At 65.2% G+C, this 56,686-nt stretch carries 50 protein-coding genes, 1 tRNA gene, 2 pseudogenes and 2 riboswitches (2 of these 55 only partly in view); of the genes and pseudogenes, 27 read left to right on the plus strand and 26 right to left on the minus strand.

The features are described from left to right. From CBP34_RS10220 to CBP34_RS10235, 4 genes are all read left to right on the plus strand, one after another. A protein-coding gene (locus CBP34_RS10220; RefSeq protein WP_094097962.1) for a SulP family inorganic anion transporter crosses the window boundary here: on the plus strand, window positions 1–815 show its final stretch. The gene continues 910 nt to the left of window position 1, outside the view; the window shows 815 of its 1,725 coding nt (coding positions 911–1,725); its start codon lies off the left edge, out of view; the stop codon is at window positions 813–815. A 34-nt stretch (window positions 816–849) separates the two neighbouring features. After that, window positions 850–1,614 carry a GGDEF domain-containing protein gene (locus CBP34_RS10225; RefSeq protein ID WP_094097963.1) on the plus strand — a complete coding sequence of 255 codons (765 nt, stop codon included), beginning with the start codon at window positions 850–852 and terminating at the stop codon, window positions 1,612–1,614. A 10-nt stretch (window positions 1,615–1,624) separates the two neighbouring features. Beyond that, complete coding sequence (locus CBP34_RS10230) at window positions 1,625–2,482, plus strand: MinD/ParA family protein (protein ID WP_094097964.1); 858 nt, start codon at window positions 1,625–1,627, stop codon at window positions 2,480–2,482. Between the two features lie 65 nt (window positions 2,483–2,547). Further along, window positions 2,548–3,318: a sulfurtransferase gene (locus CBP34_RS10235; RefSeq protein ID WP_094097965.1), complete on the plus strand. Its 771-nt coding sequence runs from the start codon at window positions 2,548–2,550 to the stop codon at window positions 3,316–3,318. 66 nt (window positions 3,319–3,384) lie between these two features. On the opposite strand, the gene CBP34_RS10240 is transcribed toward CBP34_RS10235, so the two are convergent. The 5 genes from CBP34_RS10240 to CBP34_RS10260 all read right to left on the minus strand — a co-directional run bounded on the left by CBP34_RS10240 (window position 3,385) and on the right by CBP34_RS10260 (window position 6,516). Continuing rightward, complete coding sequence (locus tag CBP34_RS10240) at window positions 3,385–4,272, minus strand: pirin family protein (protein ID WP_094097966.1); 888 nt, start codon at window positions 4,270–4,272, stop codon at window positions 3,385–3,387. Further along, a complete protein-coding gene (locus tag CBP34_RS10245) occupies window positions 4,269–4,676 on the minus strand; it encodes an OsmC family protein (protein ID WP_086912505.1) in 408 nt (135 codons plus the stop codon). Before CBP34_RS10245 ends, CBP34_RS10240 begins: the two co-directional genes overlap by 4 nt. A 27-nt stretch (window positions 4,677–4,703) precedes the next feature. Further along, window positions 4,704–5,258, minus strand: coding sequence for a flavodoxin family protein (locus CBP34_RS10250; protein WP_094097967.1), 555 nt, complete (start codon window positions 5,256–5,258; stop codon window positions 4,704–4,706). A 100-nt stretch (window positions 5,259–5,358) separates the two neighbouring features. Continuing rightward, window positions 5,359–5,772 carry a DoxX family protein gene (locus CBP34_RS10255; protein ID WP_086912507.1) on the minus strand — a complete coding sequence of 138 codons (414 nt, stop codon included), beginning with the start codon at window positions 5,770–5,772 and terminating at the stop codon, window positions 5,359–5,361. A gap of 42 nt (window positions 5,773–5,814) precedes the next feature. After that, on the minus strand, window positions 5,815–6,516 hold the full coding sequence (locus tag CBP34_RS10260; RefSeq protein WP_094097968.1) for a pirin family protein: 702 nt from the start codon (window positions 6,514–6,516) through the stop codon (window positions 5,815–5,817). Window positions 6,517–6,621: 105 nt separating this feature from the next. Between CBP34_RS10260 and CBP34_RS10265 the strand changes: the two genes are divergently transcribed. The 5 genes and pseudogenes from CBP34_RS10265 to CBP34_RS10285 all read left to right on the plus strand — a co-directional run bounded on the left by CBP34_RS10265 (window position 6,622) and on the right by CBP34_RS10285 (window position 11,624). Beyond that, window positions 6,622–7,560 (plus strand): LysR family transcriptional regulator, encoded by a 939-nt coding sequence (locus CBP34_RS10265; RefSeq protein WP_094097969.1) that lies wholly within the window; start codon window positions 6,622–6,624, stop codon window positions 7,558–7,560. Between the two features lie 75 nt (window positions 7,561–7,635). Then, window positions 7,636–8,777: pseudogene (locus CBP34_RS10270) on the plus strand (NAD(P)/FAD-dependent oxidoreductase). After that, window positions 8,774–9,772 (plus strand): tRNA glutamyl-Q(34) synthetase GluQRS, encoded by a 999-nt coding sequence (gene gluQRS / locus CBP34_RS10275; RefSeq protein WP_094097971.1) that lies wholly within the window; start codon window positions 8,774–8,776, stop codon window positions 9,770–9,772. Before CBP34_RS10270 ends, gluQRS begins: the two are co-directional and overlap by 4 nt. A gap of 5 nt (window positions 9,773–9,777) precedes the next feature. Next, window positions 9,778–10,536: a tRNA (guanosine(46)-N7)-methyltransferase TrmB gene (gene trmB / locus CBP34_RS10280; RefSeq protein ID WP_418134722.1), complete on the plus strand. Its 759-nt coding sequence runs from the start codon at window positions 9,778–9,780 to the stop codon at window positions 10,534–10,536. A 35-nt stretch (window positions 10,537–10,571) separates the two neighbouring features. Continuing rightward, window positions 10,572–11,624, plus strand: a complete 1,053-nt coding sequence (locus CBP34_RS10285; protein ID WP_086914079.1) for a GGDEF domain-containing protein — start codon at window positions 10,572–10,574, stop codon at window positions 11,622–11,624. Window positions 11,625–11,627: 3 nt separating this feature from the next. Here the strand turns inward: CBP34_RS10285 and CBP34_RS20300 are convergent, their stop codons facing one another. The 6 genes from CBP34_RS20300 to CBP34_RS10315 form a co-directional block, all read right to left on the minus strand. After that, a complete protein-coding gene (locus CBP34_RS20300; protein ID WP_269466772.1) occupies window positions 11,628–13,913 on the minus strand; it encodes an HD-GYP domain-containing protein in 2,286 nt (761 codons plus the stop codon). A gap of 365 nt (window positions 13,914–14,278) precedes the next feature. Further along, window positions 14,279–15,100: an IS21-like element helper ATPase IstB gene (gene istB / locus CBP34_RS10295; protein WP_087745763.1), complete on the minus strand. Its 822-nt coding sequence runs from the start codon at window positions 15,098–15,100 to the stop codon at window positions 14,279–14,281. Then, the gene (gene istA, locus CBP34_RS10300; protein WP_087748263.1) at window positions 15,090–16,634 is read right to left on the minus strand and encodes an IS21 family transposase; all 1,545 of its coding nucleotides are present in this window, start codon (window positions 16,632–16,634) and stop codon (window positions 15,090–15,092) included. Before istA ends, istB begins: the two co-directional genes overlap by 11 nt. A gap of 83 nt (window positions 16,635–16,717) precedes the next feature. Beyond that, a complete protein-coding gene (locus CBP34_RS10305; RefSeq protein ID WP_236748401.1) occupies window positions 16,718–17,302 on the minus strand; it encodes a hypothetical protein in 585 nt (194 codons plus the stop codon). 72 nt (window positions 17,303–17,374) lie between these two features. Then, complete coding sequence (alaS, locus tag CBP34_RS10310; RefSeq protein ID WP_094099133.1) at window positions 17,375–19,996, minus strand: alanine--tRNA ligase; 2,622 nt, start codon at window positions 19,994–19,996, stop codon at window positions 17,375–17,377. A 133-nt stretch (window positions 19,997–20,129) separates the two neighbouring features. Continuing rightward, on the minus strand, window positions 20,130–20,417 hold the full coding sequence (locus tag CBP34_RS10315; protein ID WP_094097975.1) for a PepSY domain-containing protein: 288 nt from the start codon (window positions 20,415–20,417) through the stop codon (window positions 20,130–20,132). A gap of 151 nt (window positions 20,418–20,568) precedes the next feature. Here CBP34_RS10315 and CBP34_RS10320 point away from each other — a divergent pair, with 151 nt between their 5' ends. Continuing rightward, the gene (locus tag CBP34_RS10320; protein ID WP_094097976.1) at window positions 20,569–22,059 is read left to right on the plus strand and encodes an NAD-dependent succinate-semialdehyde dehydrogenase; all 1,491 of its coding nucleotides are present in this window, start codon (window positions 20,569–20,571) and stop codon (window positions 22,057–22,059) included. 39 nt (window positions 22,060–22,098) lie between these two features. Here CBP34_RS10320 and CBP34_RS20045 read toward each other — a convergent pair whose 3' ends face one another. Continuing rightward, complete coding sequence (locus CBP34_RS20045) at window positions 22,099–22,902, minus strand: helix-turn-helix transcriptional regulator (protein WP_236748402.1); 804 nt, start codon at window positions 22,900–22,902, stop codon at window positions 22,099–22,101. Between the two features lie 156 nt (window positions 22,903–23,058). On the opposite strand from CBP34_RS20045, the pseudogene CBP34_RS20050 reads away from it, so the two are divergent. The 3 genes and pseudogenes from CBP34_RS20050 to CBP34_RS10340 form a co-directional block, all read left to right on the plus strand. Next, window positions 23,059–23,283 (plus strand): annotated as a pseudogene (locus tag CBP34_RS20050) (SAM-dependent methyltransferase); the annotation flags it as partial. An 11-nt stretch (window positions 23,284–23,294) separates the two neighbouring features. Continuing rightward, on the plus strand, window positions 23,295–23,513 hold the full coding sequence (locus CBP34_RS10335) for a DUF1059 domain-containing protein (RefSeq protein WP_086912515.1): 219 nt from the start codon (window positions 23,295–23,297) through the stop codon (window positions 23,511–23,513). A gap of 173 nt (window positions 23,514–23,686) precedes the next feature. Beyond that, window positions 23,687–23,760 (plus strand) — tRNA-Gly (locus CBP34_RS10340). Between the two features lie 102 nt (window positions 23,761–23,862). Here CBP34_RS10340 and CBP34_RS10345 read toward each other — a convergent pair. Continuing rightward, a complete protein-coding gene (locus tag CBP34_RS10345) occupies window positions 23,863–24,774 on the minus strand; it encodes a pseudouridine synthase (RefSeq protein ID WP_094097977.1) in 912 nt (303 codons plus the stop codon). A gap of 102 nt (window positions 24,775–24,876) precedes the next feature. Between CBP34_RS10345 and CBP34_RS10350 the strand changes: the two genes are divergently transcribed. Then, window positions 24,877–27,075: an AsmA family protein gene (locus CBP34_RS10350; protein WP_094097978.1), complete on the plus strand. Its 2,199-nt coding sequence runs from the start codon at window positions 24,877–24,879 to the stop codon at window positions 27,073–27,075. A gap of 196 nt (window positions 27,076–27,271) precedes the next feature. On the opposite strand, the gene CBP34_RS10355 is transcribed toward CBP34_RS10350, so the two are convergent. Genes CBP34_RS10355 through imuA form a run of 3 tightly spaced genes read right to left on the minus strand, consistent with a single transcriptional unit; the run spans window position 27,272 to window position 32,853 of the window. Continuing rightward, window positions 27,272–30,532 (minus strand): error-prone DNA polymerase, encoded by a 3,261-nt coding sequence (locus tag CBP34_RS10355; RefSeq protein WP_094097979.1) that lies wholly within the window; start codon window positions 30,530–30,532, stop codon window positions 27,272–27,274. A gap of 4 nt (window positions 30,533–30,536) precedes the next feature. After that, on the minus strand, window positions 30,537–32,048 hold the full coding sequence (locus CBP34_RS10360; RefSeq protein ID WP_094097980.1) for a Y-family DNA polymerase: 1,512 nt from the start codon (window positions 32,046–32,048) through the stop codon (window positions 30,537–30,539). Then, window positions 32,011–32,853, minus strand: coding sequence for a translesion DNA synthesis-associated protein ImuA (imuA, locus tag CBP34_RS10365; protein WP_157896458.1), 843 nt, complete (start codon window positions 32,851–32,853; stop codon window positions 32,011–32,013). The genes CBP34_RS10360 and imuA overlap by 38 nt, the downstream gene beginning before the upstream one ends. Window positions 32,854–32,911: 58 nt before the next feature. On the opposite strand from imuA, the gene CBP34_RS19580 reads away from it, so the two are divergent. After that, the gene (locus tag CBP34_RS19580; RefSeq protein WP_162290900.1) at window positions 32,912–33,070 is read left to right on the plus strand and encodes a hypothetical protein; all 159 of its coding nucleotides are present in this window, start codon (window positions 32,912–32,914) and stop codon (window positions 33,068–33,070) included. A gap of 78 nt (window positions 33,071–33,148) precedes the next feature. On the opposite strand, the gene CBP34_RS10375 is transcribed toward CBP34_RS19580, so the two are convergent. From CBP34_RS10375 to CBP34_RS10385, 3 genes are all read right to left on the minus strand, one after another. After that, entirely contained in the window at window positions 33,149–34,459 is a 1,311-nt protein-coding gene (locus CBP34_RS10375; protein ID WP_094097982.1) for an HD-GYP domain-containing protein, read from the minus strand. A gap of 109 nt (window positions 34,460–34,568) precedes the next feature. Further along, entirely contained in the window at window positions 34,569–35,207 is a 639-nt protein-coding gene (locus CBP34_RS10380) for a 3-oxoacid CoA-transferase subunit B (RefSeq protein WP_086927379.1), read from the minus strand. A 2-nt stretch (window positions 35,208–35,209) separates the two neighbouring features. Continuing rightward, window positions 35,210–35,917 carry a CoA transferase subunit A gene (locus CBP34_RS10385; protein ID WP_086927380.1) on the minus strand — a complete coding sequence of 236 codons (708 nt, stop codon included), beginning with the start codon at window positions 35,915–35,917 and terminating at the stop codon, window positions 35,210–35,212. Between the two features lie 76 nt (window positions 35,918–35,993). Here CBP34_RS10385 and CBP34_RS10390 point away from each other — a divergent pair, with 76 nt between their 5' ends. After that, a complete protein-coding gene (locus CBP34_RS10390) occupies window positions 35,994–36,539 on the plus strand; it encodes a PAS and helix-turn-helix domain-containing protein (RefSeq protein ID WP_094097983.1) in 546 nt (181 codons plus the stop codon). Window positions 36,540–36,557: 18 nt separating this feature from the next. On the opposite strand, the gene CBP34_RS10395 is transcribed toward CBP34_RS10390, so the two are convergent. Together CBP34_RS10395 and katG are read right to left on the minus strand one after the other, a co-directional pair. Then, window positions 36,558–36,950, minus strand: coding sequence for a carboxymuconolactone decarboxylase family protein (locus tag CBP34_RS10395; protein WP_094097984.1), 393 nt, complete (start codon window positions 36,948–36,950; stop codon window positions 36,558–36,560). 109 nt (window positions 36,951–37,059) lie between these two features. Beyond that, complete coding sequence (gene katG / locus CBP34_RS10400; protein ID WP_094097985.1) at window positions 37,060–39,219, minus strand: catalase/peroxidase HPI; 2,160 nt, start codon at window positions 39,217–39,219, stop codon at window positions 37,060–37,062. A 228-nt stretch (window positions 39,220–39,447) separates the two neighbouring features. On the opposite strand from katG, the gene CBP34_RS10405 reads away from it, so the two are divergent. Beyond that, window positions 39,448–40,032 (plus strand): peroxidase-related enzyme, encoded by a 585-nt coding sequence (locus CBP34_RS10405; RefSeq protein ID WP_094097986.1) that lies wholly within the window; start codon window positions 39,448–39,450, stop codon window positions 40,030–40,032. 62 nt (window positions 40,033–40,094) lie between these two features. Here the strand turns inward: CBP34_RS10405 and CBP34_RS10410 are convergent, their stop codons facing one another. Genes CBP34_RS10410 through CBP34_RS10420 form a run of 3 tightly spaced genes read right to left on the minus strand, consistent with a single transcriptional unit; the run spans window position 40,095 to window position 42,230 of the window. Then, entirely contained in the window at window positions 40,095–40,517 is a 423-nt protein-coding gene (locus tag CBP34_RS10410; protein ID WP_094097987.1) for an acyl-CoA thioesterase, read from the minus strand. Next, window positions 40,514–41,458: a DMT family transporter gene (locus tag CBP34_RS10415; protein WP_335622236.1), complete on the minus strand. Its 945-nt coding sequence runs from the start codon at window positions 41,456–41,458 to the stop codon at window positions 40,514–40,516. The genes CBP34_RS10410 and CBP34_RS10415 overlap by 4 nt, the downstream gene beginning before the upstream one ends. Then, a complete protein-coding gene (locus CBP34_RS10420) occupies window positions 41,448–42,230 on the minus strand; it encodes an SDR family oxidoreductase (protein ID WP_086927386.1) in 783 nt (260 codons plus the stop codon). Before CBP34_RS10420 ends, CBP34_RS10415 begins: the two co-directional genes overlap by 11 nt. A 162-nt stretch (window positions 42,231–42,392) precedes the next feature. On the opposite strand from CBP34_RS10420, the gene CBP34_RS10425 reads away from it, so the two are divergent. From CBP34_RS10425 to CBP34_RS10440, 4 genes are all read left to right on the plus strand, one after another. Further along, the gene (locus CBP34_RS10425; protein ID WP_094097989.1) at window positions 42,393–44,099 is read left to right on the plus strand and encodes an electron transfer flavoprotein-ubiquinone oxidoreductase; all 1,707 of its coding nucleotides are present in this window, start codon (window positions 42,393–42,395) and stop codon (window positions 44,097–44,099) included. Window positions 44,100–44,315: 216 nt separating this feature from the next. Then, window positions 44,316–45,281 carry an ABC transporter substrate-binding protein gene (locus tag CBP34_RS10430; protein WP_094099136.1) on the plus strand — a complete coding sequence of 322 codons (966 nt, stop codon included), beginning with the start codon at window positions 44,316–44,318 and terminating at the stop codon, window positions 45,279–45,281. A 105-nt stretch (window positions 45,282–45,386) separates the two neighbouring features. Then, window positions 45,387–46,277 (plus strand): ABC transporter permease, encoded by an 891-nt coding sequence (locus CBP34_RS10435; protein ID WP_094097990.1) that lies wholly within the window; start codon window positions 45,387–45,389, stop codon window positions 46,275–46,277. Window positions 46,278–46,299: 22 nt separating this feature from the next. Continuing rightward, window positions 46,300–47,094, plus strand: a complete 795-nt coding sequence (locus CBP34_RS10440) for an ABC transporter ATP-binding protein (protein WP_094097991.1) — start codon at window positions 46,300–46,302, stop codon at window positions 47,092–47,094. A gap of 88 nt (window positions 47,095–47,182) precedes the next feature. Here CBP34_RS10440 and CBP34_RS10445 read toward each other — a convergent pair whose 3' ends face one another. After that, window positions 47,183–47,641 carry an Lrp/AsnC family transcriptional regulator gene (locus CBP34_RS10445; protein ID WP_094099137.1) on the minus strand — a complete coding sequence of 153 codons (459 nt, stop codon included), beginning with the start codon at window positions 47,639–47,641 and terminating at the stop codon, window positions 47,183–47,185. Between the two features lie 389 nt (window positions 47,642–48,030). Here CBP34_RS10445 and CBP34_RS10450 point away from each other — a divergent pair, with 389 nt between their 5' ends. The 6 genes from CBP34_RS10450 (at window position 48,031) to gcvP (ending at window position 55,770) form a co-directional block, all read left to right on the plus strand. Further along, entirely contained in the window at window positions 48,031–49,002 is a 972-nt protein-coding gene (locus CBP34_RS10450) for a TRAP transporter substrate-binding protein (RefSeq protein WP_094097992.1), read from the plus strand. Between the two features lie 99 nt (window positions 49,003–49,101). Further along, a complete protein-coding gene (locus CBP34_RS10455) occupies window positions 49,102–49,596 on the plus strand; it encodes a TRAP transporter small permease (RefSeq protein ID WP_086912535.1) in 495 nt (164 codons plus the stop codon). Continuing rightward, window positions 49,593–50,870 carry a TRAP transporter large permease gene (locus CBP34_RS10460; protein WP_094097993.1) on the plus strand — a complete coding sequence of 426 codons (1,278 nt, stop codon included), beginning with the start codon at window positions 49,593–49,595 and terminating at the stop codon, window positions 50,868–50,870. Before CBP34_RS10455 ends, CBP34_RS10460 begins: the two co-directional genes overlap by 4 nt. A 6-nt stretch (window positions 50,871–50,876) precedes the next feature. Next, window positions 50,877–50,984: riboswitch (glycine riboswitch) on the plus strand. A 13-nt stretch (window positions 50,985–50,997) separates the two neighbouring features. Beyond that, a riboswitch (glycine riboswitch) is annotated at window positions 50,998–51,119 on the plus strand. 44 nt (window positions 51,120–51,163) lie between these two features. Continuing rightward, complete coding sequence (gcvT, locus tag CBP34_RS10465; RefSeq protein ID WP_094097994.1) at window positions 51,164–52,300, plus strand: glycine cleavage system aminomethyltransferase GcvT; 1,137 nt, start codon at window positions 51,164–51,166, stop codon at window positions 52,298–52,300. A gap of 70 nt (window positions 52,301–52,370) precedes the next feature. Then, window positions 52,371–52,745, plus strand: a complete 375-nt coding sequence (gcvH, locus tag CBP34_RS10470) for a glycine cleavage system protein GcvH (protein ID WP_086912538.1) — start codon at window positions 52,371–52,373, stop codon at window positions 52,743–52,745. A gap of 136 nt (window positions 52,746–52,881) precedes the next feature. After that, complete coding sequence (gene gcvP, locus CBP34_RS10475) at window positions 52,882–55,770, plus strand: aminomethyl-transferring glycine dehydrogenase (protein ID WP_094097995.1); 2,889 nt, start codon at window positions 52,882–52,884, stop codon at window positions 55,768–55,770. 182 nt (window positions 55,771–55,952) lie between these two features. Here gcvP and CBP34_RS10480 read toward each other — a convergent pair whose 3' ends face one another. Further along, a protein-coding gene (locus CBP34_RS10480) for a VTT domain-containing protein (protein ID WP_094097996.1) crosses the window boundary here: on the minus strand, window positions 55,953–56,686 show its 3' portion. Its footprint extends 214 nt past the window's final position; 734 of the gene's 948 nt are visible here — the last part of the coding sequence; the start codon falls outside the window, past its right edge; the stop codon is at window positions 55,953–55,955.

Raw genomic sequence — 56,686 nt, forward strand, 5'->3', positions numbered from 1 at the left:
CCACCAGCGCATCGTTCTCGCGCTCGGCCATCAACCTGTATGCCGGCGCCCGCAGCGGCTGGGCCACCGTGTTTGCCATCGGCCTGGTGCTGGTGGTGCTGCTGTGGCTGACGCCGGCGCTCTACCATGTGCCGCAGTCGGTGCTGGCCGCCGTGGTGGTGACGGCCGTCACCAGCCTGATCAAACCAGATAGCTTCGTGCGGCTGTGGCGCATTTCCCGCGTCGAGGCGGTCATCTCCGGCATCACCTTTGGCCTGACGCTGGCCACGGCCCCCCGCATGTACTGGGGCGTGCTGGTGGGCCTGCTGATGAACCTGAGCCATTTCCTCTACCAGCGCCTGCACCCACGCATCATCGAGGTGGGCATGCACCCCGACGGCACCCTGCGCGACCGGCACCTCTGGCAGTTGCCGGCACTGGCGCCCCATGTGCTGGCCCTGCGCATGGATGCCGAACTTGATTTTGCTTCCGCCAGCGCGCTGGAACGCCGGGTAATGGACCACTTGAGCGCACACCCCGATGTGGTGCATGTCTGCCTGCTGGCCCAGCCCATCAACCGCATCGACGTGACCGGTGTGGAAACCTTCGCCCAGCTGGTGGCCACCCTGCGCGCCCGCGCAGGCACGCTGCACCTGAGCGGGCTCAAGCTGCCCGTGGAACAGGTGCTGCGCCGCGCCGGGGTGCTGGAACCCGGCGCGGGGCTGGCCATGTACCGCACCGATGCCGAGGCTTTGCGGGCGCTGCAGCAACTGCCTGTCACGGCAGAAAACGCCCATGGCGCGGCCTCTGGCGGCCAAAAAGAGCGGGTCGGCTGATACACTCGCAGGCTCTTTCTGGCTCTCCCATTCCGTGTCTGATTCGGCCTCCCACCTCGTAGACCTGCGCGACCTGCGCCTGGACACTGCGCACGCTCTGGTAGCCCAGGCCAGCGGGAGCGAGGCCGCCCTGCGCCGCGAGCAGCCGTCGCGTTACCTGCAAAACCTGATCGACGGGCTGTGCGAGCTGTCGCTGAAAGACCCCCTCACCGGGCTGGCAAATCGCCGCCATTTTCGGGCGGTGCTGGAGCGCGAGATCGACCGGGTGACGCGCTCGGGCGAGGCCGCATTGCTGCTGATGCTGGACATCGACCATTTCAAGCAGATCAACGACACCCACGGGCATCTGGCCGGCGACGTGGTGCTGCAGTCGGTGGCGCGCACGCTGAGCGCCTGCGTGCGCCCCATGGACACGCTGGCACGTTACGGTGGCGAAGAATTTGCCGTGGTGCTGCCCGCCTGCCAGGCAGGCTTTGGCAAGGTGGTGGCCGAGCGCATTCGCCGTGCGGTGGCCAACACGCCGGTGCGCATTTCGCCCTCGGTCGAGGTCAACGTCACGCTCAGCATTGGTGGCGCCTTCGCCATGCAATGGATTCGCTCCACCACCCTGCTCTGGACAGACCGGGCAGACCAGCAGTTGTACAACGCAAAATCCATGGGCCGCAATCGTGTGAGCATCGAGGAGCAACCCGACAGCACGGTCAGTGCCGAAGAAAAAAGCCTGTTGTTCGGCCCGCTCTACACACCGTCGGGCTGGGGCGATCTGCCCCCGCTGGACCCTGCAGGCAGCGTCAACTGAAAGTAACGAGATGAGCGACGCGCTGTCCCCCCCCTTCAACAACCCGGCCGCCACCCCCGTGCCGCCCGCAACGCCATTTGCAGCGGCAGGCGCCGGTGCGCGCATCATTGCCGTCACCAGCGGTAAAGGCGGTGTGGGCAAGACTTTTGTCTCTGCCAATCTGGCCGCCGCCCTGACCCGACGAGGCCAGCGTGTGCTGGTGCTCGATGCCGACCTGGGTCTGGCCAACCTCGACGTGGTGCTCAACCTGCACCCCAAGGTCACGCTGCACGACGTGTTCACCGGCAAGTCGCCCCTGCAGGACGCCATCATCCAGGCGCCCGGCGGCTTCTCGGTGCTGCTGGCGGGCTCGGGCATGGTCGAGTACTCGCGCCTGACCCCCGAGGTGCGCAACCAGTTCCTCAACGTGATCCAGGAGATCACGCCCAACTACGATGTGGTGCTGCTGGATACCGGCGCCGGCATCTCCGATGTGGTGCTGTTTTCCGTCTCGCTGGCATCCGAAGTGCTGATCGTGGCCACGCCCGAGCCCACCTCGCTCACCGATGCCTACGCAGCCATCAAGGTGCTGGCCATGCAGCAAAAACGCCAGCATGTGCGCATGGTCATCAACCAGGCCGCCAGGCCGGGCGATGGCCGCGCCATCACCAGCCAGTTGCAGCAGGTGCTGGACCGCTTTGTCAGCACCGAGTCGGGCCGCTCCATGCGCCTGATTCACATGGGCGACATACCGGCCGACCCCGCAGTGCGCGATGCCGTCATGCGCCGCCAGCTGCTGCTGCTGCAAACGCCGGGCTGCGCCGCGTCACTGGCCATTGCCCAGCTGGCCAACAAGATCGAGTCCACGCTGCTGGTGCCCACCGCCTGAAAGCAGCGGCACCGGCGCAGCGCTGTCCTGCCTGCTGGCCGGCGCGTCGTCCTGAGAGATCCGCCGTGAACAACCATGTCCTGAACATCTCCTGCTACAAATTCGTGCCATTGCCCGATGCAGAGGCATTGCGCAAGCTGCTGCACGAGCGGGCCACCGCCGCCGCGCTCAAAGGCACCATCTTGCTGGCCCACGAAGGCATCAACATGTTCCTGGCGGGCCCGGCCGCGGCGGTGCACGGCTTTGTCGATGCCCTGCGCACCGACCCGCGCTTTACCGACCTGGCTCCCAAGGAGAGCTGGTCAGACACCGTGCCGTTTCGCAAGATGCTGGTCAAGGTCAAGCGCGAGATCATCCGCATGGACCACCCCGCCATCCAGCCCGCTTCAGGCCGGGCACCCGCCGTCACGCCCGCCACCCTGCACCGCTGGCTAACCCAAGGCCATGACGACGCAGGCCGCCCCGTGGTGACGCTGGACACGCGCAATGCCTTCGAGGTGGATGAAGGCACGTTCGACAACGCCATCGACTGGCGCATCGACAAGTTCACCGAGTTCCCCCCGGCCCTGCAGGCACACAAGGCCGAGCTGGCGGACAAGACGGTGGTGAGCTTTTGCACGGGCGGCATCCGCTGCGAAAAAGCCGCCATCCTGATGCGCGAGGAAGGCCTCACGCATGTCTACCAGCTCGAAGGTGGCATCCTGAAATATTTCGAGGAAACGGATGGCGCGCATTACCACGGCGGTTGCTTCGTGTTTGACGAGCGCCGCACGCTGGCCGCCGACCTGTCAGCCGGCAGCCTGCGCAACGCCCCTGATGACGCTATTGATAAGTGAGCTACTAGCGCTTGCTACACAAGCGCTAGAGGCATATTTACCTGGAAACCTGCGTTCAGCCTCGCATCACGGTTTGAACCGGTGCGCGGGCAAGGGAATCCGCTCGGAGTCTCCGGGCACCTGGCCCATCTGATCGGCCTCCCAGTCATGGGCGGCCTGCACGATGCGCTCCTTGCTGCTGGAGACAAAGTTCCACCACATGTGGCGGGGCGCATCCAGCGGCGCACCGCCAATCACCATCAGCCGCGCGCCCGTGGCGCCCGCCTGCAGGCGGGCCGGCGCGGCGGGCGGCAACACGGCCATGGTGTGCCCGGCCAGCGGCTGGCCATCGAGCTGCACGGCGGCATCCACCGCGTACACCGCCATTTCCTGCGCCAGGGCGGGCAACTCCAGCACGCCGCCCGCTGGCAACTGCACATCCAGGTACAGCGTGGGCGACATCGTGGCCACCGGCGAGGTCACGCCAAACGCCGAGCCGATCAGCACCCGCACCGCGGCGTCACCGACCACCAACTGCCCGATGGCGCTGGCCGGTGTGTGCGTGAACGAGGGCGGGCAGTCTTCCTGCCCCAGCGGCAGTGCGGCCCACAGCTGGATGCCGTGGTTGACATAACTTTGGCTGGCCAGCGTGGGCGGGCGTCGCTCGGAATGCACGATGCCGCTCCCGGCGGTCATCCAGTTGATGGCGCCGGGCTCGATCTGCTGCACGCTCCCGAGGCTGTCGCGGTGCAGGATGGCGCCCGAAAACAGGTAGGTGACCGTGGCCAGACCGATGTGCGGATGCGGCCGCACGTCGTATTCGTTGGCTGGCTGCACGGTGACGGGGCCGAAATGGTCAAAAAACAGGAACGGCCCCACCGATCTCTGCTGCAGGGCAGGCAGCAGCCGGCGCACCGTGAAGCCGCCACCCAGGTCCTTGAAATGGCCGGTGAGCAGCAGCGGGGCGTTGCTCATGCCATGCGCTCCACGGTGGTGGTGATTTCGGTGGTGACGGCCGTCATGAGCTTGTGCACCGGGCATTTGTGGGCCACGGCCTGCAGTTCCTGCAGCTGCTCATCGCTGAGCTCGCCGCTGATCTGCATGCGGGCCGCGAGGCGGTAGGTGCCGGCGCGCTCATCCGATGCATCGCGCTCGATCACCGTGCGCACGTCGCTCACCGGGATGCCCTTGCGGCGCGCATACCAGAGCACGGTGAGGGCCTTGCACGAGCCCAGCGCCGCGTCGTACAGGTCGTGCGGATTGGGGCCGGTGTCGTCCCCGCCCTCTGCGGCTGTGCCATCCACCACGAGCGTATGGCTGCGGATGGTCAGCGTCTGCGCCATGGGGGCGGATGTGATGCGATTGAGTTCAATAGCCATCGGAAACTCCAAAGTGGGTTCGATCCATCATGCGCCCAGGCGTGCCGCAACCGCTGCCACGCGCTGGCCCAAGAGCCGGCCGGTTTCCAGGTCACCCGCAAACATCTCGGCTGCAGAGGCATCGGAGGGCGACTGCGCCATGGCACCGCTGAACGCGCCCAGCCAGTTCACATCGCTGCGCGTGGCCGCCTTCGCATTGGAAGGCAGCGTGCCCGCGCCCACCCACAGCCCGCCGTGCTGCATGGCCAGGTGGAACAGATAGTCCAGCGTGATCTGCTTGTCGCCATTGGGGCTGGCGCTGTTGGTGAAACCCGCAAAGAGCTTGTCTTTCCAGGCCTGATTGAACCAGGGCTTGGACGAGGCATCCGCAAACTTCTTGAACTGCCAGCTGGGGCCCGCCATGTAAGTGGGCGAACCCAGGATGATGGCCTTGGCGGCCAGCAGGGTATCCCAGCCGCCTTCGGGCAGGTTGCCGTCGGCATCAATCGCGATCAGCTGGGCGTCGGCACCATCGGCCACGGCCTGGGCCAGGCGCTGGGTGTGGCCGTAGCCAGAGTGATAAACCACTGCAATCAAAGACATGAAGGGGGCTTTCTGCGCAAGGGGTAGACAAAAACCAAATACAAAAATCCACTCGCCGCCCTCCATGACGGCAGGGCGGCGAGTGCAAACGCGCAGGGTCTCAGCGGGCGGCGCGCTGGCCGTCAACGCTCCAGGCGCCAGCGCCAAAGGCCGTCAGCGCCAGCAAGCCACCGACCACTGCGATGTTCTTGAAGAACAGCAGCTGCTGAACCATTTGCGCATCGGCCGGCACCGACCAGTAGGCGTGAAAGAAGAAGCTGGCCACCAGCGTGAAGAAGGCCAGCACCAGCGCGGCAAAGCGCGTGCCAAAACCGACGATCAGCGCCAGGCTGCCCACTATTTCGACCACAGCGGCAACGGCCGCCGCAACGGTGGGCATGGGCAAACCCACCGAAGAGATATAGCCCACCGTGCCAGCAAAGCCGGTGAGCTTGGCAATGCCTGCGGGAAGAAACAGCGCGGCGAACAGCAGGCGCGATGCGAGGGCCAGTGGGTTTTGCAAAGAGGAAAGCATGGTGAACTCCTAAAAAATAAACGACAGGGAAACAAAAAAATCTCAAGCGGCCAAATCAAACACCAGCACCTCGGCGTCCTGGCCATCGGCCAGTGCCAATGATGACTCGTTTTCAAGCAACGCGGCGTCACCAGCGGCCAGTGGCTGGCCATTGACACGCACCGCACCGCGCACCAGGTGCACATAGGTCTTGCGCGCCGGGTTCAGGGTCTGGGTGACGGCCTCCTGGCCATCGAACAGGCCGGCATACAGCGCGGCATCGGCATGCACCGTGACCGAGCCCTGCGCCCCATCGGGAGACGCCACCAGCCGCAGCGCACCGCGTTTTTCGGCGGCGGTGAAGGTCTTTTGCTCGTAGCTGGGCGCAATGCCCTGCTGGTCGGGCAGGATCCATATCTGCAGGAAATGCGTGGTCTGGCCTGCCGCGTGGTTGAACTCGCTGTGCGTCACACCGGTGCCTGCACTCATGCGCTGGACATCGCCGGGTGGAATGCCCTTCACGTTGCCCATGCTGTCCTTGTGGGCCAACTCGCCCGACAGCACATAGCTGATGATTTCCATGTCGCGGTGGCTGTGGGTGCCAAAGCCGGTGCCGGGCGCGATGCGGTCCTCATTGATGACACGCAGGTTGCCAAATCCCATATGGCGCGGATCGTAGTAACCCGCAAACGAAAAGCTGTGGAAAGAATTGAGCCAGCCATGGTCGGCGTGGCCCCGGTCTTGCGATTTACGAACAGTCAGCATGTTGATTGCTCCTTTCAAGACTCCACTGTATTGGGCGGGGCGCTATCGCAGGGCCTGCAGGATTGTCGGAATCGTTCAAAATATCTGAACTAACCTGCGCGCACCATGCACCACCCCTACGACGTTCTCACCCCGGACAGCCTCGCCATGCTACAGGTGATCTCGGAAACCGGCAGCTTTGCGGCGGCGGCCCGGCAACTGGGCCTGGTGCCCAGCGCGCTGACCTACCGGGTTCGCCAGATCGAAGATGCGCTGGACGTGCTGCTGTTTGACCGCACGGCCCGCCAGGCGCGCCCCACCGAAGCCGGCGCCGAGCTGCTGCGCGAAGGCGCACGGCTGCTGCGCGAGATCGACGCCGTGGCCAACCGCGTGCGCCGCGTGGCCACGGGCTGGGAACCCCAGCTCACGATTGCCGTCGATGGCGTGGTCTCGCCCCACACCATGCTGGAGCTGGTCGAAGCGTTTTACGCCATGGCCCCGCCCACCCACCTGAAGCTGCGCGACGGCATCCTGACCGGCACCCTGGAGGCGCTGACCTCGGGACACGCCGACCTGGCCATCGGTGTCTCGGTCGAGGGCTCGAACGTGGCCGGACTGCAGCAGAGCCTGCTCGGCGAGATGCTGTTCATCTATGTGGTGGCGCCCCACCACCCGCTGGCATCGGTGCCGGAACCCCTCACCGACGCCACCTTGCTGCAGCACCGCGCGGTGGCCGTGGCCGACTCCGCGCAACGCGGCGGCGCCACCATGGGCCTGCTGGGCGGGCAGGACGTGCTGACGGTGGACACCATGCAGGCCAAGGTGCAGGCGCAATTGCGCGGCCTGGGCGGAGGCTTTCTGCCCGAGCCCATGGTGCGCCCCTACCTGGAAGCCGGCCATTTGGTGGCACGCCGCGTGGCCCGCCCCGAGCGCAACATGCGCATGCACTATGCATGGGGTGGCCCCGGCTTCACGGCGGCGGGGCGCGCCCTGCAATGGTGGCTGAACCAGCTGCAAAGCCCGGCCACGCGCCGCGCCCTGCTGGAAAACCACCATCATTTCTGATGCCCGCCCCCGCGCCACGCGTGTAGAGTGGCCCTTGTCAGATTTCTTCTGCCGACCGTCTCCGAAAGGCCTTCCATGAAAAAACCCGTTTCCCGCCCCGCCAAACGGCCCCGACGCCCCGGCTCCCCTGCAGCAGCCCCTGCCAAACGCCAGCCTGGCACAGCGGCAAAGACCGCCAAAACGCCACGCCATTTCGCCATCATTGGCGCGGCATGGCCGGCGTGGTTTGCGCGCGCACGCTGGTGCAGGCAGGCCACCAGGTCACTGTCTTTGAAAAATCGTCCAGGGCCGGTGGGCGCACCACCACCATCGACTCCCCGTTCGGCAGCTTTGACGCCGGTGCGCAATATTTCACCGTGCGGGACCCGCGTTTTGCACAAGCCATAGACACCGTGCCCGGCGTGTGCCGGCCCTGGAGCGCCAACGCCGTGCGCGTGCTCGATGCTGCAGGCCGCGTGGCGGCCGCGGGCCTGCCCACCCGCGAACCCCACTGGGTGGCCAGCCCGGGCATGAGCGCCCTCGTCACCACCTGGGCGGCCCCGCTGCTGCAGGCCGGCCAACTCATCACCGACACCCGCGTGAGCAGCATCGAGCGCGACCCGCTCGATGGCGCCCACTGGCAGGTGCGCACCGAAGGCGCGGGCGGCACGCAGCATGTGTATGCCGGCTTTGATGCCGTGCTGCTGGCCCAGCCCGCCACGCCGGCCCAGGCGCTGCTGGCGGTTTCCGCGCTGGAAACCCCGCTGAGCACCGCCATGGCGCGCGTGACCACCGCCCCCTGCTGGACGCTGATGCTCGCCTACCCGCAAGCCGTGCGCCCGGGCCTGACCACCCTCGGCCCCCAATGGAACGCAGCCCGCAGCACCCACCACCGCATTTCGTGGCTGGCACGCGAGTCGTCCAAACCCGGCCGCACCACCGTCGAACGCTGGACGGTGCAAGCCAGTCCGGCCTGGTCGGCAGAGCACCTGGAAGACGACGCCGAGCGCGTGCAGTCCAAGCTGCTCAAGGCGTTTTCCGAAGTCACCGGCATTCGGGCCGAACCCACCCATGCCGATACGCGCCGCTGGCGCTATGCGCAAACCACGCAGCCCATGGGCCAGAGCCACCTGTGGGACGCCAGCATGGCCCTGGGCGCCTGCGGCGACTGGTGCCTGGGCCACCGCCTGGAAGACGCTTTTGTGTCCGGTCTGGAGCTGGCACTCGCCGTGGCATGACGGGCGGTGAAGGGGCCCGCCGGGCGGTTACCACGTACCAGGGCCGCTTTGCCCCCTCGCCCACCGGTCCGCTGCATGCGGGCTCGCTGGTGGCGGCGCTGTCCAGTTGGCTGGATGCGCGGGCCTGGAACGAGGGGCGCGGCGGACGCTGGCTGGTGCGCATCGAAGATGTGGACACACCACGTTGCGTGCGCGGCGCTGCCGAACTCATCTTGCAGCAGCTGGCCACCTGCGGGCTGCTGCCCGACGCACCGCCGGTATGGCAATCCGAGCGCGGCGCGCTGTACCAGCAGGCGCTGGACCAGCTCATCGCACAGGGCCATACCTACCCCTGTGCCTGTTCCCGCAAGGACATCGAAGACGCCCATGCGGCGCAAGGCCATGACCGCGCACGCCACGCCACCTTGCCCTACCCCGGCACCTGCCGCCATGGCCTGCGTGGCCGGCCCGCGCGATCGTGGCGGTTCAACACCACGGAATTCAAGCCAAAATACCCTCTAGCGCCTATGGATAAAGCGCAAGCAGCTACATTTTCAATAGCAAACGGTACGGTGCGCTGGGCGGACCGTCGCCTCGGCCCCCAGGCGCAGCATGTGGCCAGCGCTGTGGGCGACTTCGTGTTGCGCCGCGCAGACGGACTGTGGGCCTACCAGCTGGCCGTGGTGGTGGACGACGCGGCCCAGCAGATCACCCATGTGGTGCGCGGCGAAGACCTGGCCGACAACACGCCGCGCCAGATCCTGCTGCAGCAGGCGCTGGGGGTGGCAACACCGAGCTACCTGCACACCCCGCTGGTCTGCGGCGCCAATGGGGAAAAACTCTCCAAGCAAAACGGCGCCGCGGCGCTCGACCTTGATGATCCCCTGCAGGCCCTGGGCAACGCGGCCCGGACGCTCGGCCTTCCGCCCCTGGACCCTTCGCACAAAAATTCGCTACCGGACGCATTGGGGATGTGGGTCAATGCCTGGGCGCGAACCTACAATGGGCCATCGTGACCGAACTGATCATTTCTCCAGACTCCGCGCGCCCTGCAGCCGCTTCAGCCGCTGCCGCCCCTGCCCCCGACGGCACACCGCCCCCCGGCGTGGCCTACCCCAAGACCATCAAGAGCTTTGTGCGCCGCGCCGGCCGCACCACCACCGGCCAGGCCAAAGCCTTCGAGGAGCTGGGCCCCCGCTTTGTGCTGCCCTACACCGCGGCCCCGCTTAATGCCGATGCGGCCTTCGGCCGCAACGCACCGCTGGTGCTCGAAATCGGGTTTGGCATGGGCGAGGCCACGGCCCACATCGCCAAGGTGCGCCCCGACGACAATTTTCTGTGCTGCGAAGTACACGAACCCGGTGTTGGCGCCCTGCTCAAGCGCATTGGCGAGCACGGCCTGACCAACATTCGCATCCTGCAGCATGATGCCGTCGAGGTGATCGACAACATGCTGCCGCCCGCCTGCCTGGACGGCATCCACATCTTCTTCCCAGACCCGTGGCACAAGAAGAAGCACAACAAGCGCCGCCTGATCCAGTCCCCCCTTGTTGCCAAGCTGGCCGCGCGCCTCAAGCCCGGTGGCTACCTGCACTGCGCCACCGACTGGCAACCCTATGCCGAGCAGATGCTCCAGGTGCTGGGCGCAGAGCCCTTGCTTGCCAACACCGCCGAAGGCTTTGCACCGCAACCCGATTACCGCCCCCTGACCAAGTTCGAGAACCGTGGCCTGCGACTGGGGCATGGCGTCTGGGACGTGGTCTTCGTGCGCCGCAGCTGAGTGCCCGAAAACGCAAGCGCAGCCCCCCCCTGTTCATGAAGCCCATCCTGCAAAACCTGGTCGAAATGACCGGCCACCGAGACCACTTGCGCCTGGAAGTGTCGGTGCTGTCAACGCTGCAACAGCTCAACAGCACCACCGAAGTGCGGGCTCTCGAAGTGTTCACCGATGGCGGCACCACCCATGTGCGCCCACGCACCTGGCTGCAGAATGGCGAACTGGTTTCCACCGACTCGGAAGCCGCCAGCGACCCGCACCGCGAACCCCTGCACAACTACCCGGCCCTGTGCCAGTGCATCGAGAAACGCGAGATCCGCGCAACGGCCAGCGTGCAAAAAAGTCGCTATACGCTGTGGTTGCCCGTGTGGATGCACGACAAGGTCAGCACCTGTCTGGAGATCACGCAGTCGCGGCCCTTTTCTGCGCACAAGCTCGATGTGATCCAGGGGATCTTTCACGTCTACCAGAACTACCAGAGCCTGCTGGACTACAGCGAGCGCGACGCACTCACGGGGCTGCTCAATCGCAAGACCTTTGACGAGCAGTTTTCCCGCAACCCCACCGCCAGCCTGGCCCGCCGTATGAGCCCGGCCGCAGCGGGCGTGCCGGACGGCGACGAAGCGTCCTGCGGCGAACCCGCTGTCGAGCAATGGCTGGCCGTGGTGGACGTGGACCATTTCAAGCAAGTCAACGACCGCTTCGGCCACCTGTATGGCGACGAGGTGCTGATCCTGATTGCCAACATCCTGCGCAGCTCCTTTCGCAGCCACGACCGCATCTTCCGCTTCGGGGGCGAAGAGTTTGTGGTGCTGCTGCGCTCCACGAACCTGGCCACGGCGCACAAGGTGTTCAACCGCTTTCGCCTCGCCGTGCAGGAATACCATTTCCCCCAGGTGGGACAGGTGACCGTGAGCATGGGTTTTGTCAGCACATCCAGGGGCTCGCCGGTGGAAATCCTGGGGCAGGCCGACCAGGCGCTCTACCACGCCAAGGAAAACGGGCGCAACCAGGTCTGTTTCTACGACGATCTGGTGGCCAGCGGCCATCTGGCAGCCAAGGTGGCCAACGACAGCGTCGAGCTGTTCTGAGGCTCAGTCCTGCAGCGCCAGCGCGGGAGCTGGCTTCAGATCTGCCAGGCGCTCAATGGCATCCAGATCGACCGCATCATGCTGGGCCAACGGCAAGAATTGCTCGGCATAGTCTCGCCAGACGCCGCCATGCAGAAAAACGCGGAACACCTGCGAATCGATGTGCTGGTTACGCACCATGCCGGCCATGATTGCCAATGACTCTGAAAGCGTCTTGGGTAGCTTGTAAGGCCTGTCGGAGGCGGTCAGTGCCTCAAAGATATCCGCCAGTGTCATCACCCGGTCCGCCAGCGTGAGCTCATCGCCCTTGAGGCGCCGCGGATAGCCCGTTCCATCGAGCTTTTCATGGTGCGAACCCGCAATGGCTGGCACGCGCGCCAGATGCGGCGGAAATGGCAGGCTGTTGAGCATGATGATGGTCTGCACAATGTGGTCGTTGATCTTGAAACGGTCTTCTGCCGTGAGCGTGCCGCGTCGCACCGAGAGGTTGTGCAACTCGCCCAGGTGAATCTCCTGCGGGGGCAGTACCATGTCAAAGCCCCATTGATTGGCCGGGTTGCCCACCTCCACCGGCGGGCGTTGCCCTCCCCAGGGCACGACGTGCTCCGGCCGGTCGGCGAGCAGGCATTCGGTGGCCGGCAGGTTGCGCGGCGGCACTCCCGCAAGCCGCTCGCGTTCAGCCTGCGACAGGCCGATACGGTCGTCAAAATGCCGTTGCCACTGGGTCTGGCCAATGGCCTGCAGGCGCTGCACATCGGAATCAGCCATGGCTTCGCCTCCAACGTTGCTGCCAGCCACGAAGGCAAAATCTTCCTGCAGCTGAGCGCGCTTGCGCACGAGTTCGGTCTGCAGCCTTGCCGGGTCGCCGCCATCCTCCCGCTGCTGCCAATAGTCCAGTTCAGCATCCCGCCACAACACCTCAAAGCGCATGCGCACTTCATGGATCCGGTTGTAGATGGTCTCGAGCTTGGTGGCCTTGTCGATGATGTGCTCGGGGCTGGTGACCTTGCCAACGTCATGCAGCCATGCTCCCAGGCGAAACTCATACATCTCGGCATCGGTCATGGAAACCTCGGCAAAAGGCCCTTCCCGAGTGTCGCAAATGCGCTGCATCAAGGCCTCGGCCAACTGGGGCACCCGCTCGCAGTGGCCGCCGGTGTAGGGGCTCTTGGCGTCGATCGTATGGGCCAGCACCAGGATGACCGCATCAAACAGCTTGCGCTGCCCCTCGATGAGGTTGCGCGTTTCAATGGCCACCGACAAGGTGCCCGAAAGTTTCTCCACAAAAGCGCGAAAGTTGCCACCATCGCGGCGCTGGTCCTGCACAAAGCGCAGCACCAACAGCCCCAGTGGCTGGCCGCCCCGCGTGTGCAGCTGGGCACGCAGCACCTGCTGCGCAGGCATGTCCGGTTCGTCCAGTGCCGCTTCTTCGTCCTCCGCCTGGCGATCCGCGTAGTTAATGAAATGCGCCATTCCCAGCTGGTCCGGATAGCGCGGTTGGTCCTGCGGATCCTCGCAATGGCGGGCTGTGCGCACCAGGTTTGCGTGTTTGGCATCCACCAGATAGACGGCGCCGCTGCGACAACTGGTCGCCTGCACCAGCTGGTAGAGCACGCTTGACAGCATCACATCCAGGCGCGACTCGGCACTGATGTGGTGGGAAATGTGCAAAAAATCCTGGATGGTGTCGGACATGCGGTCCATCACAAGCCCCAGCTCGCGCACCTCGCGCACCTGGGAATCCGGGCGCGGCGGGCGCCGGAAATCAAAACGCGCCAGTGCATGGGCCTGGGCTGTCAGGCCACTGATGCTGCGTCCCACGCGCCGCCCGGCGATCCACCCCAAGGGCAGAAGCGCTGCAAGCAGCCCCAGGGCAATCCACACCTGCCGGCGCAAGTCCCGATTGAGGTCCTTGAGCAGTTCCGCCGTGGGAATGCTCATCAGCAACTGCAAGTCATTCCAGCGCATGGATGGAAGCGGCTGCACCTGGCCCAGCCATTCTTCGCCCTGTGCCTCAAAGCGGCGCGACTCGCCGTTTCGCACATGCAGCGGCTGCAGCGCCATCAGGCTGGGCACGCCCAACTCGCTCAGAGGTCGCGTGTGGGTCACTTCGCCATCGAGCTGCAGCACGCGGGACATGTCAGGATAGGCAAGCAGGCGGAAATCCTTGTCCACAACCGCAATCTCGGTGCGCGGCATGAGGCGCAATTGACCGATCTCCCTGCCCAGATCGGTCAGTGCCACATCCAGACCCAGCACGGCACGGCCCTCTTCACTGGGTTGGCTCAACGTGACGCCCAACTCCTGCGTGGTGAAAAACACATAAGGTGCCGTAAGTATCTGCGCGCTGGTTTGCCGCGCCTCTGCATACCAAGGACGTGTGCGCGGGTCATAGCTGTATTCTGGGCGAATCGACGTGGCCAGCAGCTGCAGCTGCGCATCGTAAAAACTCCATCGCTGTCGGCGCCGATCCAAATCTGAGCCACCGTGCCGACTGAATATTGAGCCAGGGGTGGAAGCCGACGTTTCAAGGGTCGGCTGTGGATAAGTGTAGGTGCTATCCTGGTTTGCTGATCTCCTTGCTGATGTGTTGAAGGCGCTGGGCAAGCCGCGAAGGGCGTAGCCCGTAGCGGCTTGCCCTGCGCGGTGCCTGCTCAGAATGGGTCGGGCTCAGCCTGCGTTGAGGCACTCTTTCGGTCCTGTTCCCGGGCCTTGATCCGCTTCTTCGCAGCGGCCGTGCTGCGGCTGAACCGGATCGACTCGTTGCCCGTCTCCACGATGTGGCAGTGGTGCGTGAGACGGTCCAGCAGCGCGGTGGTCATCTTCGCGTCGCCGAACACGCTGGACCATTCGGCGAAGTCCAGGTTGGTCGTGATCATCACGCTGGTGTGTTCGTACAGCTTGCTCAGCAGGTGGAACAGCAGCGCCCCGCCGGCCTGGCTGAACGGCAGATAACCCAGCTCGTCCAGGATGATCAGGTCCATGCGCAGCAAGCTGGTGGCGATGCGACCGGCCTTGCCCTGCGCCTTCTCCTGCTCCAGTGCGTTAACCAGATCGACCGTGGAGTAGAACCGCACCCGCTTGCCATGGCGGGTGATGCCCGAGACGCCGATGGCAGTGGCCAGATGGGTCTTGCCCGTGCCCGGGCCGCCCACCAGCACCACGTTGTGCGCCTCGTCGGTAAAGGCAGTGCCGGCCAGCGTGGTGACGAGCTTTCGGTCCACCGGCGAGACCGAGAAGTCAAAGCCCGCCATGTCCCGGTGCACCGGGAACTTCGCCGCGTGCATCTGGTGGCTGATCGAGCGCATCGCCCGGTCCGTGCCCTCGGCCTGCAGCAGGTGCTCGATCAGCCAGCGCGAGGTCTCGATGCCCAGGCCGCCGCCATCGCCACCGCCTTGCTCGACCAGATCAGCCCAGGCACCGGCCATGCCGTGCAGGCGCAGCGCCTTGAGTTCGACCAGCACATCAGTCTTCATGGCGGGCTCCTTCGGTGGTGGCGCCCACGGCACTGTCCGCGGTGTCGGCCCGAAGGCTGTCGTAGCGGGCCGTGTTTGCCAGCGGTGGCGTTGTCACCTTCAGCCGTGTGGCCGCCGTGGGAGGTGCCGGCTGCGCGTTGAGCCGGCTCAGCACGTTGACCACATGCTCCACGCTCACCTTGCCTGGCGCACCGCTCTCCAGCGCCAGCTCGATGGCCACCAGCACCGCGTCCAGACCGGCGCCAAGCACAATCGCCAGCACTTGCGCCATCACCCGGTCGCCTCCCGGGTTACGCAATAGCCCGCGGCGCAGCCGCTGCAGTGGCTCGGGCATGTCCGCAAAGGGCGCTCCGTTTCTCAGCGCCCCGGGCTTTCTCTGCAGCAGCGGGATGTAGTGCTGCCAGTCGTACCGGGTCTCGCCCGCGTTGCTCAGACGTTCGTGGCGGGCGATGACCTCATCATCGGCCACGATGACCACGCGGCCCGGGTACAGCCGCGTGCTCACCATCTGGCCCACGCGTTCGCACGGCACCGAATACCGGTTGCGCGCCACAGACACCAGGCAGGTGCTGGAAACCCGCGCGGGTTTCTCGACGTAGCCGTCGAAGGGCAGCGGCATGGGCATGAGGTGCGCCCGCTCGTGTTCGAGCATCTCCGACACGCTGAACTGCTTGTGCTCGGGGTGGCGTACCTCGTCCCACAACGCGCGGCAGCGCTGGCCCAGCCAGGCGTTGAGTTCGGTGAAGCTGCCGAACTTGATCTGCGCCGCGTCGATCCAGATGCGTCGGCGGCTGTCCTGCACGTTCTTCTCCACCACCCCTTTCTCCCAGCCGCTGGCCACGTTGCAGAAGTCCGGGTCATAGAGGTAGTGCGCGCACATGGTGGCAAAGCGCTCGTTGACGATGCGTCCCTTGCCCTTCTTGACCTTGTCTACAGCGGTCTTCATGTTGTCGTAGATGCCCCGGCGTGCCACGCCGCCCAGCGCGGCGAACGATCGGGTGTGGGCATCGAACAGCATCTCGTGACCCTGGCTGGGGTACGCCACCAGCCAGAAGGCCCGCGAAGCACACAGCTTCATATGCGAGACCTGCACCCGGTAGTAGATGCCGCCGATCACCATGCCTTCCTCGCTCCAGTCGAACTGGAAAGCCTCTCCCAGCTCGAAGGCCAGCGGCACGAAGGCATTGACGGCCGCCCCCTGACCCTCGCTCTGGCGCCACGCCCGGATGAAGTCGGTCACCCGCGTGTAACCCCCTTCGTAGCCCGCTTGCCTGATCTCGGCGTACAGCGCCTTGGCCGTGCGCCGCTCGTGTTTGGGCCGCCGTGCATCGGCCTTCAAGGCCAGCATGAGCGCGTCATGAAACGCCGTCAGTTTGTTGGGCTGTTCGCTGCGGCGGTACCTCGGTGGGCCGTCCACCTCGCCGTGCAGCCACTTCGCCACCGTGTTGCGCGATAGCCCTGTCATGCGCGATATCTCGCGCTCCGATTTGTTCTTGCGGGCATACAAATGCCGGATCCTGCCAATCATGTCCATGGTGATCACTCCTTGTCCTCTGCTGCACAAAAAAGCAGCAGATTAAGTTGTTCACCTGGCTCAGTTTTGGGTCGGCACTACCCTCAAAAGTGGCTCAGTTTTCGGTCGGCGCCAACACTCCATCGCCCCTCCAGGGGCGCACCGCCCTGCTCTTGTGCCCGCGACTGCAAAAGAAATGCGGCGTTCTGCGGCGCACCCAGCTTCTCGCGCAAGTCCGCGTGGCGCAGCGGCCGTACAAGCAGAAACTGCCCGTCGGGGTAGCCCACGTACACGGCCGACAACAGCTGGTTCTGATTGAGCAAACGAGTCAGAACCGGCAGGCGACGCAGACGCGCGGCAAGATTGGGTGCCGTGGTGACAGGGTCGAACGCCAGCAGCCTCAAGGTGGCGTCGGCCGGATCCACGATACGATGCACCCGCTCGCTGATGATTTGGCTGATGCGCTGTGCGCTCTCACTGGAGGCTGTCGTGATGGCCTGGCGGGCACTGGCGCTGAGCTGGTATGCCATCAGCGCCGTCAGCAGCAGCATGGCCAGCACCACCACCGAGGCACTCAGCACCTCAAAGCGGACGGTGATGCGCCTCCACCAAGGCTGCTGCGCTCCCACTCCGGCGCGGAGCGCCTGGTGACGGTTGGAATCGGAACCCGGGGCGCGTTGTGAATCCATGCACCCGATAGTAAGTGCAAACGGTTACAAGTCACCCCGTTGGCGTGGATCAGCGGGCGCCGCCGCTGGCCATCACAGCTGCTGGGTCACCCAACCCGTCACCGAGGCCAGCGCTGCGGGCAGCTTGGAGGCATCGGTGCCACCGGCCATGGCCATGTCGGGCTTGCCGCCGCCCTTGCCACCCACTTGGCTGGCCACAAAGTTCACCAGCTCACCGGCCTTGATGCGGCCCACGCTGTCGGCCGTCACGCCCGCTGCGATCTGCACCTTGTCGCCATCGACAGCTGCCAGCACGATGGCGGCCGTCTTGAGCTTGTCCTTGAGCTTGTCCATGGTGTCGCGCAGGGTCTTCGCGTCGGCACCGGGCAGCACGACGGCAAGTACCTTGAGGCCCTTCACCTCCACTGCCTGCGTCAACAACTCGTCGCCCTGGGCAGAAGCCAGCTTGCCCTTGAGGGCGGCGACTTCCTTTTCCAGCGTGCGGACGTTCTCCAGCGCCTGGGCAATGCGGGTGTTCAGCTCGGCCACCGGGGTCTTGAGGGTGCTGGCGGCCTGGTTCACGGTGTCTTCCAGGTTCTGCAGATAGGCCAGCGCGTTGGCGCCGGTCACGGCCTCGATACGGCGAATGCCTGCGGCCACACCGCCTTCGCCCACCACCTTGAACAGGCCGATGTCGCCCGTGCGCTGCACGTGCGTGCCGCCACACAGTTCGCGGCTGGTGCCGATATCGAGCACGCGCACGGTCTCGCCGTACTTCTCGCCGAACAGCATCATGGCGCCGGTCTTCTGGGCCGACTCGATGTCCATCACGCGGGCCTGCGTGGGCTGGTTGGCGAGGATTTCCTCGTTGACGCGGCGCTCGATCTCGCGGATCTCGGCATCGGTCACGGCGGCGTTGTGCGCAAAGTCAAAGCGCGTGCGCTCGGCGTTGACCAGGCTGCCCTTTTGCTGCACGTGGCTGCCCAGCACTTCGCGCAATGCCTTGTGCATGATGTGCGTGACCGAGTGGTTGCGCATGGTGGCGGCGCGCACGGCGGTGTTGACCTGGGCCTGCACCGTGTCGCCCACGTTCAGCGTGCCCTCTTCGAGCGTGCCGTGGTGGCCAAACACATCGGCCTTGATCTTGAGGGTGTCGCCCACCGCAAAACGGGCCGAACCGCTGGTGATGACGCCCTCGTCACCCACCTGGCCGCCGCTTTCGGCGTAAAACGGGGTCGTATCGAGCACCACCACGCCGTTCTGGCCCGCTTTCAGGGCTGCAGCGCTTGTGCCGTCTACGTAGATAGCTACGATTTTTGCAGTTTCTGCCAGGTGCTCGTAGCCGGTGAACTGGTTGGCCGCGCCGGTGTACTCCAGCGCCTTGTCCATCTTGAACTTGCCAGCCGCGCGGGCCTGGGCCTTCTGCTTTTCCATGGCGGTCTTGAAGCCGGCCTCGTCCACTTCCACGTCGCGTTCGCGGCACACGTCGTTGGTCAAATCGAGCGGAAAGCCATAAGTGTCGTGCAGCTTGAAGGCCACGTCGCCGGGCAGCACCTTGGCGCCGCCGTCCAGGGCCGCGTCGAGAATTTCCATGCCGTTGGCCAGTGTTTCGAAGAATCGCTCTTCCTCGGTCTTGAGCACCTCGGTGATGCGCTGCTCCTGCGCGCGCAGCGAGGGGTAGGCATCGCCCATCACGCGCACCAGGTCGGCCACCAGCTTGTGGAAGAACGGCGTCTTTTTGCCCAGCTTGTAACCGTGACGGATGGCGCGGCGCACGATGCGGCGCTGCACGTAGCCGCGGCCTTCGTTGCTGGGGATCACGCCGTCGCTCACCAAAAACGCGGTGGCGCGGATGTGGTCGGCAATCACGCGCAGGGATTTGTGATTCAGGTCCGTCTCACCGGTTTCGCGCGCTGCAGCCTTGATGAGCGCGTCGAACAGGTCGATTTCGTAGTTGCTGTGCACATGCTGCAGGATGGCCGCCAGCCGCTCCAGCCCCATGCCGGTGTCCACGCAGGGCGCTGGCAGCGGGGTCACTGCACCGGTCTCGTCCATGTTGAACTGCATGAACACGTTGTTCCAGATTTCGATGAAGCGGTCGCCGTCTTCATCGGGGCTGCCCGGAGGGCCGCCGGGGATATGGTCGCCGTGGTCGTAGAAGATCTCGCTGCAGGGGCCGCAAGGTCCCGTATCAGCCATCATCCAGAAGTTGTCGGACTTGTAGCGCCCACCCTTGTTGTCGCCAATGCGGATGACGCGCTCGGGCGGCAGGCCGATTTCCTTGGTCCAGATGTCATAGGCCTCGTCGTCCTCCTGGTACACGGTGGCCAGCAGGCGGTCGGCGGGCAGCTTGTAGACCTCGGTCAGCAGCTCCCAGGCCCATTTCAGCGACTCGCGCTTGAAGTAGTCGCCAAAGCTCCAGTTGCCCAGCATCTCGAAGAAGGTGTGGTGGCGCGCGGTATAGCCCACGTTCTCCAGATCGTTGTGCTTGCCGCCGGCGCGCAGACAGGCCTGCACAGACACGGCCCGGTTGTAGGGACGCTTGTCGGTGCCCAGAAACACATCCTTGAACTGCACCATGCCCGAGTTGGTGAACATCAGCGTCGGGTCGTTGCCGGGCACCAGCGGGCTGGATGCCACGATGGTGTGACCCTTGGAGGCAAAAAAGTCCAGGAAAGTCTTGCGGATGTCGGCAACGGTGAATGTAGGGGTCATGGGCTTTTTCTTCACGAACGGAGGTGCTGCGGCAGGCCTGCGCTGCTCCAGGCAGGCGGACGGGGGATTTTAGGGGGTTTCACCCGCCACCCGCCCCCGCCCTGATGCCCGGCCCTCAACCCGAATCCCGCCGTCAGCCCTGCTTGGTGGTCATTTCCAGTTTCACGATGCGGCCGTCCACCGGGTGATGGACGATCTCGACGCGATTGCCGTCCTTGTCCCAGCCGTGCATCTTGTAGCAGCTTGCTTTGGTGACGGCGAAGCGCTCGATCGAGTAGCCCGCGTCCACCAGCTTTTGCAGCATTTGCGCCTGGGTGAGCCGGGTGTCGGTGCGGGTCGCCGTGCACGATGGGGAATCGGCAAAGGCGGATGTGCCCAGCAGCAGTGCAGCGGCTGCGGCGCAAAGGGTATGGGTCTTCATGATGATCTCCTGTTGGCATGCCGGATTGGCATGGGGACCATTGTGGAAACGCCCCCTGAAGATCGGCTGAACAGCCCCTGCAAAGAAGCGGCGCTGCGCTCAGGTTCGTCAGGTGCTACGCTTGGGTTTTACCCGCCCACACGAGACAAGCATGGACACCAAAACCTCCCCCCTCGCTCAGCTCAACGACCCCAGCCTCCTCAAGACCGATGGCCTGATCAACGGCCAGTGGGTGGCGGGCAGCAGCCGCTTTGACGTGCACGACCCTGCCACGGGGCAAAAGCTGGCCGATGTGGCCAACCTGGGCCCGCAGGACGCCGAGGCCGCCATCGCCGCCGCCAACGCCGCCTGGCCAGCCTGGAAAACCAAAACCGCCAAGGAGCGCAGCATCATCCTGCGCAAGTGGCACGACCTGCTCATGGCCAACCAGGACGACCTGGGCCGCATCATGACGGCCGAGCAGGGCAAGCCTTTCCCCGAGGCCAAGGGCGAAGTGGCTTATGGCGCAAGCTTTGTGGAATGGTTTGCCGAGGAAGCCAAACGCATCAACGGCGAGACCCTGCCGCAGTTCGACAACAGCCGCCGCCTGCTGGTCCTGAAGCAACCCATCGGCGTGTGCGCGGCCATCACGCCCTGGAACTTTCCGCTGGCCATGATCACGCGCAAGGTGGCGCCTGCGCTGGCCGCTGGCTGCCCGGTGGTCATCAAGCCGGCCGAACTCACACCGCTCACCGCCCTGGCGGTGGCTGAACTGGCCCAGCGTGCGGGCATCCCGGCGGGCGTGCTCAATATCCTGAGTGCCGATGCCGCCAATTCGATCGCCATCGGCAAGGTGCTGTGCGCCAGCGACGTGGTGCGCCACATCAGCTTCACGGGCAGCACCGAGGTGGGCCGCATCCTGATGGCGCAGTCGGCTCCCACGGTCAAGAAAATGTCGCTGGAGCTGGGCGGCAACGCGCCCTTCATCGTGTTCGACGACGCCGACATCGACAGCGCCGTGGAAGGCGCCTTTGCCAGCAAGTACCGCAACGCCGGCCAGACCTGTGTTTGCACCAACCGCTTTTACGTGCAGGAAGGCGTGTACGACGAGTTCGTGACCAAGTTCGCTGCCAGGGTTTTGACGGCCAAGGTGGGCAACGGCTTTGAAGCCGGCGTGAACCAGGGCCCGCTGATCGAGGAAGCCGCACTCGTGAAAGTGCAGCGCCATGTCGATGACGCCATTGCCAAGGGCGGCCAGGTGGTGGCAGGCGGCAAGCGCCTGTCCAGCCTGGGCTCGGGCCAGTTCTTCGAGCCCACGGTGGTGGCGGGTGCCACCGCCGACATGCTGTGCGCGCGCGAAGAAACCTTTGGTCCCTTTGCGCCTGTCTTTTCTTTCAAGACCGAGCAGGAAGCCATCGATGCGGCCAATGCCACCGAGTTCGGCCTGGCCAGCTATTTCTACAGCCGCGACGTGGGCCGCATCTTCCGCGTGAGCGAAGCGCTGGAGTACGGCATGGTGGGCATCAACGTGGGCATCCTGGCCACCGAGCATGTGCCCTTTGGTGGCGTCAAGCAATCCGGCCTGGGCCGCGAAGGCTCGCACTACGGCATCGACGACTATGTGGAAATCAAGTACCTGTGCCTGGGGGATATCCAGAAGTGAAGCCTGTGTCAGCACGATAACGCGGCCAGCTGCCGCGCGTCATGCCGCAGTCACCGCGCGGGGTTCCCGCAAGGCCAGGAACCGCATCACTGCCGCCGTGCGGGTTTCCACGCCAAGCTTCACGTAGATGTGCTCCAGGTGTTTTTGCACCGTGCGCGGGCTGATGGACAGCAGCGCGGCAATGTCTGCATCGGTCTTGCCACATGCCAACCATTGCAGCACGTCGCGCTCGCGCGTTGTCAGTTCGCTGGGCGCGGGGTCAGGCAACAGGAACACTGGCGGCGGCGCAGGTGCACCACCTGCCACTTGCACCGCTGCCCGGCAGGCATGGCCATACAGAAATACCAGGTGGGGTCGCAACAGTTCGAGCCGCTCGCGATCGCGCTCAGAAAAATCAAACCGGTGCCGGTGCAGCACAAAGCCCACGAGCGAGTCTCCACCTTGGCACAGCGGCACGGCAATGGCGTGCTCCAGACCGATGCGCCGGCAACAGTCGGCATACGGCGCACTGCACTGAAAGTCCACGCGGCTGACGGCATCGGACATGCGTTGCGTGAAACGCCCACCATTCAATGCATAAAGGCGCACGAGCGGGTGTTCAAAAAAATGCCGGTCGAAGCACACGCTCTCCTCCGCCCCCATGCAGTCACTGGGCAGACCCACCACCTGGCAACGGCTGGTTCGCAAGTCACAGACTGACAGTGTCGTGAGTTCGGAGGCTACGTAGCGGTTCAGCGCAACGACCGCAGCGCGCGCGAAACCTTCAACATCGTCGGACTGCGCCTCGATGAACGCCAGAAGCTGCAGGGCGGCGGCGTAGGCATTGCGGGTGAGATGGTTCATCACGCGGCGTTCTCAATGGTGCATACGCATTGCTACGTATTGGCGCCCTGCCCCGTTTGGTTGGACCATTCCGTTGCGGGTGTTCAGAGCCAGCCAGTATAGGCACTGCCCCGCACCAGCGCCAGTGGAGCAAAGGAGCAAAGCACGGCCATCAATGCCAACAACCGATTGAATGACAACCCCAACCCCGTCGGGCGTGTGATCTATTGCGCCTTCACCCTCATCTGCACCCCCGCCTCAAGGGAGCAGGAAGCAGGCTTGTAACTGGGCGCGAGGACTGGTGAGGCGCGTCTGCGCAAGGTTGTCACCGAAGGTGGCTTCTCCCAGTGCCGGCGCGCCGCACAAACGCCCTTCAATCTGGTTTACGAGGCACATCCCTGAAAGGAAACACCATGTCACGCCAATACATCGATTGCCGCGAATTTCCCAGCACCATGCATTGCAGCGTCGCCATCAGCGCCGACACGCCCAAGGAGTTGCTGGAGGCAGCCGTTCAACATGCCACAACGGTGCACGGCCACCAAGATTCGCCCGAACTGCGCCAGCAACTGACCCAGATGTTCAAGCCCGGCACGCCACCCGTGACCTTGCCGAGCACCAAGGCGGCCTGACGTCCTTGCCGGCCTGCACGCTGCGATGGCCTGAAAAACACGCTGCGCCAGTGCAACCAGTGCATTCACCCTGCAGGCCACACCTCGACCGCAAACCGGTCAAGGTGTTTTCCAAGCGGTGGGATGCCCCGTTCCGATTTCGACCCTGTCAGGTCCCTATAATCGCGCCTGCTGCGGGTGTAGTTCAATGGTAGAACGGCAGCTTCCCAAGCTTCATACGAGGGTTCGATTCCCTTCACCCGCTCCATTTTTCATAGCATAAAACGCACGCATCAATGGCGCTACAAGCCTTTTCGATGCTTTTACAGGTATCGACGCCTGGCGCACCTCCCTCCCGTTTCTTTCGCTGTCAGCCTAATGGCAGCAGCGTACGTTCGCTCTCGAAGTGGCGCACTACACCCGTCAGCGGATCGACAAACTCCAGCGACCGCGCCAGCAGCTGCAGCGGCCGCGAGTAGTCGCCCTCGGGCGGGTCGTTGACGACCGGGTAGAACGGGTCATTGCGCAGCGGCAAGCCCAGCGCGGCCATGTGCACCCGCAACTGGTGGCGCTTGCCGGTGATGGGCGACAGGCGGTAGCGCGCCCAGCCGCTCGCCACCTCCAGCACCTGCATATGGGTGTGGCTGTTGGGCTCGCCGGGCACTTCATGCATGCGAAAGAACTGCGGGCTTTCTTCCATGCGGCTGAAGTGGTCGCGCGGGAAGGCCACATCCGCGCGCCAGGGCGCAATGGCGTCGTAGTGCTTGGTGATCTGGCGATCCCGGAACAAGGCCTGGTACACGCCGCGCGTGCTCTGCTGGACGGAGAGCAGCACCAGCCCGGCCGTGTCGCGGTCGATGCGGTGCAGCGGCGACAACTCGGGCAGCCCGAGCTGGCGCTTGAGCCGCACCAGCAGTGTGTTGTGCAGGTAACGGCCGGAAGGCGTCACAGGCATGAAGTGCGGCTTGTCGGCCACCACAAGGTGCTCGTCCTGGTACAGCACCGTCTCACAGAACGGCAGCACCGGCTCTGCGGGCAGGCTGCGGTAGTAGTACAGGCGCAGGCCGCCTTCAAACGGCCGCTCGGGCACCACAGGCTGGCCGCGCTCGTCCACCACCTCGCCCGCATGCATGCGCTGGCACCATTGCGCGCGCGTCACCACGGGCAAGCGCTGCACCAGAAAGTCCAGCATGCTGCCCTGGCCGCGTGTGGGCAGCACCACGCAACTGGGGCTCACGCCGTCGCGCACGGGCAGAACGTGGGGATGGTGGGGGTTGTGCATGGCGTGCGGATTTTAGAAGGCTGTAGGACAACTGCGCCAATACGTCCTTTGCGGCGCGGCATCGGCCAAAAAACGCGCTCTGCGGGCTAGCATGACACCTCCATGACAGAACCCCAGACTGCCCCCCAAACCGTGCCGGCATCGGCACCCTTGCCGCCCGCACCACCCCCAACACCGCGCCGCCGCCGGTGGCCGCGTATCGCGCTGGGTGTGTCAGGCGGCTTGGTCGGGCTGGTGGTGATCGGCGCCGTTGTGCTGACCCAGTTTGACTGGAACCGTGCCAAACCCTGGCTGAACCAGACCTTGAGCGATGCCACCGGCCGCCACGTTGCGGTGGAAGGCGATCTTTCGGCCACCTGGCAATGGCCACAGACGCTGGACAGTGGCTGGCGCCGCTTTTTGCCGGGCGTCACGCTGCAAGGCACGCAGCTGGTCATGCAAGACCCTCCCGGCTTTGCCCGCCCTGGCAAGGCCGCCGAACCCCGGCCCATGGCCCGCGCCGAAATGGCACGGGCATCGCTCAAGCTCTGGCCCCTGCTGGCGCGCGAAGTGGCCATTGACACCCTGGAGCTCACGGGCCCCGACGTTGCCCTGGCCCGCCTCGGCGATGGCCGCAACAACTGGACCTTCGAGCGCCAGCGCGCGCCCGATGACATCACGCCACGCTGGACGGTCGAGATCGATCAGCTGGTGGTGCGACAAGGGCAACTGGCCTACGCAGATGCGGGCAGAGACCTGGATCTGAGCGCCCGCATCGACACCCTCAACGAGGCGGCGCAGGCCCCCGCTGCACAAAGCACGGCAACGCCCGCCTCGGCCCCTGCCACTGCCAGCCCAGCAGCCGCCCACCCGGTCTACGGCGTGCGCTTTGAACTGAAGGGCACCTTGGGCAAGGCCCGCATTCAGGGCCAGGGCAAGGCAGGCACCGTGCTCTCGCTGCGCGACAAGGAGGTGAACTACCCGCTGCAATTCACCGCCAAAGCCGGCAGCCTGGAAACCGCCGTGGAAGGCATTCTGGCCAACCCCGGTGCGCTGTCGGGCATGGACCTGCAGGTGATGCTCAAGGGCGCCAGCATGGCCGACCTGTATGCGCTGACCGGCCTGGTGCTGCCCAACACCCCCGCGTTCCAGACGCGGGGCCGGCTGCAAGGCAGCCTGCAACCGGGGCGGGCGGTATGGGACTACCGCGACTTCACCGGCACCGTGGGCCAGAGCGATCTGCATGGCAACCTGCGCTTTGTGTCGGGCGCGCCGCGCGGAAAGCTCTCGGGCAGCGTCACATCCCGGCAGCTGCGCCTGGCAGACCTGGGGCCCGTGCTCGGCACGGCCACCACCGCCTCCACGCAGTCCTCCAAGGCGGGCCGCAGCGGCAAGGTGCTGCCCGATGCCCCGTTTGCCACCGACCGGTGGAACGCCATGGACATGGACCTGAAATTCTCGGGGCAGCGCGTGATCCGGCAGGGCAGCCTGCCGCTCGAAGACCTCAGCGTGCACGCCCTGCTCAGCGATGCGGTGCTGCGCCTGGACCCGCTGCACTTCGGCGTGGCCAAGGGTCAGATCGAATCGAAGGTGGTGCTGGACAGCCGCAGCAAACCGCTGACCGTGCGCCTGGACACCCGCGTGCAGAACCTGCGGCTGGCCTCGCTCTTCCCCGAGGTGGAGCTCACCAAAAAAAGCCTGGGCCGGCTCGATGGCGCGATGGCACTCAACGGCAAGGGCAACTCCGTGGCGCAATGGCTGGGCACCAGCAGCGGCGAGGCCCGCCTGTATGTGCGCGACGGCACACTGAGCCGCGAACTGCTCAACCGCGCAGCGCTCAACGTGGGCAGCATCGTGGTGGGCAAGCTGTTTGGTGACGACAAGGAAGTGCAGCTGCGCTGCGCCGTGGCCGACCTGGCCGTGCGCGAAGGCGTGGCCACGGTGCGCACCGGCAAGCTCAGCACCAATGAGGCCATTGTGGACGCCAGCGGCACCATCGACATGGCGCAGGAGCGCCTGGACCTGCACATCAAGCCCGAATCGCTGCAGTGGAAGTTCTTCTCGCTGCGCACCCCGCTGTATGTGCGCGGCAGCTTTGCCAATCCCGATGTGGGCGTGGAACCCGGCCCCCTGCTGCTGCGCGCTGGAGCAGCCATCGCCGCGGTGGTGGCGGCCCCTGCGGCGCTGGCGCTGTTGCCCGTGACGGTGCCAGGCGCCGACGACGATGCGCAGTGTGCGCCCCTGCTGGCACAGGCCACGCAGCCGGTGAAGGCGGGCCGTGCGGGTCAGCCCGCAGCGCCGGCGAGGCCTGCAACGCGCTGAAAAGCGCCCGCAGCGGAGCAGCATTTGGGCATCCAGAGAACTCCTCTTTAAATAGCTTATAGCGCTTTATCCATAAGCGCTACAGGCCATTTTTACTAAAACCTGGAAAAAAAACGCTGAATGCCATCGACGGCAGCCACGAGGGCGAACGCTCCCAGCAAGATCGTCAAATCGTCCTGGAACTCTTTACCTTCTCTCAATGAAAATCCCGGCTGCCCTGCAGCGCCTGCGCCATGCGCCCGAGCAGCGGCGTGAGGTCTTTGAAGCGCTGGGCGACCAGGTGGCGCACCACGGCCTGGCCATCAAGGCCATGGGCGCTGCACTGCCACACGCCCTCCACCGCCAGCAATTGCGAGCGCAGCAGCGCGTTGCGCCAGGTCTCGACCAATGCGGGCCACACGATCACGTTGACGGCGCCGGTCTCGTCCTCCAGCGTGACAAACATCGTGCCCTTGGCCGTGCCGGGGCGCTGCCGCACGGTAACGATGCCGCAGGCGCGCACCTTGCGGCCGTTGTGTGCATTGAGCAGCTGCAGCGCGGTTTGCAGCCGCCAGCGCGCCAGGCGCGGGCGCAGCAGGGCCAGCGGGTGGCGGCGCAGGGTGAGGCCGGTGGCGGCGTAGTCGAACAGGATTTCTTCTCCCTCGGGTGCGGCTGGCAAGGCAAGCGGCGCTTCGTGCACGGGCACCTCGCGCCACAAGGGCGGCGCGCTGTGCTGCGCGGCGGCGTCCCACATCTGCTGGCGCCGGTGGCCCGAGAGGCCGGCCAGCGCATCGGCAGCGGCCAGGGCCTGCAGGTCCTGCTGGCTCAGCTGTGCGCGCAGGGCCAGGTCTTCGGTGCTGGTGAATGGCGCAGCGGCCCGGGCCTGCACCAGGCGCTGGGTGGCGCTCGCATGCAGGCCGCTGACCAGGCACAGGCCCAAGCGCACGGCAGGCTGCGGCAGCTGTGGCGTGGGTAGCCCCCTGGCGGGCCGCAGGCGCTCTGCCGGGCCTTCAAGGGTGCAGTCGCTGACGCTGCAGGTCACGTCGATGGGCAGCACGCGCACGCCGTGGCGGCGTGCATCCTGCACCAGCTGCGAGGCGCTGTAAAAGCCCATGGGCAGCGAGTTGAGCAGCGCGGCCAGAAAGCACGCGGGCTCGTGGCACTTGAGCCAGCTGCTGGCATAGGCCAGCAAGGCAAAGCTGTGGGCGTGGCTTTCGGGGAAGCCGTATTCACCAAAGCCCAGCATCTGCTGAAAAATGGCCTGGGCGAATTCGGGGCGATAACCCTTGGCCAGCATGCCTTTCACAAGGGGTTCCTCAAACCGGTGCACGCCGCCTTTGCGCTTCCAGGCCGCCATGGACCGGCGCAAGTCATCCGCCATGCCTGGCGTGAAGTCGGCCGCGATCATGGCGATCTGCATCACCTGCTCCTGAAAGATCGGTACACCCAAGGTGCGCGCCAGGGCGGCTTCGAGCTCGGGCTTCTCCAGTTGCAGCGGCTCGCCCCTGCGCCTGCGCTCACGCGCTTGCAGGTACGGGTGCACCATGCCGCCCTGGATGGGCCCGGGCCGCACGATGGCCACCTCCACCACCAGGTCGTAGAACACACGTGGCTGCAGGCGCGGCAGCATGCTCATCTGCGCGCGGCTCTCGATCTGGAACACGCCCACGGTGTCGGCGGCGCAGACCATGTCGTAGGTGGAGGGGTCTTCACGCGGAATGTCATGCAACAGCCAGCGTTCGCCGCGCAGCGCAGCGCGCAAGTCCAGACAGCGGCGCAGCGCGCTGAGCATGCCCAGCGCCAGCACATCGACCTTGAGCAGGCCCATGGTGTCCAGGTCGTCCTTGTCCCACTGGATGACGCTGCGGCCCGCCATGCTCGCTGGTTCTACCGGCACCAGGCGCGTGAGCTTGCCCTGCGTGAGCACAAAGCCCCCCACATGCTGGCTCAGGTGGCGCGGAAAGCCCTTGAGCTGCGCGGCCAGCTCCAGCCACAGCGCGGCGGTGTGCCGGTGCAGGGGCACACCCACCGCCTGGGCCAGTTCCTGCAGGCGGTCGGTGGCAATGTCTTCGTCAAACCAGTGGTGGTCTTTGGCAAAGGCATCCACCAAGGCGGGTGCCACGCCCAGCGCCTTGCCCACATCGCGCAGGGCGCTGCGCGTGCGGTAGGTGGTGACCACGCCGGTGATGGCGGCGCGGTCGCGGCCGTATTTGGCATAGATGTACTGGATGACCTCCTCGCGCCGGTCGTGCTCGAAGTCCACATCGATGTCGGGCGGCTCGCTGCGCTCCTTGCTGATGAAGCGTTCGAACAGCAGGTGCGAATCCTCGGGGGCAACCGCCGTGATGCCCAGCACATAGCAGACGACCGAGTTGGCGGCCGAGCCCCGCCCCTGGCACAGGATGCCCTGGCTGCGCGCAAAGCGCACGATGTCGTTCACCGTGAGGAAGTACATCTCGTACTGGCAGTGCGCAATCAGCGCAAGCTCCTTGCGGATCTGCGCGGCAATCCAGTCGGGCACCCCTTGCGGGTAGCGGCCCACGGCCCCCTCTTGCGCCAGCCAGGCCAAGGCCTGGGCCGGCGTCATGCCGGGGGGCACGGTCTCCATGGGGTATTGGTAGCGGATCTCGCCCAGGCTGAACGTGCAGCGCGCTGCCACCGTGAGCGTGGCGGCCAGCAGTTCGGGCGGGTAGATGCCCGCCAGGCGCACGCGCTGGCGCAGGTGGCGCTCGGCATTGGGTTGCAGGGCAAAGCCGCATTCGGCCACGCTGCACCCGCGCTGCACGGCGGTGATCACGTCCTGCAGCGGCTTGCGCGAACGGGCGTGCATGTGCACATCGCCCGCCGCCACCAGCGGCAGGCCCAGTGCCACGCCAGCGCGCTGCAGCGAGGCCAGCCACAGGCTGTCGTCGGGGGCCAGGTGCAGTTCCACCGCCAGCCAGAGGTGACCGTCAAAATCTGAGCCAAATTGGCCTCTAGCGCTTGATAGACAAGCGCTAACAGCTACAAAATCAGAAGCATCAAGACGCTGGCGACATGGGGCCAGCAGCAGCTCGCACCCCTGCAGAAGGCTGAAGGGGCTGCCGGGGCCTACGTGGTATTGCCCCTTGGGCGCCGCCGCGCGGGCTGCGGTGATGAACTCGCACAGGTTTCCCCAGCCCTGCGCATCGCGCGCCAGGGCCACCAGCCGCAGGTCGCCCCACACAAACTCGCTGCCCACGATGAGGTGCAGGCCACATTCCTGGGCGGCCTCCCAGGCGCGCACCACACCCGCCACCGAGCATTCGTCGGTCAACGCCAGGGCCTGGTAACCCAGTTGGGCGGCACGGGCCACCAGCTCCTTGGGATGGGAAGCGCCACGCTGAAAACTGAAATTGGACAGGCAATGCAGCTCGGCATAACCCGGCAAAGGCGCAGACGACGGCATGGCGCCCCCGGATGGAGCGGACATAGCCGATGGCATGGGGGCAGACGCCATGGCTTCACCCAAAGATGCCGTGCAGGAACCAGCGGTGCGGCTGCGCGGCCGACGTCATGCCCCTTTGCACCCCGCCCTCTTGCGCCGCGCCACCTGCTGGCGGCGCCAAACGCTCGCGGAACACCCACACCAGCCCCGCCACATCGTTGTGCGCCACAAAATAGTCGCGCAGCGCCAGGCCCGCACAGGGATGGGCCGGGTCGCCAGCGCCCTCGTCTGCGGCCGACCACCAGCCCGCCTCGAACCGGTGCGGTCCCGCCAGCAGGCGCAGCAAGCCGTGGTGACAGGGGCGGTTGCCCTGCACTGCCAGCCGCCGGGGTGGGCGCAGAAGCCAGGTGGGCCACAGGGTGGCATCGGGTGCTTTTGTGTCAGCGATGTGGATGCTGGGGCGCGCGCGGTCCTGGCCCAGCACCTCGGCCGCAGGGCACCACTGTTGCATGCGCTCGGGCCGGTGGTCGGCCTGCAGCACGGGGGCCACCACATGGTCCACCCCCAAGCGGGCCGACAGGCGCTCAAGCAACTGGTGCAAGGCCTCGCCCGGTTCGCCCACCGGGTCGTCGCGACCACCGCCCCCGCGATCCCCGGGCGGCAGCAAGCTCGCGCTGCGGTGTGGCAACGGGGCAGATTCGAGCAGGCGCAGCGTGATCTGGTTGACCGGCGCCGCCAGGGCCGTGCGCGCCAGGTTTTCAGACAACAGGCGCCGCAGGTGCGCCATGTCTTGCGTGGCCTGGGCGGTGTGCACCGGCAGGGCCTGCGTGGGGGCGATGGCCACGCCATCGATGCGCCGCAGGTCGTGGCGCCAGGCCAGCTCCAGCGCCAATGCGCCCTGCTGGCGCGCCTGCAGCCAGCCCTGCAGGGCCGTGAGGCAGCGGCTGGCACTCCACAGCAGCGCATCGGCCGACTCGGCCAGTGCGGGCAGCTCGGCGGTCAGCGCAAACTGCTCGGGCAGTTCCAGCCAGGCATGGGCTTCGGGGGCATCGCCCAGGGCCTGGTCCAGCACCTGCAACACCTTGGCGCCAAAACGCCTGGCTACCCCCGCACGCGGCAGCGCGCGCAAAGCCCCCCAGGTGCGGCAGCCCATGCGCTCCAGACTGGCCCCATGCGGTCGCAGGGCGGTCAGCGTGTGCAAGGGCAAGCCGTCCACGTTCTGCACGGCGCGCGCGCAACCTGCCTGCGCCATGCGCAGCCAGGCCAGGGCCACCAGGGCCGTCGGCCCGCAGCCGCACACCGCCTGCATGCCAGGCGGTTGTGACGCCGCTTCCTGGGTGGCAGGGTGATCGGGCAGCCCGCCCGATGCGTCGGTCCAGGCCTGCAGCACCTGCGCCAGCAAGGTATCGCGACCGCCCCAGAGTCGCTCGGTGGTGGACACCTCCAGCAGAACCGCCTCGCCATCGACCAGCGCCACGCGCGGCGTAAAGCGCAAGGCCCACCAACCCGCCCCGGCGGTGTGCACCGCGGCGCCCGAAGGTGCCGCGGGCTCATCGCACCAGGGCAACGGCAGCGCGATCCAGTGCATGGCCCCTCCTCTCTGGCCCGGCCATCCCAGGCGCCCCCAGGCCCGGCGCTGCATTGCGGCGCACCACCAGCGCATTGGCGATCCACTGCGCTGCGCGACGGCGCTCGGCCTGCGTCGCCAGCACCTGCGCCAGACGAGGGTGGCAGCCTGGCAGATCCAGCCCCTGCACCAGGGGCGGCCCCCGGCGCTTGAGGATCTGCACCTGCATACCGGGCGATGCGGTGGCATCCCCCGGCAGGGCCAGCCCCTGCACCTGCAGCCGCAACAAGGCCGGCGACGCCTGCGGGGCAGCGCTGACCGGGCGAAACACCCACAGCAACTGCTGTTGCTGCGCCGCTGCCAGTTGCAGCCGGCGCAAGGCCTCCGGTTGCGCCTGCGGCAGCCAGGCCATGACGGCCAGCACATCACGGCAGCGCAGCGCCTGTTCGGCCGCCCAGAGCGCCGCCTTGGCGCTATCAGCCCGCACCACGCACAAGCGCTCGGCCGACAGCCCCTGCGCCTTGAGCGCCGGGCCAAAAGGCTCGCACGGTGGCGCCACCACCACCACGGCGCCCACGCGCCGGGCCATAGCCTGCGCCAGCGCGGGCAGCACCAGCTGCCATTCGTGCAGGCCCGCCATGGGTTGCAGCACCTCGCTCAATGCCCCCACTGGCCAGCCACCGCCTGGCAGTTGCGCATCGAGCTGCGCAAACCCCGTGGGCTGCGCTGGCTGCAGGCCCGCGCCCAATGCGTCCGCATGCCAGACACCGGGCACGGCAAACGGCAGATCGGACGCTTCCCGCAGGGAGGGGCGTGGCGCAGGCATGGTGGTGAGAGGGCATGAGAAAACACGAATACTGTTAATATACACAGTATTTCGAGTCGTGCTGCACCTCACCGGCAAGACTTTGGGGCGGGAGGGTTTCGGGCGACCAAAGCTGGTCGGCAAGCACTGCGCGTCTTCAGCGACGCAAAGGCTGCTTGGCTCCGAAGCCCACGGCGTTTTCGAGATCAAGCCGCACGCCATAACCCAGCGTGGCTAAAACAGACGCATAGAACCGCCTGCTCAATGCAATATTGGTGACATGGATGCCTGTGTGGTCGATCCTTTGAACCGCCTCCTACAACCTGCGCAATGCCCAGTCACACCAGTCGGCCACTGCGGTATCCGCCGGCGTCGCACGCTCCGACAGTTGGGGCCAGCGGCGATGGCAGGCGTTCAGGATGCTTTGCAGTTGCCACAAAGCCTCCCGCCCTACCAGGGCCATCTCGGCCATCCCCACGGCGTCGCCCTGCAGTTGCGCCATCAGTTCGCCCAGATGCTGCGGGTGCGATCCGGCTTCTATGAGGGCTTTTTGCAAGGCCAGAAGGCGGGAGTCGGCAAATGCAAACGCATTGCCCGCCGGCGCTTTGGTGCCCACACTTTCAGGCAAGGCCGCCTTGAGCTGCTCCCAGTAGGTAAAGGCTTCGGCCAGCAGGTCGATCTGGCGCGTGGCATCGTTGCCCAGCGGCATCAGGGCGGAATCGCGCGCCACTTCTTCCTGCAGCAGCGGCAGCACATGGGCCACCAGTGCGGCCGGGAACTTGCGGTGGTTCAGGCGCAGCATCAGCGACAGCCGCTGTGCGGGCATGTCGGTGTATTTTTCGTAGAAGGCCGCCACCACTTCGGCCAGCAGCAGGATGCGCCCCATGGGCGAAATGTCCGCCCCGGGCAGGCCACGCGGGTAGCCGCTGCCATCCATGCGCTCGTGGTGCTCCAGCACGGCAATCTCCACCGGCCGGGCGTACACCCCGGCATCCCGGAGCATCAGCATGGAGGTGATGGGATGCGCCACCAGGTGCTTGCGCTGCACGCCCGTGACCTTGTTGAGGGGGTCCATCCAGGCCGGATCCATGTGCAACACACCCGCATCGTGCAGCAGCGCAGCGGCCGCCAGCGAGACACAGTCGCGTTCGCCCAGGCCGCTTTTCAATCCCAGGAAAACGGCCACCATCATCATCTGCAGGCTGTGCTCGAACAGGTCAGGCCGCTGCTCGCGCATCACCGTGAGCTTGAAGGCGATGGGCGCGGGCAGGGGCATTGAGCGCAAGGGCGCCAGCAGCCTGGCAGCAGAACCGAGGGCCTGCGCCAGCATCTGGGGCAATGCATTTTGCTCAACCAGATCCCGCCCGGCGGCAATCAATGCAGGCACATCCACCGCATTCTCGACCGTCAGATGCCGGTCGATGGGATCGCGCAGCTTGTGCTGCACCAGCCGGTCGTACAAACGGCTGTCGATGCGGGCCCCTTTTTCCACCAGCTTGATGCCGTTGTCGGTATAGATGGCGTCCTGGGTTACCACCGCGCGCCGGTCGGCCATGTCGGTGAGCGCGCGCAGGTAGTGCGGGCTGTCGGGGGCAGTGGCAGTGGCCGCCAAGAATGGATCTGTCATGCGGAAACATCAAAAAGGACAGCCTTGAATATAAGACCATAGGGTGCTGCTCGCCCATGCAAAAGGCCCGCTTGCGCGGGCCCGTCTTGAGGCAAGTCAAGCAGCACCGTCAATGCAGCAGCGTGACGCCTGTCTTGGCCTGAAGTGCATCGAACGTGACGCCAGGCGCCAGTTCCACCACCTTGAGGCCCAGCGGCGTCACGTCCATCACGGCCATGTCGGTGATGATGCGGTCCACCACGCCCACGCCCGTCAGCGGCAGCGTGCAGCGGGGCAGGATCTTCATGTCCTCGGTGCCGTCCTTCTTGCGCGCCACATGCTCCATGAGCACGATCACGCGCTTGACACCGGCCACCAGGTCCATGGCACCGCCCATGCCCTTGACCATCTTGCCGGGGATCATCCAGTTGGCCAGGTCGCCCTGCTCGCTCACCTGCATGGCGCCCAGGATGGACAGGTTGATCTTGCCGCCACGAATCATCGCGAACGACTGGTCGCTGCTGAAGATCGACGAGCCGGGAATGGTGGTCACGGTCTGCTTGCCGGCGTTGATGAGGTCGGCATCCACCTTGTCTTCGGTGGGGAACGGGCCGATGCCCAGCATCCCGTTTTCGGACTGCAGCCACACCTCCTTGTCGCCGGTGAAGTTGGCCACCAGCGTGGGAATGCCGATGCCCAGGTTCACATAGAAACCATCTTCGAGTTCTTGGGCCGCACGGGCGGCCATCTGGTCTTGGGTCCACGGCATGGTCAGGCTCCTGCTTTCTCAGTGACAGTTCTTTTCTCGATACGCTTTTCGGGGTGGGCGTTGTGCACGATGCGGTGCACATAGATGCCGGGCAGATGGATTTGGTCGGGGTCGATCGCGCCCGTTTCCACCACCTCTTCCACCTCCACGATGCACAGCTTTCCGGCCATGGCCACGGCGGGGTTGAAGTTGCGTGCCGTCAGGCGAAACTGCAGGTTGCCCGACTGGTCGGCGCGCCAGGCCTTGACCAGCGAGACATCGGGCACCAGCGAGCGCTCCATCACATAGGTTTCACCATCGAACTCGCGCAGTTCCTTGCCATCGGCCACGATGGTGCCCACGCCGGTCTTGGTGAAAAAGGCGGGGATGCCCGCGCCTCCGGCGCGCAGCTTCTCGGCCAGCGTGCCCTGGGGCGTGAATTCAAGTTCGAGTTCGCCGGCCAGGTACTGGCGCTCGAATTCCTTGTTCTCGCCCACGTAGGACGAGATCATTTTCTTGATCTGGCGGGTTTCGAGCAGCTTGCCCAGGCCAAAACCATCCACGCCGGCGTTGTTGGAGATCACGGAGAGGTTCTTCACTCCCGAATCGCGCAGCGCATCAATCAGTGCCTCGGGAATCCCGCACAGTCCGAAGCCACCCACGGCCAGCAGCTGGCCATCGGCAACCACGCCCTCAAGGGCCTTGGCTGCGGAAGGAAATAACTTTTTCACCACGATCTCCTTGATAGTTTTGATACGCTACGATACTACGTAGAAATATAAGTAGTACCCCGTAAAGATTTGCACTATGGACGTTGATTACAGACTGGCCTTTGAATTTGCGCCCATAGGGTTGGTACTCTCGCGAAATCGCACCATGATGGACTGCAACCGGCATGTCTGCGAGATGTTTGGCGCCTCGCGTGAGGTGCTGGTAGGACAGTCCTTTGAGATTCTCTACCCCAGTGCCGATGAGTATGAACGCCTTGGCGCGCACATGGAACCCATCCTGAATGCCAAGGGCCACTATGCCGACAACCGCATCATGAAGCGGGCCAACGGCGAAGTGTTCTGGTGCCATGTGTCAGGCCGCGCCCTCAACCGCGAAGCGCCCCACGAATCGGGCATCTGGAGCTTTGAGGACCTCAGCTCACAGCGCACCGTCAAAGCCGAACTCACGGGACGCGAACGCGAAGTGGCGGCCAAGCTGCTCGAGGGCCTGACCTCCAAGGAAATCGGCAAGGCCCTGGAGATCAGCCACCGCACCGTGGAAATCTACCGCGCCCGCCTCATGCGCAAGTACAACGCCTCCACAGCCGCCGATCTGGTGCACAAGCTGGTAGCGGGAAACTAGCGCCACATTCCCCACGACTCAAGGCTTAGCCGCGCCGTCCACCACCTCGGACGCGGTGCGAAAGGCTTCTACCGCCGCCGGCAGGCCGCAGTAGATGCTGGCATGCAGCAGCACTTCCTGAATCTCCTGCGCCGTGGCGCCGTTGTTGAGCGCACCGCGCACATGGCCCTTGAGCTCGTGCTGCTTGCCCAGGGCCGTAAGAAAGGCCACCGTAATGAGGCTGCGCGTCTTCATGTCCAGCCCCGGACGCTGCCACACATCGCCCCATGCATTGCGGGTGATGAACTCCTGAATCGGCTGGGTGAACGCCGTGGCATTGCCAAAGGCATTGGCCACGAAGTCCTCGCCCATGACCTGCTTGCGCGTGGCCAGGCCTTTGTCGAAGTCTTTGCTGGATGGGGGTTGGGTCATGCGGGCTCTCCGGTTCGGGTTGGGGCCGCAATGTTATCCGGCACTCTGGAAAGCAGAACGCCACCTGTCTGCCCCAAAACGGGCCAGACAGGTGGCGTGATCACGGCGCTCAGGCGTTGGCAGGCGCTTCAGCCAGGTCGAAGCGGTCCAGGTTCATCACCTTGGTCCAGGCCGCCACGAAGTCGCTGACGAACTTTTCACGGGCATCGGCACTGGCATAGACCTCGGCCAGCGCACGCAGCACCGAGTTGGAGCCAAACACCAGATCGTTGCGGGTGGCGGTGTATTTGACCGCGCCGCTCTTGCGGTCGCGCCCCTCGAACACCTGCGCCGTGTCGTCCACCGACTTCCAGACGGTGCCCATGTCCAGCAGGTTGACAAAGAAGTCGTTGCTGAGCACGCCCACCTTGTCGGTGAACACGCCGTGCTGGCTGCCGTCGAAATTGGCGCCCAGCACGCGCAGGCCACCCACCAGGGCTGTCAGCTGCGGCGCCGTGAGGGTGAGTTGCTGGGCCTTGTCGAGCAACAGCTCTTCCGTCGCGGGGCTGCCGGCAACGCGGCGGTAATTGCGGAAACCATCGGCCACCGGCTCCATCACGTCAAAGGACGCGACATCGGTCTGGTCCTGGCGTGCATCGACCCGGCCGGGGGCAAAGGGCACCTGCACCGACACGCCCGCCGCCTTGGCGGCCTGCTCCACACCCACCACACCGGCGAGCACGATCACATCGGCCAGCGAAGCCTTGCCGGACGCCTGCTGGATGGCTTGCAATTTGGGCAGCACGCCCACAGCGATGGCGTTCACCACCCAGTCCTTTTGCGGGGCCAGCGCCAGGCGCGCACCGTTGGCGCCACCACGCTTGTCGCCGCCGCGGAACGTGGATGCCGAAGCCCAGGCCACCGACACCAGTTCGCTGACCGACAGTCCCGAGGCGGCGATCTTCGCCTTCAGGTCGGCAATGTCTGCGGCCGTGGGGTTGTGCAGCGGCGCGGGCAGCGGGTCTTGCCAGATCAGCTCTTCCTTCGGAACTTCGGGCCCGATGTAACGCGCCTTGGGGCCCATGTCGCGGTGGGTCAGCTTGAACCAGGCGCGCGCAAAAGCTTCGTTGAACGCCTGCGGGTCGTTCAGGAAACGGCGCGAGATCTTCTCGAACCCGGGGTCGAAGCGCAGCGTCAGGTCGGTGACCAGCATGGTGGGCTTGCGCTTCTTGGCGGGGTCGAACGGATCGGGAATGATCTCGGGCGCGTCCTTGGCCTCGAACTGGATGGCCCCGGCCGGGCTGCGCGTCTGCACCCATTCGAACTTGAACAGGTTCTCAAAGAAGTTGTTGCTCCACTGGGTGGGCGTCTGGGTCCAGACCACCTCCAGGCCGGAGGTGATGGCGTCGGCGCCGCTGCCGCTGCCGTGGCTGCTGGTCCAGCCCAGCCCCATCTGCTCGATGGGTGCGGCCTCGGGATCGACGCCCACATGGCTGGCAGCGCTGGCACCGTGGGTCTTGCCCAGCGTGTGGCCACCGGCGATCAGCGCCACGATTTCCTCGTCGTCCATCGCCATGTTGCCAAAGGTGGCGCGGATGGCCGCGGCGGCCGAGCGTGGGTCACCACTGGCGTTGGGGCCTTCGGGGTTGACGTAGATCAGGCCCATCTCGGTGGCGGCCAGGGGGTTCTTGGCCAGGGTCTCGGGATTGCGGTGGGCCAGCCAGGCCTTCTCGTCGCCCCAGTTCACGTCCATGTCGGGCTCCCACACGTCTTCGCGGCCGGCGCCAAAGCCAAAGGTACGAAAGCCGGAGTTTTCCAGCGCCACATTGCCGGCGAGGATCATCAGGTCGGCCCAGGAGATCTTCTGGCCATACTTTTGCTTGACCGGCCACAGCAGGCGGCGCGCCTTGTCCAGGCTCACGTTGTCGGGCCAGCTGTTGAGCGGGGCAAAGCGCTGCTGGCCACGGCCAGCACCGCCACGGCCATCGACCGTGCGGTAGGTGCCTGCGCTGTGCCAGGCCATGCGGATGAACAGGCCGGCGTAGGTGCCCCAGTCGGCGGGCCACCAGTCTTGCGAATCCGTCAGCAGCGCCTTCAGGTCGGCCTTGAGCGCGGCGTAGTCGAGCTTCTTGAACTCGTCGGCGTAGTTGAACTTTTCGCCCAAGGGGTTGGAGCGCTCGGAATGCTGGTTCAGCAGATCCACGCGCAACTGGTTCGGCCACCAGTCACGGCTGGTGCGGCTGCTGCTGGCGCCAGCGGCATGGAATGGGCATTTGGATTCTTCGGTCATAGGGCGCTCCTTGTGTGGATGAATGCAAGCCAAATGATAGTAAGCGGCCCAAAAAATAAGAAATCAATTAAACCAAAATTACCGATAGTTTTTTATAAAAACCAACCCTGTCGAACCCACGAAAACCGCACCCCAACCTGCAGGCAAGCACCAGCGCAGTGGCCCGCGCCCGGCGCCGTGGTACGGTAACTGGCATCGACATCGACATCGACACCCAAGGAGACCCGCGTGAGCCGCTACCCTTTTCCCGACCTGAGCACCCTGCCCGAAGACATCCGCTTGCGCATCCTGGAGGTGCAGGAGAAGGCAGGCTTCATCCCCAACGTGTTCCTGGCGTTTGCACGTCGCCCGGCCGAATGGCGCGCCTTTTTCGCCTACCACGACGCCCTCATGCTCAAGGAAGAAGGCAGCCTGACCAAAGGCGAGCGCGAGATGATCGTCACCGCCACCAGCGCCGCCAACCAGTGCCTCTACTGCGTGGTAGCCCACGGCGCGATCCTGCGCATCTATGAAAAGAAACCGTTTGTGGCCGACCAGGTGGCCGTGAACCATCGCAAGGCCGACATCACGCCACGCCAGCGCGCCATGCTCGACTTTGCAATGAAGGTCTGCCAGCGCTCGCACGAGGTGGAAGACGCCGACTTCACCGCCCTGCACGCCCACGGCTTTGACGACGAGGACATCTGGGACATTGCGGCCATCACCGCGTTCTTTGGCCTCTCCAACCGCATGGCCAGCTTTGCCGGCATGCAGCCCAACCCCGAGTTCTATCTGATGGGCCGCTTGCCCAAAGCCAAAAAGCCCACCGAATAACTATGATTTTGATAGCTTATAGCGCTTGTCAGTAAAGCGCTAAAGGGCTATTTTATTCAAAATCACCCGCTGGCCAGTGCCCGCATCCAGTCGGGCAGCGACACTGCTTTTTGCTGCGGAAAATCCACCCAGATGGTGGTGGCGCCACCGGCGGCGCAAATCACGCCGGGCTGGTCTGCGCGTTCCATCGTGCCCCAGGTTTCGAACGTGGTGCGCGCCGGGTCGCTGACATACAGTTTGAGCAGCACATCCGCCGGAAATTCGAGCTGGCGGTAGAAGTTGCAAAAAGCATTCACGATCACCGGCCCCTGGCCTTTCGGGTCCGGGTTGCAGCCCACCGACACCATCCATTCGATGCGCGCCGTTTCCAGGTAGCGAAAGTACACGGTGTTGTTCACATGGCCCATGGCGTCCATGTCGCCCCAGCGCACGGGAAAGCGCATTTCGTAAACCAGCTTCTTGACCTCGGGGATTTCGATCTTCATCGGTGTGCCTTGATGGATGCCAGGATGCCCAGGGTGAACAGCACACTGGCCGCCCACTGCGCTGGAGCCGGCAAGTGGCCGTCCCAGGCAAACGAATAGACCAGTGCAAACAGCGTCTCGCTCACGATGAGCTGCCCGCACAGGCTGGCCGAAAGCCGCTGGCTGGCGATGTTCCACAAAATCGTGGCCAACCAGCTCGACCCGAAGCCGATGGCCAGGCAAAGCAGCAGAAAAAAGACGATGCCCGGCATGGCGGCCAGCTCGGCGGCTGGGGTGCCCGCCAGCAGCCACAGCACCAGCCCTCCCAGGCCCGTGGCCACGCCCAGCCAGTTGGCCCATTCGGTGGCGCGCACTTCGGGGTGGCGCTTGAGCCAGGCTGCATTGAACAGCGCAAAAGCCGTCCAGCTCACCAGCGCCCCGCAGGCCAAGGCCAGGCCGCGCCAGAAATGCAGGCCCTGGCCTGCACTAACTTGCCCGGCCGACGGCACATCGGCCATCAGCAGCAGCCCCGCCACCGTGAGCACCAGGCCGGGCAGCAATGCGGCCCAGCGCAGCCCCCGGGGCTTGCCCAGCAGCATCACCCACACCGGGATGGTGCCGATGATGAGTGCCGGCATCGCCACGCCCATGTCGCGGATGGCCAGCACCAGCAGCAGGTAATAGCCGGTAAAGCCCAGCAGGCTCAGCAGCAGTGCAGCGAGAAACTGGCGCAGTGTGGGCAGGCGGCGGGTGTGCAGGCCCCAGGCCATCATGCCCAGCGCGACCAGCCCGTAGGTGATGAACCGCCCGGCCGTCACATCCATGGCTGCAAAGCCACTGGCCATGCGGGGTGCCACAAACGACAACCCCCACAGCGCACCAGACGCCAGCCCCGCCAGAATGCCGGCGCTGGTGCCTGCGGTGTAGCGGGGGGTGGTGCCCGCCTGCACCTCAGATCGCAAAGCCGTCGTCGGCGGCGATCACGGCGCCATTGACAAAATGGCTCTGGTCACTGGCCAGCATCACGATGAGCGCATCCAGGTCCTGCGGCTGCCCCACGCGCTTGCGCGGCAGCATGGCAATGAGTTTTTGGCCCTGCTCGGTGTCCCAATGGTGGTGGTTGATCTCGGTGTCGATGTAGCCGGGGCAGATGGCGTTGACGTTGATGCCGAACCGCCCCCACTCCAGCGCCATGGCGCGGGTCATCTGCACCACGGCGGCCTTGCTCATGCAGTAGGCGCCGATCTGCGGCAGCACCTTGAGCCCGGCCATCGAGGCGATGTTGATGATGCGCCCGCCCGTGAAACTGCCCGGCGCCGCGCCACGCGAGCGCGCCAGCATGCGCTTGCCCACCTCCTGCGCCACAAAGAACGCCCCCTTGACGTTGGTGTCGAAGATGAAGTCGTAGTCCTCCAGCGTCACGTCCTGGATGCGCTGCGTGGTGCTCACACCCGAGTTGTTGACCAGGATGTCGATGGAGCCCATTTCCGTCTCGGCGTGGGCGACGGCGGCCTTGATGGAATCGAGGTCGGTCACATCGAGTTCGACCACATGGGCATCGCCCCCTTCGCCCTCGATGCGGGCCCGCAATTCCTTGAGCTTTTCCAGCCGGCGGCTGGCCAGCACCACACCGGCGCCGGCGCGGGCCAGGGTGCGTGCAAACTGAGCCCCCAGACCGCTGGAAGCGCCCGTCACCAGGGCCACGCGGCCGGACAAATCGATGCTGTAAGCCATTAAGAGCCTCTTCAGAAATCAGAAATACAACGAAAACATTGAACGGAAACACCCGCTCGATTGTGCGTATTCGCATGAATACAATCAGTCGCCAGTCAGACAGTACGTTACCGACCAGTCTGCAAAAGATTCATTCATTATCAAACGCCCGACGAGACGCCCATGACAAACCAAGAAATCCTCGCCCAATACGGTCCACGCGAAGCCATGGAATATGACGTGGTCGTGGTGGGCGGTGGCCCTGCCGGCCTGTCCACCGCCATCCGGCTCAAGCAACTGGCCGCCGAAAAAGGGCAGGACGTGTCGGTCGTGGTGCTTGAAAAAGGCTCCGAGCCCGGCGCGCACATCCTCTCGGGCGCCATCATGGACCCCAAGGCGCTGACCGAGCTGATCCCCAACTGGAAAGAACTCGGCGCCCCGCTGAACCAGCCCGTCACCGACGATGCCATGGTGTTCCTGGGCGAGAAATCGTCGTTTCGCACACCCAACTTCCTGCTGCCAGGCTGCTTTCAGAACCACGGCAACTACATCGTCAGCCTGGGCAACGTCACGCGCTGGCTGGCGCAGCAGGCCGAGAACCTGGGCGTGGAAATCTTCCCCGGCTTTGCCGCCGCCGAAGTCCTCTACAACGACAACGGCAGCGTCAAGGGCGTGGCCACCGGCAACTTGGGCGTGAGCAAGGAAGGCGAGCCCACGGGCGACTTCCAGCTCGGCATGGAGCTGCACGCCAAGTACACCATCTTTGCCGAAGGCGCGCGCGGCCATCTGGGCAAGCAGGTCATCGCCCGCTTCAAGCTCGATGCAGAAAGCGACCCGCAGACCTACGGCCTGGGCATCAAGGAACTGTGGGAAATCGACCCCGCCCGCCACCAGCCCGGCTTCGTGCTGCACACCGCCGGCTGGCCCATGGACAACAACACCTACGGCGGCGCCTTCCTGTACCACATGGAAGACAACAAGGTCACGCTGGGCTTCATCACGGGCTTGGACTACGCCAACCCGTACCTCAGCCCGTTCGAGGAATTCCAGCGCTGGAAGACGCACGCCAACATCCGCTACTACCTGGAAGGCGACGAATCCAAGGGCATCAAGCCGGCCAAGCGCATCAGCTACGGCGCCCGCGCCATCACGGCCGGCGGCCTGATGAGCCTGCCCAAGACCGTGTTCCCGGGCGGCGCGCTGGTGGGCTGCGATGCGGGTTACCTCAACGTCAGCCGCATCAAGGGCAGCCATGCCGCCATCAAGACCGGCATGCTGGCCGCCGAGGCCGCCTATGAAGCCATCACCGGCGGACGCCAGCACGACGAACTCACCGCCTACCCCAAGGCGTTCGAAGCAAGCTGGCTCTACACCGAGCTGAACAAGGCACGCAACTTCAAGGCCTGGTTCAAGAAGGGCCTGACCGTGGCCACGGTGATGAACGGTATCGAGCAGTTCGCGCTCAAGGGCCACATCCCATGGACGCTGCACCGCGACAAGCCCGACCACGCCTATCTGAAGCCCGCCGCCGAGTGCAAGCCCATCGTTTATCCCAAGCCCGATGGCAAGATCACCTTCGACCGCCTCTCCAGCGTGTTCGTGAGCAACACCAACCACGCCGAAAACCAGCCAGCGCACCTGACGCTGAAAGACGCCAGCGTGCCGGTGAACATCAACCTGGCCAAATACGCCGGCCCCGAGTCCCGCTATTGCCCGGCCGGCGTGTACGAGTTCGTGCCCGATACGGCCAAGGGCGGCGATGCCCAGCGCCTGCAGATCAACGCGCAAAACTGCGTGCACTGCAAAACCTGCGACATCAAGGACCCGACGCAAAACATTGTCTGGGTCACACCCGAAGGCGGCGGCGGCCCCAACTACTCGGGCATGTAAAAACCATAGCGCCTTGCGCATGAAGGGCCTGCGCTGCAGGCCTTTTTTGTTGATATTTCAACCACAACCCTGCTGAAAACCCGACCCCGCCACGGGGAGGCTTGCTTCACCCGGCGTGGCAATGTTTCGCCGCAGTAAACTTGCCCGTCGGCCCCGCGCCTGCGTGTGCAGGTCGGCCCGATCCATCCCAAAACCAGAAAGACCGCGCAGATGAACATGAAGCAATTGCCCTGGATGTCCCTGGGTGCCCTCGCCTTGGCCGTGGCCGGCGTGACCCCCGCCATTGCCCAGCAAAAATCCGTGGCAGTGACCGCCATCGTCGAACACCCCGCCCTCGACTCCGTGCGCGACGGCGTGCAGGCAGCGTTGAAGGAAGCCGGCTTTGAAGCGGGCAAGAACCTCAAGTGGCAGTACCAAAGCGCCCAGGGCAACACCGGCACGGCCGCGCAAATCGCCCGCAAGTTCGTCGGTGACAAGCCCGATGCCATCGTCGCCATCGCCACGCCCTCGGCCCAGGCCGTGATTGCCTCGACCAAGACCGTTCCCGTCGTGTTCTCGGCAGTGACCGACCCGGTGGCGGCCAAGCTGGTGAAAAACTGGGAGCCTTCGCACAACAACGTAACCGGCGTGTCCGACCTGCTGGCGCTCGACAAGCAGATGGACCTGGTCAAGCAGGTGGTGCCGGGTGCCAAGCGCGTGGGCGTGGTTTACAACCCCGGCGAGGCCAATTCGGTCGTCGTGGTCAAGCAGCTGCAGGCCCTGCTGCCCAAGCTGGGCATGACGCTGGTCGAGGCTGCAGCGCCGCGATCGGTGGACGTAAGCAGCGCCGCGCGCAGCCTGATCGGCAAGGTCGATGTGATCTACACCAGCACCGACAACAACGTGGTCTCGGCCTACGAAGCGCTGGTGAAGGTGGGCCAGGAGGCCAAGATTCCGCTGGTGGCTTCGGACACCGACAGCGTCAAGCGTGGCGCCATCGCCGCCTTTGGCATCAACTACCGCGATCTGGGCGAGCAGACCGGCCGCATGGTGGCGCGCATCCTCAAGGGCGAAAAGCCCGGCGACATCAAGCCCGAAGTCAGCACCAAGATGGAACTGTTCGTGAACCCCGGCGCGGCCGAGAAACAGGGCGTGAAGCTGTCCGACGCGCTGATCAAGTCGGCCGCGCAGGTCGTGCAATAAGCGCACACCCTGTGCAGCGCCGGGTCGTCAGGCCCGCCCCCTACTGCAGGAGCCATGCCCCGCGTGGCTCCTGCTTTGTTTTTCAATCCCTCGCCCCGCTGCCCCATGTCCTTCTTTTCCCTGCTCGGCGCCGTTGAAATCGGCCTGATCTTCAGCCTGGTGGCGCTGGGCGTGTTCATCTCGTTTCGGCTGCTGCGCTTTCCCGACCTTACGGTGGATGGCAGCTTTCCGCTGGGCGGCGCTGTCTGCGCCATCCTGATCTCCACCGGCACCAACGCCTGGCTGGCCACGCTGGCTGCCACGGCGGCAGGCGCCGTGGCCGGGCTGATTACCGGCTGGCTGAACGTCAAGCTCAAGATCATGGACCTGCTGGCCAGCATCCTGGTGATGACCGCGCTGTACTCGATCAATCTGCGCGTCATGGGCGGCCCCAATGTGCCCCTCATCAACGACCCCACGCTGTTTGTGCTGCTGCAGCCCGAAGGCATGGAAGATTTCATTGCGCGCCCGCTGATCCTGGTCGTCATCGTGCTGGCCGCCAAACTGCTCATGGACTGGTTTTTTGCCACCGAGCGGGGCCTGGCCATTCGCGCCACCGGCTCGAACGCGCGCATGGCCCGCTCCCAGGGCGTGAACACCGGCGCCATGATGCTGCTGGGTCTGGCGATTTCCAATGGTCTGGTGGGCCTGGCCGGCGCGCTGTTTGCGCAGACCCAGGGCGGCTCGGACATTTCCATGGGCATCGGCACCATCGTCATCGGTCTGGCTGCCGTGATCGTGGGCGAGAGCATCCTGCCCTCGCGCCGCCTGATTTACGCCACGCTGGCCGTGGTCATCGGCGCCATTGCCTACCGCTTCTTCATCGCGCTGGCGCTCAACAGCGACTTCATTGGCCTGAAGGCGCAAGACCTGAATCTCGTGACCGCCGTGCTGGTCGCGGTGGCGCTGGTGATTCCGCAGCTCAAGCGCAAGTTCGCCAAGCGCAAGCCGTCCTGAACCCGCGCACCGAAAGAGCCCCATGCTGAGCGCCCAACACCTCGAAATCACCTTCAACCCCGGCACGCCGATTGAAACGCGCGCCCTGCGCGGCATGTCGCTGGACATTCCGGCCGGGCAGTTTGTCACCGTCATCGGTTCCAACGGCGCCGGCAAGTCCACCTTTCTCAACGCCATCTCGGGCGACCAGTCGGTGGACAGTGGCCGCATCGCCATCGACGGCGTGGATGTCACGCGCATGCCCGTGTGGGCCCGCGCCGAGCGCGTGGCCCGCGTGTTCCAGGACCCGATGGCCGGCACCTGCGAAGACCTCACCATCGAGGAAAACATGGCGCTGGCGCAGCGCCGCGGCGCCTTCCGCAACCTGGGCCGCGCCGTCAAGGCATCGATGCGCGAAGGCTTTCGCGAACGCTTGGCCACACTGGGCCTGGGCCTGGAAAACCGCCTGAGCGACCGCATCGGCCTGCTCTCGGGTGGCCAGCGCCAGGCGGTGAGCCTGCTCATGGCGGCGCTGCAGCCGTCCCGCATCCTGCTGCTCGATGAACACACCGCCGCGCTCGACCCGCGCACGGCCGACTTCGTGCTGCGGCTGACCGAGCGCATCGTGGCCGAAAACAAGCTGACCACCATGATGGTCACGCACAGCATGCGCCAGGCGCTGGACGTGGGCGAACGCACCGTGATGCTGCACCAGGGCCAGGTGGTGCTGGATGTTTCCGGCGACGAGCGCAAGCGCCTGGATGTGCCCGACCTGCTGCACATGTTTGAAAAAGTGCGCGGCGAAAAGCTCTCGGACGACGCCCTGCTGCTGGGCTGATGCGGGCGCGGGCCGCGCCTTGTAAGTATTAATTTGATAGCTGCTTGCGCTTACTGGATAAGCGCAAGAGCCCAATTTGACTTAAGTTTCAATCCACAAACAGCGGCAGATCGGCCTTCTTCAGCGTGCGCAGCACAAAGCTGGAGCGGCTGTGGCGGATGCCCTTGATCTTGTAGAGCTTCTCGCGCAGCAGGCGCTCGTAGTCGCGCGTGTCTTTGACCACCACGCGCAACAGATAGTCGTAGTCGCCCGACACCAGATGCGCCTCGATCACCTCGGGAATGCTGGCCAGGGTTTCGCCAAATTTTTCGAGCGTATTGTCCGAGTGGCTGTCGAGCGTGACCATCACCAGCACCGTGTCCGCCAGATCAAGCGCGCGCGAATTGAGGCGCACGGTGTAGCCCTCGATCACGCCTGCCTCTTCCATCTTCTTGATGCGCCCCCAGCATGGCGAGGGGCTCAGGCCCACGGCCTGGCCAATCTCCTGCAGGCTGGCGCGGGCGTTGGCCTGCAAAACGGAGAGGATTTTTCTGTCGAGACGGTCCATGCGGCGCATTATTCCAAAAATACCACATTGGCAGAATATTTTTCTGCAAACAACCCAAAACGACGCCAATTCAGAAGATTAATCGGCCGCCCGCGCGGCATACTTTGCTGCATCAAGGCGCTCTTACCCGGGTGCACAAACTGACAAGGCCCCGGCGGGTTACCGCCCGCCCGGGGGGCTTGGCAAGCGTTCATCGCGCTCAGGGCGCCCTGCCTTTGGGCCTTGTCTCCTGCGGGACTCCCATGCGCCGCTGGTAAGCATGCTTACCAGCACAAACCCCGATGCCCGGCGCCATGTTGCAGCGCCATAATTTTTGCAGTGCGCGGCGCAGGACAGCGCCGCAACCTGCACCGCAGGCCGCACGCAACCATCCCCCTTCAGGAGACACCATGCAATTGACCAGACTCGTCGTCGGACTCGGCCTTGCCATCGGCTTCATGGCCAGCGCTGCCGCGCAGACCACCATGCGCATCAGCATCTCGACGGCGCAGAACTCGCACCAGGGCGTGGCCATCGACACCTTTGCCAAGGAAGTCGAAAAGCGCACGGGCGGCCGCTACAAGGTGCAAACCTTCTACAACGGCGCACTGGGTGGCGAGCGCGAGTCGATTGAAGCCGTGCAGCTGGGCACGCAGGAGCTGGCCTTCAGCTCCACCGGCCCCATCCCCAACTTCGTGCCCGAAACAAAAATCCTCGATGTGCCCTTCCTGTTCCGCGACAAGGCCCATGCGCGCGCCGTGCTTGACGGCCCCATCGGCCAGGAGATGCTGACCAAGTTCGACAGCAAGGGCTTCAAGGCCCTGGCCTGGGCCGAAAACGGCTTTCGCCACATGACCAACAGCAAGCGCGACGTGAAGGAGCCCGGCGACCTCAAGGGCCTGAAGATGCGCACGATGGAGAACCCCGTGCACATCGCGGCCTACAAGGGCTTTGGCATCATCACCACGCCCATGGCCTTCCCCGAGGTGTTCACCGCCCTGCAGCAAGGCACCGTGGACGGCCAGGAGAACCCGCTGCCCGTGGTCATCTCGGCCAAGTTCGACCAGGTGCAAAAGCACCTCACGCTCACGGGCCATGTGTACTCGCCGTGCATCTTCGTGATGAACAAGGCGGCTTTTGACAAGCTCAGCGCTGCCGACAAGCAGGCCTTCCTCGACGCCGCCAAGGAAGGCACCAAGGCCAACCGCGCGCGCGTGGACGAAGACGACGCCAAGGGCGTGGCCGACCTGCGCACCAAGGGCATGACCGTGATCGACACCGTGGACAAGGCCAAGTTCGTGGCCGCGTTGGCCCCCGTCAATGCCGAGTTTGAAAAGCAGTTCGGCAAGGCAGCGCTCGACAAGATCCGCAACGTGAAGTAATCCGCACAGCGCTTTCTTTTTGATAGCTATCAGCGCCCGTCGGCAAATCGCCAACGGGCGTTTTTATTCATACATTCTGTTGTCCGGCCCGTGCCGCCCATGAAAAACATCTTTCTTTCCTTTGAGCGCTGGTGCACCAGGTTGGCCATGCTCGGCGCCTGCGCCATGCTGGCCCTGGCCTCAGCGCTGGGTATGTTCCAGATCCTGATGCGCTTCGTGTTCGAGCAGCCCGCCGAGTGGACCGAGGTGCTGATCCGCTTCAGCCTGATCTGGATGGTGTTTCTGGCCATTCCAGCCGCGTTTCGCCAGGGGGCGATGGTGAGCGTGGACGTGCTCTACCGCTGGAGCCCGCCGCGCGTTCGCCGCGTGCTCGACTGGGTGGTATGCCTGGCCGCGCTGGCATTGATCGGCGTGATCATCTGGTGGGGCTGGGACTACGCGCAGCGCGGCGGCGTGCAGAGCATGGCCGGGCTGGAGTCGGTGTCGATGTTCTGGGCGTATCTCGCCATGCCCGTGGGCGGATTGTTCTGCGTGGTGGGAATCATCGGCAACCTGATCGATCCCCAGCGCATGGAACTGGAGACCGCGCAATGACGCCAGTAATGATCTCCACCATGGTGCTGTGCTTTGCACTCACCGTCTCCGTGGCCGTGTCGATCGGGCTGGCCTCCATCCTGGGCATCCAGGTGGCCAACGCCAACATGCTGATCGCGGTGAAAGAGATGTTCGCCTCGATCAACAAGTTTCCACTGGCCGCCATTCCGTTTTTCATCTTGGCGGGCAACCTGATGGAAACCGGCGGCATCTCGCGCCGGCTGGTCGAGTTTGCCAAGAGCATCGTCGGCGGCGTGCAGGGCGGCCTGCCCATGACCTGCGTGCTCACCTGCATGATCTTTGCGGCGGTGTCGGGCTCGTCGGTGGCCACCACTTTTGCCATTGGCGCCATTTTGATCCCTGCGCTCATCAAACATGGCTACCCCACCAGCTATGCCGCGGCGCTGCAGGCCACCAGTGCCGAGTTGGGCGTGATCATTCCGCCCTCCATTCCCATGATCCTGTACGGCGTGAGCGCCGAGGTGTCGATTGGTGAGCTGTTCATCGCCGGCTTTGGCCCGGGCCTCTTGATCAGTGGCGCGCTGATGCTGTTTGTCTGGGCCTACTGCAAATACAAGGGCTGGGGCAAGAACGATGGCGATGGCCGCATGCCCTTTGGCCGCGCCACGCTGCAGGCCGGCTGGGCATTGTTCATGCCTGTGATCATTCTGGGCGGCATCTACGGCGGCATCTTCACCCCCACCGAGGCCTCGGCCGTGGCCGTGTTCTACGCGCTGGTGGTGGGCGTGGTGATCTACCGCGAAATCAAGGTCAAGGACCTGTTCGCCATCCTGCGCAAGTCGGCCATCTCGTCGGCGGTAATCATGTTCATCATCGCCAACGCCGGGTTGTTTGCCTTCCTCATCACGCGCGCCGGCGTGCCGGATGCCATTGGCCGCTGGCTGGAGGCGGTGTTGCAATCCCCCACCCTGTTCCTGCTGGGTGTGAACGCGGCGCTGTTCATCATCGGCATGTTCATCGAGACCAGCGCGGCCATCATCGTGCTGGCGCCCATCCTGGCGCCCGTGGCAATGCACTTCGGCGTGGACCCGGTGCACTTCGGCCTGATCATGGTGGTGAACCTCGCACTGGGCATGATCACGCCGCCCTTTGGCGTGAACCTGTTTGCCGCCTGCACGGTGGCGCGCATATCGCTGGACCGCATCATCAAGCACCTGCTGCCGTTCGTGGGGGTGATCCTGGTGTGCCTGATGGTCATCACCTATGTGCCATGGATTTCGCTGGCGCTGCGCGATCTGGTGTACGCGAAGTAAGTACAATCGTGCCCGTCAGGAGAGAGTGCCCCGTCCCTTGCAAGAGAGGATGCGCGGCACCGCCGAAGGCGCAGGAACACCCGAACGCTCAGGCAAAAGGACTGGCAACCGCCCGCAGTGATGCGGGCGTTCCCTTGCTGGAGAGAGATGGCCCGCACCATGCGAAGGCCATCCACCGAAGGAGCAAACCGCGCAGCCAGCCAGGGTGTTGCGGTGAATCTCTCAGGTAAAGCGGACAGCAGGGCAAATCCCGTGGCACATGTGCCGCGACCCCCATTTGCCCTGGAGCTTTCATGTCCGCACCTGCCGCCGCCCCCCTGCTCAATACGCCCCTGAACGCCCTGCACATCGAGCTGGGCGCCCGCATGGTGCCGTTTGCCGGCTACTCCATGCCCGTGCAGTACCCCGCGGGCCTGATGGCCGAGCACCAGCACACGCGCCAGGCCGCCGGCCTGTTCGATGTGTCCCACATGGGCCAGCTCAAACTGGTCGGCCCCGATGCCGCTGCCGCGTTCGAGAGCCTGATGCCCGTGGACGTGATCGACCTGCCCGTGGGCAAGCAGCGCTACGGCCTGCTGCTCAACGACGCGGGCGGCATCATCGACGACCTGATGTTCTTTCGTGTTGCGCAAAACGAAATCTTCGTGATCGTCAACGGCGCCTGCAAGGTGGGCGACATCGCGCACATCCAGGCCCGCATCGGCCAGCGTTGCGAAGTCCTCCCCATGCCCGACCATGCCCTGCTGGCGCTGCAGGGCCCCCAGGCCGTCACCGCCCTGTCGCGCCTGGCGCCGGGCGTTGAAAAGCTGGTGTTCATGACCGGCGGCAACTACGCCATCGCGGGCTGCGACTGCTTTGTGACGCGCAGCGGCTACACCGGCGAGGATGGCTTTGAAATCTCCGTGCCCGCCGCGCAGGCCGACACGCTGGCGCGTGCGCTGCTGGCCCAGCCCGAAGTCAAGCCCATCGGCCTGGGCGCGCGCAACTCGCTGCGCCTGGAAGCCGGCCTGTGCCTGTATGGCAACGACATCGACACCACCACCTCCCCTGTGGAAGCGGCCATTGGCTGGGCCATGCAAAAGGTGCGCCGCACCGGTGGCGCCCGCGCAGGCGGTTTCCCGGGCGCCGACAAGGTGCTGGCGCAGCTCGACAACCCGGCCAGCCTGACGCGCAAGCGCGTGGGCCTGATCGCGCTGGAGCGCGTGCCCGTGCGCGAGCACACCGAGCTGCAAAGCCTGGATGGCCAGAAGATCGGCGAGGTCACCAGCGGCCTGCTGGGCCCCACCATCGACAAACCCGTGGCCATGGGCTATGTGCTGCCCGCCCATGCCGCCCTGGGCACGCGCGTCAACGCCATCGTGCGCGGCAAGGCCGTGCCCATGGAAGTGAGCGCCATGCCCTTTGTGCCCACGAACTACTACCGCGGCTAATTACCCCACGCCGCCGCCGCAGGGCCCGGCTACATTCCGGATTCCTTCCTTTTTTTCCAGGAGCTTTCCCATGACGATCAAATTTTCCAAAGACCACGAATGGATCAACGCCGCCGACGCCAATGCGGCCGTGGTCGGCATCACCGTGCACGCCCAGGACGCGCTGGGTGACGTGGTGTTTGTGGACCTGCCCGCCGTGGGCACCACGTTTGCCCAGGGCGACGTGGCCGGCGTGGTCGAGTCGGTCAAGGCCGCCGCCGACGTGTACATGCCGGTCTCCGGCGAAGTGGTCGAAGTCAACGAGGCCCTGCGCGCCGACCCCTCGCTGGCCAACTCCGACCCGCTCAACACCGGCTGGTTCTTCAAGGTCAAGCTCAGCGACGCGAGCCAGCTCGATGCGCTGCTGGACGAAGCCACCTACGCCGATTTCGCCAAGAACGCCTGACGCGAATTTGCCTTCAACCCGCTAACGTCGTGGGTCGCCTTGCCGTGCTACAGCACTGTCTGCGGCTTCCCGCCTGGTTATCCGATTGAATCCAAATCCGCATGGCGCCCTACCCTCCCGTTAGAGAACCTGCCCTATGTTGATGCCATCTGCCTTGCCGCTCGGCGAGCTTGAAAACGCCACCGAATTCCTGCCCCGCCACATCGGCATCGACGCAGCCGACGAAGCGCACATGCTGTCGGTGATTGGCGAGGCCTCGCGCCGCGCCCTCATCGACTCCATCGTGCCGCGCTCCATCGCGCGCAGCCGCGCCATGGACCTGCCGCTGCCGGTCACGGAAAGCGCGGCGCTGGCCGAGCTCAAGGCGATGGCATCGCAGAACAAGCTGCTCAAGAGCTTCATCGGACAGGGCTACTACGGCACCCACATCCCCGGCGTCATCCTGCGCAACATCCTGGAAAACCCCGCCTGGTACACGGCCTACACGCCCTACCAGGCCGAGATTTCGCAAGGCCGCATGGAGGCGCTGGTCAACTTCCAGACCATGGTGTGCGACCTCACGGCCATGCCGATCGCCAATGCGTCCATGCTGGACGAAGCCACCGCTGCCGCCGAGGCCATGACGCTGGCCAAGCGCTCGGTCAAGAGCAAAAGCAATGTGTTTGTGGTGGCCGGAGACGCCCACCCGCAAACCATCGAAGTGATCCAGACCCGTGCCAAGCCCCTGGGCATCGATGTAGTGTTGGCCAACTCTGCCGCCGAGTGGGATGCCGCGCTGAACGGCGACTATTTCGCCGTGCTGGCCCAATACCCCGCCACCAGTGGCCGCATCGACGACTTAGCTGCAGACGTTGCAAAAGTTCATGCAAAGCACGCCGCCTTCATCGCCGCCGCCGACCTGCTGGCCCTCACGCTGATCACCCCGCCCGGCGAATGGGGCGCCGACATTGTGGTGGGTACCACCCAGCGCCTGGGCATGCCCATGGGCGCGGGCGGCCCGCACGCCGCCTACATGGCCTGCCGCGACGAGTTCAAGCGCTCGCTGCCCGGCCGCCTGGTGGGCGTGAGCGTGGACGTGCATGGCAAGCCCGCCTACCGCCTGGCATTGCAGACGCGCGAGCAGCACATCCGCCGCGAAAAGGCCACGTCCAACATCTGCACTGCGCAGGTGCTGCCGGCCGTGATTGCCAGCATGTACGCCGTGTACCACGGCCCCCAGGGCCTCAAGCGCATTGCCCAGCGCGTGGCCAGCTACACCGCCATCCTGGCCAAGGGGCTGGAACAACTGGGAGCGCCCGTGCGCCCGCAGGCCTGTTTTGACACCCTGTCGATCAAAACCGATGGCGCTACGAAATCAATAGCTGCTCGCGCTGTATCCATGGGCGCAAACCTGCGGATTTACTTCGAAAATTACCTGTGCATCTCGCTGGACGAGACCACCACCCGCGCCGACATCGAGCTGCTGTGGAAGATCTTCGCCAAGGACGGCCAGGCCCTGCCCACGTTTGACGCCTTTGAGAAGGGCGTGGAACCGTTGATCCCCACCGAACTGCGCCGCACCAGCAGCTACCTCACGCACCCGGTGTTCAACACCCACCACAGTGAAACCGGCATGCTGCGCTACATCCGCCAGCTGTCCGACAAGGACCTGGCGCTCGACCGCAGCATGATTCCGCTGGGCTCTTGCACCATGAAGCTCAACGCCACGAGCGAGATGATTCCCATCACCTGGCCCGAGTTTGCCAACGTGCACCCGTTCGCACCCGCCGACCAGCTCGAAGGCTACCGCCTGCTCGATGAGCAACTGCGCGCCTGGCTGTGCCAGGCCACGGGCTACGCCGGCATCAGCCTGCAGCCCAACGCCGGCAGCCAGGGCGAATACGCGGGCCTGCTGGCCATCAAGGCCTACCACGAGGCCCAGGGCCATGCGCACCGCAACATCTGCCTGATCCCCAGCAGCGCGCACGGCACCAACCCGGCCAGCGCGCAAATGGTGGGCATGCAGGTGGTGGTTACCAAGTGCGATGAAAACGGCAACGTGGACATGGCCGACCTCCAGGCCAAGTGCGAGCAGCACAGCGCCAACCTGGCCGCGGTGATGATCACCTACCCCAGCACGCACGGCGTGTTCGAGACCAGCGTGAAAGAGCTGTGCGCGCTGGTGCACCAGCACGGCGGCCGCGTCTATGTGGACGGCGCCAACATGAACGCCCTGGTGGGCGTGGCGGCGCCCGGCGAGTTCGGCGGCGACGTGAGCCACCTAAACCTGCACAAGACCTTCTGCATCCCCCACGGCGGTGGCGGCCCCGGCGTGGGCCCTGTATGCGTGGTGGCCGATCTGGTGCCCTACCTGCCCGGCCATGCCACGGCCGGCGTGGCCGGTGGCGTGGGTGCCGTGTCGGCTGCGCCCCTGGGCAATGCCGCCGTGCTGCCCATCAGCTGGATGTATTGCCGCATGATGGGTGCCGAGGGCCTGCAAGCGGCCACCGAAACCGCCATCCTCTCGGCCAACTACATCAGCGCGCGCCTCAAGGACCACTACCCCACGCTGTACGCCAGCGCCAACGGCCATGTGGCGCACGAATGCATCCTGGACCTGCGCGGCCTGAAGGACACCAGCGGCGTGATGGCCGAGGACGTGGCCAAGCGCCTGATCGACTACGGCTTCCACGCCCCCACGCTGAGCTTCCCCGTGCCCAACACGCTGATGGTGGAGCCCACCGAGAGCGAAACGCTGTTCGAGATCGACCGCTTCATCGACGCGATGATCGCCATCCGCGAGGAAATCCGCCAGATCGAAGCCGGCGCCTGGCCGCAGGACAACAACCCGCTGAAAAACGCCCCGCACACCGCCGAGAGCCTGCTGGGCAGCGAATGGGCCCGCCCCTACACCCGCGAGGCAGCCGCCTACCCGGTGGCGGCCCTGCGCAGCAACAAGTATTGGTCGCCCGTGGGCCGCGTGGACAACGTCTATGGCGACCGCAACCTGTATTGCAGCTGCATCCCGGTGAGCGACTACGCCTGATCGCCGCCGTCCGGGCCCGCTCAGACCCTCAAAGCAGCCCACGCGGCTGCCACCCAGCCTCCGCAAAGCCTTCTGGCCGTGCGGAGGCTTTTTTGTTGTCAGTCTCTACCTTTGGGCCCAAAAGACCCAGCTTGGCCCCAACATCGGCGGCGAAGCAAGGCCGACTGGCTGGTGGCAACAGGTCAGTCGACGGATTGGACGGCTTCCAGCGGCAGCCCGGCCCGCACCCACCCTTCAATGCCGCCGTTGAGCACATGGGCCTTGCGGCCCCGCTTGTTCAGTGACTGGGCCGCCTTCACCGCTGAGGCATCGTTAGGGCAGGCACAGTAGGTGACAACGAGCGCATCGGTGGGCCAGTCCATGGGGCAATCGCGCTCCAGCGCGGCAATGTCGATGCGCCGGGCGCCCGCAATGCCCTCGCTCAAGACCAGCCCGGCACCCACGGCACGCACATCCAGCACGACCACGGGCGCACCCTCGCGCATGCGTTGCGCCAGCTCGGCCGGCAGCATCTGGGGCAGCTTGGCCTTGATGCGTGACAGCCTCAGGCGCCGGTACAAGCGCAACGCAATATAAAGGCCCAATGCCATGGCGACCACGACCAGCGCAGCGTTGCCCAGCTCGCCCAGAACCGTCAGCAGGCTTTGAATCTGGCGGTGGAAGATGATGCCCAGGGCAATGCCGCTGCCCGCCCACAAGGCCGACCCGGCGAGATTGAAGATCACGAAGGTGCGGGTGCTCATGCCCAGCGCACCGGCCATGGGGGGCGCGAGCGTGGAGAGCCCCGGCACGAACTTCGAGATCACCAGCGTCGCCACGCCCCTGCGGGCAAAGCTCAGCTCGCTTTGGCGCACACACGAATCGGGCGAAATCGAAATCTTGCACAGCAACGACAACACCCGCTGGCCATGGCGGC

The sequence above is a fragment of the Acidovorax carolinensis genome, from assembly GCF_002157145.1.
Lineage (GTDB): Bacteria > Pseudomonadota > Gammaproteobacteria > Burkholderiales > Burkholderiaceae_C > Acidovorax > Acidovorax carolinensis.

Coding starts and splice junctions, on each gene's coding strand:
- CBP34_RS10240 (WP_094097966.1), bottom strand. CDS start 4,272: ATGAGCAACGCCCCGCTGCTGCTCACCGGCCATTTCAAGGACCTGGGT.
- CBP34_RS10410 (WP_094097987.1), bottom strand. CDS start 40,517: ATGAAGATCGAAATCCCCGAGGTCAAGAAGCTGGTTTACGAAATGCGC.
- istB (WP_087745763.1), bottom strand. CDS start 15,100: ATGAAGACTGATGTGCTGGTCGAACTCAAGGCGCTGCGCCTGCACGGC.
- CBP34_RS10430 (WP_094099136.1), top strand. CDS start 44,316: ATGAAGCAATTGCCCTGGATGTCCCTGGGTGCCCTCGCCTTGGCCGTG.
- CBP34_RS10320 (WP_094097976.1), top strand. CDS start 20,569: ATGGACACCAAAACCTCCCCCCTCGCTCAGCTCAACGACCCCAGCCTC.
- CBP34_RS10250 (WP_094097967.1), bottom strand. CDS start 5,258: ATGTCTTTGATTGCAGTGGTTTATCACTCTGGCTACGGCCACACCCAG.
- imuA (WP_157896458.1), bottom strand. CDS start 32,853: ATGCCTGCGCCACGCCCCTCCCTGCGGGAAGCGTCCGATCTGCCGTTT.
- CBP34_RS20045 (WP_236748402.1), bottom strand. CDS start 22,902: ATGAACCATCTCACCCGCAATGCCTACGCCGCCGCCCTGCAGCTTCTG.
- alaS (WP_094099133.1), bottom strand. CDS start 19,996: ATGACCCCTACATTCACCGTTGCCGACATCCGCAAGACTTTCCTGGAC.
- CBP34_RS10285 (WP_086914079.1), top strand. CDS start 10,572: ATGAAGCCCATCCTGCAAAACCTGGTCGAAATGACCGGCCACCGAGAC.
- CBP34_RS10440 (WP_094097991.1), top strand. CDS start 46,300: ATGCTGAGCGCCCAACACCTCGAAATCACCTTCAACCCCGGCACGCCG.
- CBP34_RS10230 (WP_094097964.1), top strand. CDS start 1,625: ATGAGCGACGCGCTGTCCCCCCCCTTCAACAACCCGGCCGCCACCCCC.
- CBP34_RS10245 (WP_086912505.1), bottom strand. CDS start 4,676: ATGGCTATTGAACTCAATCGCATCACATCCGCCCCCATGGCGCAGACG.
- CBP34_RS10360 (WP_094097980.1), bottom strand. CDS start 32,048: ATGCACTGGATCGCGCTGCCGTTGCCCTGGTGCGATGAGCCCGCGGCA.
- gcvH (WP_086912538.1), top strand. CDS start 52,371: ATGACGATCAAATTTTCCAAAGACCACGAATGGATCAACGCCGCCGAC.
- istA (WP_087748263.1), bottom strand. CDS start 16,634: ATGGACATGATTGGCAGGATCCGGCATTTGTATGCCCGCAAGAACAAA.
- CBP34_RS10375 (WP_094097982.1), bottom strand. CDS start 34,459: ATGACAGATCCATTCTTGGCGGCCACTGCCACTGCCCCCGACAGCCCG.
- CBP34_RS10455 (WP_086912535.1), top strand. CDS start 49,102: ATGAAAAACATCTTTCTTTCCTTTGAGCGCTGGTGCACCAGGTTGGCC.
- CBP34_RS10355 (WP_094097979.1), bottom strand. CDS start 30,532: ATGGCGTCTGCCCCCATGCCATCGGCTATGTCCGCTCCATCCGGGGGC.
- CBP34_RS10390 (WP_094097983.1), top strand. CDS start 35,994: ATGGACGTTGATTACAGACTGGCCTTTGAATTTGCGCCCATAGGGTTG.
- CBP34_RS10345 (WP_094097977.1), bottom strand. CDS start 24,774: ATGCACAACCCCCACCATCCCCACGTTCTGCCCGTGCGCGACGGCGTG.
- CBP34_RS10425 (WP_094097989.1), top strand. CDS start 42,393: ATGACAAACCAAGAAATCCTCGCCCAATACGGTCCACGCGAAGCCATG.
- CBP34_RS10350 (WP_094097978.1), top strand. CDS start 24,877: ATGACAGAACCCCAGACTGCCCCCCAAACCGTGCCGGCATCGGCACCC.
- gcvP (WP_094097995.1), top strand. CDS start 52,882: ATGTTGATGCCATCTGCCTTGCCGCTCGGCGAGCTTGAAAACGCCACC.
- CBP34_RS10260 (WP_094097968.1), bottom strand. CDS start 6,516: ATGCTGACTGTTCGTAAATCGCAAGACCGGGGCCACGCCGACCATGGC.
- CBP34_RS10380 (WP_086927379.1), bottom strand. CDS start 35,207: ATGCCGTGGACCCAAGACCAGATGGCCGCCCGTGCGGCCCAAGAACTC.
- katG (WP_094097985.1), bottom strand. CDS start 39,219: ATGACCGAAGAATCCAAATGCCCATTCCATGCCGCTGGCGCCAGCAGC.
- CBP34_RS10445 (WP_094099137.1), bottom strand. CDS start 47,641: ATGGACCGTCTCGACAGAAAAATCCTCTCCGTTTTGCAGGCCAACGCC.
- gcvT (WP_094097994.1), top strand. CDS start 51,164: ATGTCCGCACCTGCCGCCGCCCCCCTGCTCAATACGCCCCTGAACGCC.
- CBP34_RS10435 (WP_094097990.1), top strand. CDS start 45,387: ATGTCCTTCTTTTCCCTGCTCGGCGCCGTTGAAATCGGCCTGATCTTC.
- gluQRS (WP_094097971.1), top strand. CDS start 8,774: ATGACGGGCGGTGAAGGGGCCCGCCGGGCGGTTACCACGTACCAGGGC.
- CBP34_RS10265 (WP_094097969.1), top strand. CDS start 6,622: ATGCACCACCCCTACGACGTTCTCACCCCGGACAGCCTCGCCATGCTA.
- CBP34_RS10395 (WP_094097984.1), bottom strand. CDS start 36,950: ATGACCCAACCCCCATCCAGCAAAGACTTCGACAAAGGCCTGGCCACG.
- CBP34_RS10255 (WP_086912507.1), bottom strand. CDS start 5,772: ATGCTTTCCTCTTTGCAAAACCCACTGGCCCTCGCATCGCGCCTGCTG.
- CBP34_RS10315 (WP_094097975.1), bottom strand. CDS start 20,417: ATGAAGACCCATACCCTTTGCGCCGCAGCCGCTGCACTGCTGCTGGGC.
- CBP34_RS10420 (WP_086927386.1), bottom strand. CDS start 42,230: ATGGCTTACAGCATCGATTTGTCCGGCCGCGTGGCCCTGGTGACGGGC.
- CBP34_RS10335 (WP_086912515.1), top strand. CDS start 23,295: ATGTCACGCCAATACATCGATTGCCGCGAATTTCCCAGCACCATGCAT.
- CBP34_RS10460 (WP_094097993.1), top strand. CDS start 49,593: ATGACGCCAGTAATGATCTCCACCATGGTGCTGTGCTTTGCACTCACC.
- CBP34_RS10305 (WP_236748401.1), bottom strand. CDS start 17,302: ATGGATTCACAACGCGCCCCGGGTTCCGATTCCAACCGTCACCAGGCG.
- CBP34_RS10450 (WP_094097992.1), top strand. CDS start 48,031: ATGCAATTGACCAGACTCGTCGTCGGACTCGGCCTTGCCATCGGCTTC.